The sequence below is a fragment of the Candidatus Methylomirabilota bacterium genome (genome assembly GCA_036005065.1).
Classification (GTDB): Bacteria; Methylomirabilota; Methylomirabilia; order Rokubacteriales; family DASRDR01; genus DASYQW01.
On sequence record DASYQW010000348.1, the window covers coordinates 56,656 to 104,035 of the forward strand.

Annotated in this window: 44 protein-coding genes and 1 tRNA gene (1 of these 45 cut by a window edge); all 45 read left to right on the forward strand. The window is 69.5% G+C overall.

Going from position 1 to position 47,380, the window contains the following annotated elements; translation table 11 throughout:
• Positions 1-221: the end of a thiamine phosphate synthase gene (gene thiE, locus VGW35_23330; protein HEV8310606.1), read on the forward strand. Its footprint begins 460 nt before the window's first position; only the last 221 of its 681 coding nucleotides appear in the window; its start codon lies off the left edge, out of view; the stop codon is at positions 219-221.
• Between the two features lie 116 nt (positions 222-337).
• Positions 338-1,522, forward strand: coding sequence for a branched-chain amino acid ABC transporter substrate-binding protein (locus VGW35_23335; protein ID HEV8310607.1), 1,185 nt, complete (start codon positions 338-340; stop codon positions 1,520-1,522).
• A gap of 84 nt (positions 1,523-1,606) precedes the next feature.
• A complete protein-coding gene (locus tag VGW35_23340; GenBank protein HEV8310608.1) occupies positions 1,607-2,578 on the forward strand; it encodes a branched-chain amino acid ABC transporter permease in 972 nt (323 codons plus the stop codon).
• 18 nt (positions 2,579-2,596) lie between these two features.
• The gene (locus VGW35_23345) at positions 2,597-3,889 is read left to right on the forward strand and encodes a branched-chain amino acid ABC transporter permease (protein ID HEV8310609.1); all 1,293 of its coding nucleotides are present in this window, start codon (positions 2,597-2,599) and stop codon (positions 3,887-3,889) included.
• A 229-nt stretch (positions 3,890-4,118) separates the two neighbouring features.
• Positions 4,119-4,910 (forward strand): ABC transporter ATP-binding protein, encoded by a 792-nt coding sequence (locus VGW35_23350; protein ID HEV8310610.1) that lies wholly within the window; start codon positions 4,119-4,121, stop codon positions 4,908-4,910.
• A 7-nt stretch (positions 4,911-4,917) separates the two neighbouring features.
• A complete protein-coding gene (locus tag VGW35_23355; protein HEV8310611.1) occupies positions 4,918-5,625 on the forward strand; it encodes an ABC transporter ATP-binding protein in 708 nt (235 codons plus the stop codon).
• A gap of 199 nt (positions 5,626-5,824) precedes the next feature.
• Positions 5,825-6,895 (forward strand): amino acid dehydrogenase, encoded by a 1,071-nt coding sequence (locus VGW35_23360; GenBank protein ID HEV8310612.1) that lies wholly within the window; start codon positions 5,825-5,827, stop codon positions 6,893-6,895.
• A 261-nt stretch (positions 6,896-7,156) separates the two neighbouring features.
• Positions 7,157-8,422 (forward strand): branched-chain amino acid ABC transporter substrate-binding protein, encoded by a 1,266-nt coding sequence (locus VGW35_23365; protein HEV8310613.1) that lies wholly within the window; start codon positions 7,157-7,159, stop codon positions 8,420-8,422.
• Positions 8,423-8,600: 178 nt separating this feature from the next.
• Entirely contained in the window at positions 8,601-9,539 is a 939-nt protein-coding gene (locus VGW35_23370; protein ID HEV8310614.1) for a branched-chain amino acid ABC transporter permease, read from the forward strand.
• A gap of 22 nt (positions 9,540-9,561) precedes the next feature.
• Positions 9,562-11,550 (forward strand): branched-chain amino acid ABC transporter ATP-binding protein/permease, encoded by a 1,989-nt coding sequence (locus VGW35_23375; protein ID HEV8310615.1) that lies wholly within the window; start codon positions 9,562-9,564, stop codon positions 11,548-11,550.
• Positions 11,551-11,564: 14 nt separating this feature from the next.
• Entirely contained in the window at positions 11,565-12,272 is a 708-nt protein-coding gene (locus tag VGW35_23380; protein ID HEV8310616.1) for an ABC transporter ATP-binding protein, read from the forward strand.
• 8 nt (positions 12,273-12,280) lie between these two features.
• Positions 12,281-12,736: a MaoC/PaaZ C-terminal domain-containing protein gene (locus VGW35_23385; protein ID HEV8310617.1), complete on the forward strand. Its 456-nt coding sequence runs from the start codon at positions 12,281-12,283 to the stop codon at positions 12,734-12,736.
• A 30-nt stretch (positions 12,737-12,766) separates the two neighbouring features.
• Positions 12,767-13,747 carry an ornithine cyclodeaminase family protein gene (locus VGW35_23390; protein ID HEV8310618.1) on the forward strand — a complete coding sequence of 327 codons (981 nt, stop codon included), beginning with the start codon at positions 12,767-12,769 and terminating at the stop codon, positions 13,745-13,747.
• A 13-nt stretch (positions 13,748-13,760) separates the two neighbouring features.
• Entirely contained in the window at positions 13,761-14,942 is a 1,182-nt protein-coding gene (locus VGW35_23395; protein HEV8310619.1) for an FAD-dependent oxidoreductase, read from the forward strand.
• A 170-nt stretch (positions 14,943-15,112) separates the two neighbouring features.
• Complete coding sequence (locus VGW35_23400) at positions 15,113-16,597, forward strand: aldehyde dehydrogenase family protein (protein ID HEV8310620.1); 1,485 nt, start codon at positions 15,113-15,115, stop codon at positions 16,595-16,597.
• Positions 16,590-17,009, forward strand: a complete 420-nt coding sequence (locus VGW35_23405; GenBank protein HEV8310621.1) for a hypothetical protein — start codon at positions 16,590-16,592, stop codon at positions 17,007-17,009. The genes VGW35_23400 and VGW35_23405 overlap by 8 nt, the downstream gene beginning before the upstream one ends.
• A gap of 139 nt (positions 17,010-17,148) precedes the next feature.
• A complete protein-coding gene (gene gcvH, locus VGW35_23410) occupies positions 17,149-17,550 on the forward strand; it encodes a glycine cleavage system protein GcvH (protein HEV8310622.1) in 402 nt (133 codons plus the stop codon).
• 165 nt (positions 17,551-17,715) lie between these two features.
• Positions 17,716-18,561 carry a lipoate--protein ligase family protein gene (locus VGW35_23415; protein ID HEV8310623.1) on the forward strand — a complete coding sequence of 282 codons (846 nt, stop codon included), beginning with the start codon at positions 17,716-17,718 and terminating at the stop codon, positions 18,559-18,561.
• Positions 18,562-18,616: 55 nt separating this feature from the next.
• Positions 18,617-20,179, forward strand: coding sequence for a leucyl aminopeptidase (locus VGW35_23420; GenBank protein ID HEV8310624.1), 1,563 nt, complete (start codon positions 18,617-18,619; stop codon positions 20,177-20,179).
• Positions 20,176-21,003: a PHP domain-containing protein gene (locus VGW35_23425; GenBank protein ID HEV8310625.1), complete on the forward strand. Its 828-nt coding sequence runs from the start codon at positions 20,176-20,178 to the stop codon at positions 21,001-21,003. Before VGW35_23420 ends, VGW35_23425 begins: the two co-directional genes overlap by 4 nt.
• 337 nt (positions 21,004-21,340) lie before the next feature.
• Positions 21,341-22,357, forward strand: coding sequence for a 3-deoxy-7-phosphoheptulonate synthase (gene aroF, locus VGW35_23430; protein ID HEV8310626.1), 1,017 nt, complete (start codon positions 21,341-21,343; stop codon positions 22,355-22,357).
• A 608-nt stretch (positions 22,358-22,965) separates the two neighbouring features.
• The gene (locus VGW35_23435) at positions 22,966-23,625 is read left to right on the forward strand and encodes an energy transducer TonB (protein HEV8310627.1); all 660 of its coding nucleotides are present in this window, start codon (positions 22,966-22,968) and stop codon (positions 23,623-23,625) included.
• Positions 23,622-25,154, forward strand: a complete 1,533-nt coding sequence (locus VGW35_23440) for a 5'-nucleotidase C-terminal domain-containing protein (GenBank protein HEV8310628.1) — start codon at positions 23,622-23,624, stop codon at positions 25,152-25,154. Before VGW35_23435 ends, VGW35_23440 begins: the two co-directional genes overlap by 4 nt.
• Before the next feature lie 56 nt (positions 25,155-25,210).
• Positions 25,211-25,285 (forward strand) — tRNA-Val (locus VGW35_23445).
• Positions 25,286-25,415: 130 nt separating this feature from the next.
• Positions 25,416-27,218, forward strand: a complete 1,803-nt coding sequence (gene thrS, locus VGW35_23450) for a threonine--tRNA ligase (GenBank protein ID HEV8310629.1) — start codon at positions 25,416-25,418, stop codon at positions 27,216-27,218.
• A 12-nt stretch (positions 27,219-27,230) separates the two neighbouring features.
• Positions 27,231-27,743 carry a translation initiation factor IF-3 gene (gene infC, locus VGW35_23455; GenBank protein HEV8310630.1) on the forward strand — a complete coding sequence of 171 codons (513 nt, stop codon included), beginning with the start codon at positions 27,231-27,233 and terminating at the stop codon, positions 27,741-27,743.
• Between the two features lie 57 nt (positions 27,744-27,800).
• On the forward strand, positions 27,801-27,998 hold the full coding sequence (gene rpmI, locus VGW35_23460; protein ID HEV8310631.1) for a 50S ribosomal protein L35: 198 nt from the start codon (positions 27,801-27,803) through the stop codon (positions 27,996-27,998).
• A 16-nt stretch (positions 27,999-28,014) separates the two neighbouring features.
• Positions 28,015-28,374: a 50S ribosomal protein L20 gene (gene rplT, locus VGW35_23465; GenBank protein ID HEV8310632.1), complete on the forward strand. Its 360-nt coding sequence runs from the start codon at positions 28,015-28,017 to the stop codon at positions 28,372-28,374.
• A gap of 250 nt (positions 28,375-28,624) precedes the next feature.
• Positions 28,625-31,516: a DUF748 domain-containing protein gene (locus tag VGW35_23470; protein HEV8310633.1), complete on the forward strand. Its 2,892-nt coding sequence runs from the start codon at positions 28,625-28,627 to the stop codon at positions 31,514-31,516.
• A gap of 474 nt (positions 31,517-31,990) precedes the next feature.
• The gene (locus VGW35_23475) at positions 31,991-32,770 is read left to right on the forward strand and encodes a FadR/GntR family transcriptional regulator (protein ID HEV8310634.1); all 780 of its coding nucleotides are present in this window, start codon (positions 31,991-31,993) and stop codon (positions 32,768-32,770) included.
• Positions 32,771-32,851: 81 nt separating this feature from the next.
• Entirely contained in the window at positions 32,852-34,444 is a 1,593-nt protein-coding gene (locus tag VGW35_23480) for an acyl-CoA synthetase (protein ID HEV8310635.1), read from the forward strand.
• Between the two features lie 96 nt (positions 34,445-34,540).
• Entirely contained in the window at positions 34,541-36,832 is a 2,292-nt protein-coding gene (locus VGW35_23485) for a molybdopterin cofactor-binding domain-containing protein (protein ID HEV8310636.1), read from the forward strand.
• A 5-nt stretch (positions 36,833-36,837) separates the two neighbouring features.
• Positions 36,838-37,713, forward strand: coding sequence for an FAD binding domain-containing protein (locus VGW35_23490; protein HEV8310637.1), 876 nt, complete (start codon positions 36,838-36,840; stop codon positions 37,711-37,713).
• Positions 37,710-38,213, forward strand: coding sequence for a (2Fe-2S)-binding protein (locus VGW35_23495; GenBank protein ID HEV8310638.1), 504 nt, complete (start codon positions 37,710-37,712; stop codon positions 38,211-38,213). Before VGW35_23490 ends, VGW35_23495 begins: the two co-directional genes overlap by 4 nt.
• A 37-nt stretch (positions 38,214-38,250) precedes the next feature.
• Positions 38,251-39,480 (forward strand): ABC transporter substrate-binding protein, encoded by a 1,230-nt coding sequence (locus tag VGW35_23500; GenBank protein HEV8310639.1) that lies wholly within the window; start codon positions 38,251-38,253, stop codon positions 39,478-39,480.
• A gap of 183 nt (positions 39,481-39,663) precedes the next feature.
• A complete protein-coding gene (locus VGW35_23505; protein ID HEV8310640.1) occupies positions 39,664-40,530 on the forward strand; it encodes a branched-chain amino acid ABC transporter permease in 867 nt (288 codons plus the stop codon).
• Positions 40,527-41,540, forward strand: a complete 1,014-nt coding sequence (locus tag VGW35_23510; protein ID HEV8310641.1) for a branched-chain amino acid ABC transporter permease — start codon at positions 40,527-40,529, stop codon at positions 41,538-41,540. Before VGW35_23505 ends, VGW35_23510 begins: the two co-directional genes overlap by 4 nt.
• A complete protein-coding gene (locus VGW35_23515; protein HEV8310642.1) occupies positions 41,537-42,289 on the forward strand; it encodes an ATP-binding cassette domain-containing protein in 753 nt (250 codons plus the stop codon). The genes VGW35_23510 and VGW35_23515 overlap by 4 nt, the downstream gene beginning before the upstream one ends.
• Positions 42,286-43,158: an ABC transporter ATP-binding protein gene (locus VGW35_23520; protein ID HEV8310643.1), complete on the forward strand. Its 873-nt coding sequence runs from the start codon at positions 42,286-42,288 to the stop codon at positions 43,156-43,158. Before VGW35_23515 ends, VGW35_23520 begins: the two co-directional genes overlap by 4 nt.
• Positions 43,142-44,125, forward strand: a complete 984-nt coding sequence (locus VGW35_23525) for an amidohydrolase family protein (protein ID HEV8310644.1) — start codon at positions 43,142-43,144, stop codon at positions 44,123-44,125. Before VGW35_23520 ends, VGW35_23525 begins: the two co-directional genes overlap by 17 nt.
• A 10-nt stretch (positions 44,126-44,135) precedes the next feature.
• On the forward strand, positions 44,136-44,549 hold the full coding sequence (locus VGW35_23530; protein HEV8310645.1) for a VOC family protein: 414 nt from the start codon (positions 44,136-44,138) through the stop codon (positions 44,547-44,549).
• Between the two features lie 157 nt (positions 44,550-44,706).
• Entirely contained in the window at positions 44,707-45,480 is a 774-nt protein-coding gene (locus tag VGW35_23535) for an enoyl-CoA hydratase-related protein (GenBank protein ID HEV8310646.1), read from the forward strand.
• Positions 45,477-46,010: a PaaI family thioesterase gene (locus tag VGW35_23540; GenBank protein ID HEV8310647.1), complete on the forward strand. Its 534-nt coding sequence runs from the start codon at positions 45,477-45,479 to the stop codon at positions 46,008-46,010. The genes VGW35_23535 and VGW35_23540 overlap by 4 nt, the downstream gene beginning before the upstream one ends.
• Before the next feature lie 164 nt (positions 46,011-46,174).
• Positions 46,175-47,194 (forward strand): phenylalanine--tRNA ligase subunit alpha, encoded by a 1,020-nt coding sequence (gene pheS / locus VGW35_23545; GenBank protein ID HEV8310648.1) that lies wholly within the window; start codon positions 46,175-46,177, stop codon positions 47,192-47,194.
• Between the two features lie 6 nt (positions 47,195-47,200).
• Positions 47,201-47,380 (forward strand): phenylalanine--tRNA ligase subunit beta (locus tag VGW35_23550; protein HEV8310649.1); only part of this gene is annotated, 180 nt, incomplete at its 3' end.

Genomic DNA, 47,380 nt, shown 5'->3' on the forward strand with positions numbered 1-47,380 from the left:
GGCTCTGCCGTCCCCACGTCACGGTGCCGCTGGTCGCCATCGGGGGCATCACCCCGGAGCGCGTGCCGGCGGTGCTCGCCGCCGGCGCCGACGGGGTGGCGGTCATCTCCGCGATCGGCATGGCGCCCGACCCGGGCGGGGCCACCCGGGCGTTTCTGGCGGCCTTCCGCCAGGCCCGACCGGCTCGTCACCTTGACAGCTCTTGGCGCGGCGCCCCATAATACTCACCACTCGCGTCCATGCCGCCATGCTCTCGCCCTGGGAGGTGAGGGTGTCGCCGGCCCGAAAGGGTCGACTTGGTTCCCGGGTTCACTCACGCCAGAAAAGGAGGATGCCTATGCGCTTCCGCCTGACCCGCCTCGTGATTCTCCTCGCGGTGCTCGCGCTCGCGGTTCCGCTGACCGCGGAGGCTCAGGGCAAGGGGACGATCAAGATCGCCACCCAGAGCCCGCTGTCCGGCGAGCTGGCGGCGCTGGGTGAGGGCATCAAGCTCGGCACCCAGCTGGCCGTCGAGAAGTTCAAGGCCGCCGTCGAGAAGGCCGGCTTCAAGGTCGAGCTGGTGCCCTTCGACGATCAGGCCAAGCCCGACGTGGGTGTCGCCAACGCGAAGAACATCATCAACGACAAGGACATCCTGGCGGTCATCGGCCACCTCAACTCGGGAGTCGCCATCCCGTCGTCGGAGGTCTACAAGGAAGTCAACCTCGTGATGATCTCGCCCGCCAACACGAACCCGCTCATCACCGACCGCGGCCTGCCCAACGTGAACCGGGTCTGCGGCCGCGACGACGTGCAGGGAGAGGTGGGGGCGCGGTTCGCCAAGGACGAGCTGAAGGTCAAGAGCGTGTACATCGTCCACAACAAGAACCAGTACGGGCAGGGGATCGCCGAGTATTTCCAGGACACCTCGAAGAAGCTCGGTGTCCAGGTCCTCGGCTTCGAGGGCACGGAAGAGCGCGCCAACTTCGACCCGATCCTGACCCCGATCAAGGCCAAGAACCCGGACGTGATCTATTTCGGAGGGGAGTACCCGCAGGCCGCGCCGATGTTCCGCCAGGCCCGGGAAAAGGGCATCAAGGCCAAGTTCATGGGGCCGGACGGGCTGGACTCGTCGGAGCTTGTGAAGCTCGGCGGTGACGCGGTGGCGGGGATGCACTTCACCACGGTCGCGGGAGGCGTGAAGGAATACCCCAAGGCCAAGGAGTTCGCCGACGAGTACAAGAAGAAGTTCGGGAAGGACCCGGAGCCGTTCGCGGCCCAGGCCTATGACGCCACCGCCGTCGCCCTGAAGGGCCTGGAGGCCGCCATCAAGGAGGCCGGAGGGAAGGTGCCGACCCGCGAGGCCGTGTCGAAGGCCACGCGGAAGGTCAAGTACAGCGGCATCACCGGCAGCATCGAGTTCGACGACAAGGGAGATCCGAAGAAGGCCACCTACCTGATCTACCAGGTCGGCAAGGACTGGAAGGACAACAAGCTGGTCAAGCGCCTGGAGATCGCCGCCCCCGCGGCCAAGAAGCAGTAGCCGGACGCGCCTGGAACGCCGCCGGGGAGGGGCCGGCTCGGCCTCTCCCCGGTTTCGGGGGGGACGTAGTCCCCTGCGAGGCGTATGGACTGGCCGCTCGTCCTCGGCATCCTGCCCCAGGTCGTCATGGACGGCCTGGTCCTCGGCTTCATGTACGCCCTGATCGCCCTCGGCTACACCATGGTCTACGGGGTCCTCGAGCTGATCAACTTCGCCCACAGCGAGATCTTCATGGTGGGCGCCTTCGTCGGCGTGGAGATCCTGCTCGTGCTCCGGGCCGGCGGCTTGCTCGATCCCCTCAACCCCTTCCTGGTCCTGCTTCTGATCGTGCTGACGGGAATGCTGGTCTCCGGGCTCCTGGCGGTGGCGATCGAGCGCGTGGCCTACCGCCCGCTTCGGAGCGCGCCGCGCCTCATCCCGCTCATCTCCGCGATCGGGGTGTCGTTCTTTCTCCAGGACGCGGTGCGGCTGGTCGAGAGCCTGTGGCGGAACGCCTTTTACCTCACCTATCCGTCCTTCCCGGTCTTCAACAAGCGCATCGAGCTCGGCGAGACCGTGGACTTCTCGGTCAAGTCGCTCCTCGTCATCGCCGCGTCGCTGATGGTGCTGGTCGCGCTCCAGTTCCTGGTCAACCGCACCAGGCTCGGCAAGGCGATCCGGGCCGTCGCCGAGGATCAGCCGACCGCGAGCCTCATGGGCATCAACGTGAACCGGATCATCTCGGTGACCTTCCTGATCGGGGGGGCCATGGGTGGGGCGGCCGGGGTGCTCTTCGGGGTCCAATACAACACCGTCAACCCGTTCACCGGCTTCATCCCCGGCATCAAGGCCTTCACCGCCGCGGTCCTGGGCGGCATCGGCAACATTCCGGGAGCGATGGTGGGGGGCCTCGTGCTGGGGCTGCTCGAGGCCTTCGCCGCGTCCTACCTTTCGTTGTTCACCGGCGGCGCGTTCGGCGCGGAGTACAAGGACATCTTCGCGTTCTCGATCCTGATTCTGATCCTGATCTTCCGGCCCCGAGGATTGCTGGGCGAGGTGGTCCGTGAGCGGGCGTAGGCCGGCCAGGACGGGGGGATGAGCTTCACGTTTCGGCTGCGGCGCAGCGCCCTGGCCGTCAACGTGCTGGTGCTCGCCCTCATCGCCGGGTCGGCGTTCCTGGTCTACGCCGTCCCCCGCTCGATCCTGGCCTTCATGGCCTTCCAGGCCTCGCTCCTCGTCGTCTACTACGCGCCGCTCGCCCACCGGGTCAAGATGGGCTACGCCGTGCTCGCGCTCGGCGTGCTCATGCCCGTGCTCGGCACCATCAACGGCTACTACATGGAGATCGCCATCCAGGTCGGCATCTTCGTGGCGCTGGCCCTCGGGCTCAACATCGTGGTGGGCCTGGCCGGACTGCTCGATCTCGGCTACGTGGCCTTCTATGCCGTCGGGGCGTACCTGTGGGCCATCTTCGGCTCGCCCCAGGCCGGGAAGTTCATCAGCGCCGCCCTGGTGAGCTTCCCGCTCGCCCCCGGCTGGTTCTTCGTGTTCCTGATCCTGGGGGTGGCGGTGGCCGGGGTGACCGGCGTGCTCCTGGGCCTCCCGGTGCTCCGGCTGCGCGGCGACTATCTGGCCATCGTGACCCTGGGGTTCGGCGAGGTCATCCGGGTCCTGGCCAACAACCTCGACAAGCCCTGGAACATCACCAACGGGCCGAAGGGCATCACGCCGATCCAGCGGCCCCCCCTCTTCTTCGACCCTCTGCTGCGGGTGGCCGGGATCGAGGTGTCTCCCTTCACGCTCTACCCGCTGTATTTCTACTTCCTCGTCCTGGCGGTGGTCGTGGTCGTCATCCTGGTGAACCAGCGGCTCGAGCACTCCCACGTCGGACGGGCGTGGGAGGCGATCCGGGAGGACGAGGTGGCGGCCCAGGCGATGGGAGTGCCGCTCGTCCGCATGAAGCTCCTCGCCTTCGCGGCGGGGGCCTCGTTCGCGGGGATCATGGGCGTCATCTTCAGCGCCAAGCAGCTCTTCATCAACCCCGAGTCCTTCACCTTTCTCGAGTCGATCGGGGTGCTGGCCATGGTCATCCTGGGCGGGATGGGCTCGATCCCGGGGGCGATCATCGGAGCCAGCGTGGTCACCATCCTGAACCTCCAGGTCCTCAAGGGCATCTCGCTCTGGCTGAACGAGCTGCGGAACTCCGGGCTGGAGTTCCTGGGCTTCAACCTGGCCAACCTGCCGTCGCAGTTCGAGCCGGCCAAGTACGAGCGCATGGTCTTCGGGATCATCCTCGTGCTCATGATGATCTATCGCCCGGAAGGGATCATTCCCGCCCGGCGGCGGCGGCTGGAGACGTATCACCGGGGCGAGGAGCCCCCGCCGTGAGGCGGCCCGGGCCGGGGCCCGTCGCATCTCTGCGTCCTCGGCGCTCGGCGCGCCTCAACGTATGCGGCATACGTCTCGGCGCGCCTCGCGCCTGCGTCCTTGATCTGCTCGGGCCGCGGCCCGGTTCCATCGCCCGGAGCCGACCACGCCGCTGCTCCGAAGGTAACGCCGTGAGGCGGCCCGGTTCCATCGCCGGACCCGATCACGCCGCTATACCGAAGGGACCGCCGTGAGCGCGGTCCTGCTGGAGGCCCGGCAAGTCACGAAACGCTTCGGCGGCCTGGTGGCCGTCAACACGGTGGACTTCACCCTCGAAGAGGGCGTCATCGCCAGCATCATCGGCCCGAACGGGGCGGGGAAGACCACGCTCTTCAACGTGTTCACCGGGATCTACGCCCCCGAGGACGGAGACGTCGCGATCCGCGGCCAGTCCATCGTCGGCCTCCGCCCGGACCAGATCACGGCCCTCGGCGTCTGCCGGACCTTCCAGAACATCCGGCTCTTCAAGAACATGACCGTCCTGGAAAATACGCTGGTCGGAATGCACGCCCGACTGCCGCTCCGGTTCTGGGACGTCCTGGCGCGCACCCCGGCGTTCGGCCGGGAAGAAGGCCAGGCCGTGCGGCGCGCCCTGGAACTGCTGGGCGTGGTGGGCCTCCGGGGCCAGGAGGACGCGCTGGCGCGGAACCTGCCGTACGGGGATCAGCGCCGGCTGGAGATCGCCCGCGCGCTGGCCGCCTCACCCGCGATCCTGTTGCTGGACGAGCCGACGGCCGGCATGACCCAGGGCGAGGCGCAGAGCCTCATGGCCTTCCTGCGCCGGCTCATCCGCGAGTTCGGTCTGACGATCCTCCTGATCGAGCACAACATGCGGGTCGTGATGGGCGTCTCCGACCGCGTGACCGTGCTCGACTACGGCGAGAAGATCGCCGAGGGGCAGCCGGCCGAGGTCCAGCGGAATCCCCGGGTGATCGAGGCGTATCTCGGGCGGGGCCGCGCGGCCGGCCACGTCGCTCCTTGAGGGTCACGTGCTCCAGGTCAGCGACCTCCACGTATACTACGGCGAGATCCACGCCCTGAAGGGCGTGTCGCTGGGGGTCGCCACGGGCGAGATCGTCGCCCTCCTCGGGCCCAACGGGGCCGGCAAGACGACCACGCTCAAGACGGTCTCCGGCCTCCTGGCGCCTCGGACCGGCGCCGTCCTGCTGGAGGGGGGGAGCCTGGTCGGCGTCCCCCCGCACTCGATCGTCCGGCGGGGGATCGCCCACGTGCCCGAAGGCCGCAAGATCTTCAACCGGCTCACCGTGGCGGACAACCTGGAGATGGGCGCCTACATCCGGTCGGACGGGGCGATCCGCGAGGACATGGAGCGGGTGTTCGTGCTCTTTCCGCGCCTCCGGGAGCGCCGCACGCAGGTCGCGGGCACGCTGTCGGGCGGAGAACAGCAGATGCTGGCCATCGGGCGGGCGCTGATGGGGCGCCCCCGGCTCCTGCTCCTCGATGAGCCGTCCATGGGTCTCGCCCCGGTGCTCGTGGAGCAGATCTTCGAGACCATCCAGGACATCAACCGGCAGGGGACGACGATCCTCCTGGTCGAGCAGAACGCCGCCATGGCCCTCACCATCGCCCGGCGCGGGTACGTGCTGGAGACCGGGGCCATCGTCCTCGAAGGGGCCGCCCGCGACCTGAGCGAGAACGTCGAGATCCGGCGGGCGTACCTGGGCGAAGGCGCCTGAGTTGGATCGGAGGGGGTGTCGGAACACCCCCTCCGAGACCTCCCCCGAGAATCGGTGCGGCGGCAAAGCCGCCGCTCGGAACATCCGGCGCCGGGGTGACATCCCGAGCCAACCTGGTCGGGTCACGGGCCGCTGTGCTAGACTGCCGTCGGACCACGGGCCGGCACGCCGAGCCTCTCGCGCTCCCCGAGGGAGGACCATGAAGAGTCCCGTCTTCGACTACCTCGTGCGCTACGGCTACAAGAAGGTGGTCCTCTGCCAGAACAACGACGTGGGGCTCCGCGCGGTGATCGCCATCCACTCCACCGACCTCGGTCCCGCGACCGGCGGCCTTCGCATGTGGACGTACGACTCCGAGGAAGACGCCATCATGGACGCCCTTCGGCTCGCCCGCGGCATGACCTACAAGTACGCCGCGGCCGACCTGAACCTGGGCGGCGGGAAGGCCGTCATCATCGGGGATCCCCGGACGCAGAAGACCGAGGGGCTCTTGCGGGCCGTGGGGCGCTTCATCCAGAGCCTCCATGGCGAGTACCAGACGGGCGAGGACGTCGGCATCACGCTGGACGACCTCGAGGTGATCCACGGCGAGTGCGATTACGTGGTCACCCTCCCGGAGCACGCCGGGGGCGCCGGCCCCATCGGTCCGGCCACCGCCGTCGGCGTCCTCCAGGCGATGCAGGCGTGCTGCGAGGAGGCCTTCGGCCGCGCCTCCCTCAAAGGCCGGCGGGTGGCGCTCCAGGGCCTCGGCGCGGTCGGCTGGCCGGCCCTCGAGCTCCTGGTCAAGGAAGACGCCAAGGTGGTGGTGGCCGACATCGACCGCGCGAAGGTCGACCGGGCCCGGCGGCAGCTCGGCGTCAAGGCGGTGGCGGCCGAGGCGATCACCGCTCAGCCGTGCGACGTCTTCGCCCCGTTCGCGCTGGGCGCCGTCCTCAACGACCGGACGGTGCCGCACCTCCGCTGCAAGATCGTCTGCGGCAGCGCCAACAACCAGTTGGCCGAAGAGCGACACGGGGACATCCTGGACAAGCGGGGGATCCTGTACGCTCCCGACTACATCGCCAATGCGGGGGGAACAATCTTCGATACCGACCGGTTACTCAAGGGAGGCTTCAATCGGGAGCGAGCGATGCGGAACGTCCTCCGCATCGGCGACCGGATGCGGGAGGTGATCGCCCTCGCCAAGCGGGAGCGCATCCCGACGTACCGGGCGGCAGACCGCCTGGCCGAGCAGCGGCTGCAGATGGCGCGCTCCCTCCGGCTGATCTGATTTCGCGGCCACCGGTCGGGCTCACGCGGGTGGGCGCGGGGCCATCCGGCCGGCGCGAGCGGCCGGGCGGGGGTCACCTTGACACTGCGAGGAGGGGCATAGTACGGTACCAGGCACTCTGTTTCTAGGCCGTTTCCGCGCGCTTCGAGGTCGTGCGCGCGCTTCGCTCGAGAGGGGGGTGATTCTACCCCGAAGGAACCCCCCGGTCTGCTCGACCGGGGGTTCGAACCCATCCTGAATTCGCCGAGGAGGAGAGGAACCATGCGAGGCTGGAAGTGGCTCGGAATCGCCTGTCTGGCCCTGGTGGTGCTGGCGCTGGCCGGTCCGTCGGATGCGCAGCAGTGCCCGAAGGGCAAGCTCCGCATCTACACGTCCTGGCCGATGCAGGGCGCGATGATCCCCGAGGGCACGGGGATGAAGAACGGCGTGGACATGGCCGTCGCCGAGGCCGGCGGTGTCGTGGCCGGCTACTGCCTCGAGGTAGTGAACCTGGACGACGCCTCCCCGCTGACCGGCAAGTGGGACGGCGCGGTCGAGGCCGAGAACGCGAACAAGGCCGTCGCCGATCCGCTGGCGATCGTGTACATCGGGACCTACAACTCGGGGGCGGCCAAGGTCTCCATCCCCATCAACAACCGGGCGCACATGGCCCAGATCACGCCCGCAAACACCTACCCCGGTCTCACGAAGAAGCGTGGGGCGGCCCCGGGGGAGCCCGAGATCTACCGCCCGATGGGGTTCGTCAACTACTTCCGGGTGCCGCCGGCCGACGACATCCAGGGCGCCGTCGGCGCCAAGTGGGCGAAGAAGCTCGGCCACAAGAAAGTGTTCATCCTCCACGACCAGGAGCTCTACGGCAAGGGGATCGCCGACGTCTTCGACGCGACGGCGAAGCGGATCGGGCTGCAGGTGATGGGGAACGAAGGCATCGACTACAAGCAGCCCGACCAGAAGCCGGTCCTCACCAAAGTCCGCGCCACCGGAGCCGACTTGGTCTACATGGGCGGTGTCGTGGACACGGGTGGGCCCATCGTCCTGCGCCAGATGAAGGACGTCGGCCTCGTCGCGCCCCGCACGAAGTTCATCGGCCCCGACGGCTTCTACGAGGACGAGGTGCTGAAGGGCGCCACCTGCGATGCCGTCATGGCCGTCGAGATGCGGATGACCTTCGCCAGCCTGCCCTTCGAGAACATGAAGGGGCTCGGGGCCACGACCTACCAGACCTACAAGCAGAAGTACGGCAAGGAGCCGACGAGCTACGCGCTCTACTCGGTCGAGGCCGCGCGGATCGCCATCGACGGGATCAAGCGGGCGGCCCCCGACATCGAGAAGGCCCGGGAGCTGAAGGACAAGCGCGAGGCGGTTCGCAAAGCCATCGCCGCCACCAAGAACTTCGACGGCCTCAACGGCAAGTGGGGCTTCGACGAGAACGGCGACACGACCCTGGAGACGATGTCCGGCTTCAAGGTGGTGAAGGACAACAACCCCATCGGCTGCAAGTTCCAGTTCGAGTCCGTCCTCGACTGACCCAGACCCGGGAGGGCCGGCTCCGACCGGCCCTCCCGGCTGCTGTTTCGGCACGGGCACAGACGCCCTCACGCGCACGGTGGAACGCGCGCCCCTTTCCGAAGCGCTCCGAGCGCCGGCGTTGCCGGCGCCACGCGGGGGAGGGTCTCGGAGGGGGGCAAAGCCCCCCTCCGACTGAATGGACTGGTACGAGGTCCTCGTCCAGCAGACGATCAACGGCCTGACCCGGGGCTCCGTCTTCGCCCTGGTCGCCCTCGGCTACACGATGGTCTACGGGATCATCGAGCTGATCAACTTCGCCCACGGCGACGTCTTCATGCTCGGCCTCTTCGTCTCGCTCACCTATTTCACCCTGCTCGGCATGGCCAAGACGCTGCACGGCTGGGAGCTCCTGACCGTGCTGCCCCTCGTCTTCCTGGCCACCATGCTCACGACCGGCCTCGTCAACGTGACCGTCGACCGGCTCGCCTACCGCCCGCTCCGACACGCGTTCCGGCTGGCCCCGCTCATCACGGCGATCGGCGTGTCGTTCATGATCGAGAACCTGGCGCTCATCTGGCAGGGCCCGGCCCCCGTCCCCTACCCGGACATCTTCCCCTCGATCGACATCCTCCGGGAGTGGTTCGGCGTCGAGTCGCTCATCTTCCTCACCACCAAGGACCTCCTGGTGGTTGGCGCCACCATCCCCCTCATGATCGGCCTGCAGTACTTCATCACCCGGACCACGTGGGGAAAGGCCATGCGGGCGACCGCCCAGGACCGGGAGACCGCCCTCGCGATGGGGATCGACGTCGAGAAGACGATCCTGCTGACTTTCTTCGTCGGCGGCGCGCTGGCGGGGGCCGCGGGGTTGATCCAGGGCCTCTACTACAACATCGGGCAGTGGTACATCGGCTACCAGGCCGGGCTCCGGGCCTTCACCGCGGCGGTCCTGGGCGGGATCGGCAACATGCCCGGGGCGGCGCTGGGGGGCCTCCTGATCGGCTTCCTGTCGGCGTGGAGCGACCAGTACATCTCCGCCCGCTGGACGAACGCGATCGTCTTTTCGATCCTGATCCTGGTGCTGGTCTTCCGTCCGCACGGGCTGCTGGGCGAGCGCACGCCGGAAAAGCTGTGAGCCTTCTCGCGTCGGCGGCTCCATGAGCCTGACCGTCCGGCGGCGACGGCACCTGTCGGGGGGCCTCCTGATCGGCGCCCTGCTCGCCTATCCCTTCCTGGACCACGCGATACAGGCCCAGACGGTCTACGCCGTGACCGACGCGATGCTCTATGTCCTCCTCGCCCTCGGCCTCAACATCGTCGTCGGCTACGCGGGACTCCTCGACCTCGGCTACGCCGCCTTCTTTGCCATCGGCGCCTACACGATGGGGCTCCTGAACTCGCCGCTGCTCGGCTCGCCGCTCCACGGGCACGCCTGGAGCTTCTGGGTCGTCATCTGGATCTCGGCGGTCGTGTCCGCCGTCCTGGGCCTCATGATCGGCGCGCCGACCCTCCGGGTGCGGGGGGACTACCTGGCCATCATCACGCTCGCGTTCGGCGAGATCATCCCGGTCGCGATCCGAAACCTGGGCGACATCACGATCGAGTTCGGTGGCTGGCGAGCGGTCGAGCGTCTCAATCTGACGGGCGGGGAGAACGGCGTGAACCCCGTCGGCCGGCCCTACCTCCCGGGGGTGCCCTTCGACACCAGCGCGATCCCCTGGTACTTCCTGATCGTGGTCATCGGGGCGGGTTCCCTCTGGGCGATGAACCGGATGCGGGACTCGCGGCTCGGGCGGGCCTGGATGGCGATCCGCGAGGACGAGACCGCGGCCGACTGCACAGGCGTGAACCCGGTGAAGACGAAGCTCCTGGCCTTCAGTCTCGGGGCCTGGTTTTCGGGGTTCGCCGGATCGTTCTACGCCGCCAAGCTTCAGGCGATCACCCCGGGCGCCTTCGAGTTCCAGGTGTCGATCATCCTCCTCTGCATGGTCGTGCTCGGCGGCATGGGTAGCCTCAAGGGCGTGATCTTCGGGGGCATGGTGATCACGCTGTTCGACCGGCTTCTCCTCGCCCAGATGACCTTCGGGGTCCGGGCGGTCGGCCGGGCGATCGGGAGCGCGACCCTCGCCTCCGTCGACCTCACGCTCTGGCGCTGGTTCTTCTTCGGGCTCGGCCTGACGCTCGTCATGCTCTTCAAGCCGGAAGGGCTCGCCGGCCGGCGCCCGCGCCCGCCGGCCGTGGATGTGGACGAGCGGGAGGAGGCCCTGGCCCTCACCGCCGCGGCGCCCCCGCCGCGGGCCGAGAACATCCCGCCCTGGCTCCGCGAGCGCGCCGTTCCCGACGGCGGGCATGCCGGTCGGTCCCCGATCCTGGAAGCCCGGGGCGTCATCCGGAGCTTCGGGGGGCTGACCGCCGTGAACCAGGTGGAGCTGGTCATCCCCGAAGGCGCCATCATCGGCCTGATCGGGCCCAACGGGGCCGGCAAGACCACCTTCTTCAACGTATGCACCGGCCTCCTGACGCCGGACAGCGGTGACATTCTCCTGGCCGGCCGGAGCATCGTGGGGCTCCGGCCCAACGCCATCGTGGCCCGCGGGATCGCGCGGACGTTCCAGTCGATCCGGCTCTTCCAGAACATGACGGTGCTCGACAACATCCTGGTCGGCGAGCACTGCCGGCTGAGCGCCTCGGTGGCCGGCGCGGTGTTCCGGCCGCCGGCGGTCGTGGCCGAGGAGGCCCGAGCCCGGACGCGGGCCCGCGAGCTCCTGACGTTCGTCGGGCTGAGCGGGAAAGACGACGAGCTGGCCAAGAATCTCGCCTACGGCGACCAGCGGCGGCTGGAGATCGCCCGGGCGCTCGCCACCGAGCCCCGCCTGCTCCTCCTGGATGAGCCCACCGCCGGGATGAACCCGCGCGAGACCGAGACGCTGACGGAGTTCATCGGCCTCCTGCGCCGCGAGCTGGGGCTGTCGGTCCTGCTGATCGAGCACCACATGGAAGTGGTCATGGGCATCTCCGACCGGATCACCGTGCTGGACTACGGGACGCGGATCGCGGAGGGGACGCCGGCCGAGGTCCAGCGGGACCCCAAGGTCATCGAGGCCTACCTGGGGAAGGGGTATGAGCAGGAGCTGGTCTCGGCCTGACGGGATGCCCGGTGATGCTTGAGGTCCAGGACGTCCACACGTATTACGGGAACATTCGGGCCCTCAAGGGGGTCTCGCTGACGGTCAACCGCGGGGAGATCGTCAGCCTGATCGGCTCGAACGGAGCCGGGAAGACCACCACCCTGAAGACCATCATCGGGACCGTCCACCCACTCAAGGGCGCGATCAGCTTCAACGGCCAGCGGATCGATCGCCTCCCCACCGACCGCATCGTGCGGCTCGGCATCGCCCAGGCCCCCGAGGGGCGCCGGATCTTCCCGCGCATGACGGTCATGGAGAACCTCGAGCTCGGGGCCTTCGCCCGGACGGATCGCGAAAACGTCCCCCAGGATCTCGAGCGCGTCTTCACGCTGTTCCCGCGGCTCCATGAGCGCCTCTCGCAGAAGGGCGGCACCCTGTCGGGCGGCGAGCAGCAGATGCTGGCGATCGGGCGCGCGCTGATGGCGCGGCCCACGGTGCTCCTGCTCGACGAGCCGTCGATGGGGCTCTCGCCCATCCTGGTGGAGACCATCTTCCGGATCATCCAGGACATCAACCAGCAGGGGACGACGATCCTGCTCGTCGAGCAGAACGCGCGGATGGCGCTCCGGGTCGCCCACCGGGGCTATGTGATCCAGACCGGGCGCATCGTCCTCAACGATACGGGGGCGAACCTCCTCAAGTCCGACATCGTCCGGAAGACCTACCTCGGCGAGAAGTAGGCGCGGCGGTGGCGAGCCAGGCTGTCCACTACGAGGGCTTTCGGGTCGGTGACCGCCACCGGACACTGGGGCGGACGGTGGGGGAGTACGAGATCCTGAGCTTCGTGACCCTCGCCGGCTTCACCGAGCCCCTGTTCATGGACCTCGAGTACATCCAGCGCGAGAGCGTCTTCAAGACCCGGGTGGCGCCCGGCGTGCTGACGTTCGCGCTGGCCGAGGGGCTCGCCCTCCAGACCGGCATGTTCCACGGCACCGGGCTGGCCCTGATGAGCTACGACGTGCGGGTGGTGGGCCCGGTCCTGGCCGGCGACACCATCCACCTCGAGATCGAGGTGGTGGACAAGCGCGAGACCAAGAAGCCGGATCGCGGGATCGTCACCTTCCGCCATCAGGTGGTGAACCAGCGCGGGGAGACCGTCATGGACGCCACGGTCACCCGCATGATCAAGCGCGCGCCCGCCTGACGCGTGGGGGAGCACTCCCATCCGGTCCCCGTGCTTGTCCTGACGCGTGCCGACCTCGAGGCCCTGCTCGAGGTCGAGGGAGTCATCGCGGCGGTCGAGGAGGCCTTCCGCCAGCACGCCCGGAAGGCGATCCGCCTGCTGCCGCGGCAGGGGCTCGGGCTCGAGGGGCGCGACGTGCTGCTCCTGATGCCCTGCGCGCTCCCCGCCCTGGCCGCCCTGGGGACGAAGACGGTGACGGTGTGCTTCGAGAACCCCCGCCGCGGGCTCCCGACGGTCCTGGCCTCGTACCTCCTCCACGACCCCGCGACCGGCGAGCCGCTGGCGTTCATGGAGGCCGGTTACCTCACCGGAATGCGGACGGGGGCCGCCTCGGCTGCGGCGGCCAAGCGCCTGGCCCGCCCCGACAGCCGGGTGGTGGCCTGCTTCGGGGCCGGCACGCAGGCGGCCTTCCAGCTCCGCTGTCTCAAGGCGGTGCTGCCCATCGAGCGGGTCGAGGTGGTCAGCCGGAGCGATGCCACGGTCCGCGCGTTCGCGGAGCGCATGGGCCCGGCGCTGGGGGTGCCCGTGGGCCCGGCGGCCACGCGGGCGGCGGCGCTCGCGGTGGCGGACGTGGTGGTCACGGCGACCACCTCCCCGATGCCGGTCTTCGACGGCCGCGACCTCCGGCCCGGCACCCACGTGGATGCCGTCGGCGCGTTCCAGCCGACGACGCGCGAGCTCGACACCGAAGCCATCCGGCGCGCCCGCGTGTTCGTCGACACCTACGAGGGGGCCTGGCTGGAGGCGGGCGACGTCCTGCTGCCCATCCAGGAGGGCGCCATCACGCGGGCCCATGTCCTCGGCGAGCTGGCCGATCTCGTCACGGGCAGCCGCCCCGGACGGCTCGGACCCTCCGACATCACGTGCTTCAAGTCCGTCGGCTTCGCCGCCGAGGATGCCGCCACGGCCCGGCTGGCCTACGACCGGGCGCGGGCGGCCGGCCGGGGGCTGGCCGTGGAGCTCTACCGGTGAGGAAAACGAGCCGATGATTCGCACGGCCGACGTCGTGATCGTCGGGGGCGGCGTGACGGGGTGCTCGATTGCCTTCCACCTCGCTGAGCAGGGTGTGGGGAGCATCGTCATCCTCGAGCGCCGCTTCCTGGCCTCGGGCGGGACCGGGCGGTCGGTGGGCATCATGCGGCAGCTCTACCCGACGCCCGAGACCTCGCGCATGGTCCTCCACTCCCTGCGGGTCTTCCAGAACTTCCGGGAGGTGACCGGCGGCGAGGCCGGCTACGTCCAGTGCGGCGCGATCATCGCCGTCGCCCCCGCTCAGCGCGACGCCCTGGCCAAGACCCTGATCGCCCAGCGCGAGCTCGGCATCCAGGCGCGCCTCCTCTCGCCCGACGACATCCGGGAGCTCGACCCCCGGATCGACCCGTTCGCCGTGGGCGCCGCGGTCTACGAGCCCGAGTCCGGCTACGGAGACCCGACCGGGGTCACGGCCGGGTTCGCCCAGGGCGCGCGCCGGCGGGGCGTGGTCATCGACCAGATGGCCGAGGTGACGGCCATCCGCACCGCGGGCGACCGGGTGTCCGGGGTGAGGACGGCGGCCGGCGACACGATCGAGGCGCCGGTGGTGGTCAATGCGGCCGGCCTGTGGTGCCAGCATGTGGCCGAGATGGCGGGCGTCACCCTTCCCATCGTCATCGGGCGACACCCGGTCTTCATCATCGAGCGCACCGCCGCCTTCGGGCGGCCTCACCCGGTCTACCTGGACCTGGCCAGCGGGACCTTCCTGCGCCCGGAGACCGGGGGACTCACGCTCACGGGGTTCCTCGACGCCGACGAACCGAACCACCCGATGGACCCCGAGGCGCTGGGCGCGGACGTGCCCTTCGACGAGGTGGCGGCGATCATGGAGCGGGCGAGCCGCTGCGTTCCCGCGCTCGGCGACGCCCGATACCAGCGCGGCTACGCGGGCGCCTTCGACATCTCGCCGGACTGGATGCCGATCCTCGACGAGACCCCGGTGCGCGGGTTCTACGTCGCGGTCGGGATGTCGGGTCACGGCTTCAAGCTCTCGCCCGCCATCGGGCGCCTGATGGCTGATTTGATCACGACGGGCCGATCGAGCCTGACCGACCTCGGCGCCTTCCGGCTCGACCGGTTCGCGGCGCGGCCTCACGAGGACGTGGGGGCATTCTCCCACTCGTACCTGCGCTGAGCTGAGTTTCGGAGGGGGTGTCGGAACACCCCCTCCGAGGCCTCCCCCAAGAATCGTGGCGGCGGCGAAGCCGCCGCTCGAAGTGGAACATCGGTTGGCGGGGTGGCCGGGTGTGAGCGCCGGAGCCGTAGCCCGTGCGTCACAGACTCTGAGGTGAAGGAGGATGGGAGATGGTCACGGCGTATCGGAACTACATCGGCGGCGAATGGGTCCCGGCCGCGTCGGGGCGGACCTTCGAGGATCTGAATCCGGCCAACCGGGAGGACGTCCTCGGCAGCTTCCCGCGCTCGGAGGCCACTGACGTCGACCGGGCGGCGGCGGCGGCCCGCGAGGCCTTCCGCACGTGGCGGCTCACCCCGGCCCCCCGCCGGGCGGAGATCGTCTTCCGAGCCGGCGAGATCCTGGTGCGCCGCAAGGAGGAGCTGGCCCGGCTGATGACCCGCGAGATGGGCAAGGTGCTCACCGAGGCGCGGGGCGACGTCCAGGAGGGCATCGATACCGCGTACTACATGGCCGGCGAGGGGCGGCGGCTGTTCGGGCACCACGCCCCCTGCGAGCTGCCCGCGAAGTTCGGCGTGGCGATGCGGGTGCCGGTGGGCGTGGTGGCGGCCGTCACCCCCTGGAACTTCCCGCTGGCGATCCCCACCTGGAAGCTTCTGCCGGCGCTGGTGTGCGGCAACACCGTCGTCTTCAAGCCGGCCGAGGACACCCCCCTGGTGGCCCATACGCTGCTCGAGATCCTGCTGGAGGCCGGGCTCCCCCGGGGGGTCGTGAACCTGGTTCACGGCCTGGGCGAGGAGGCCGGCGCGGCGCTCGTCCGCCATCCGGGCGTGAACCTCGTCTCGTTCACCGGCTCCACCGAGGTCGGTCGCGAGGTGGCCAAGGTCGCCGCCGAGACCTACAAGAAAGTCTCGCTCGAGATGGGCGGCAAGAACGCGATCCTCGTGATGGACGACGCCCCGCTCGACCTCGCCATCGACGGTGCCGTCTGGGGAGGCTTCGGCACCTCGGGCCAGCGCTGCACGGCCGCCAGCCGCGTGATCGTCCACGACGCGGTGCACCGCGCCTTCACCCGCGAGTTCGTCGAGCGCGCCCGAGCTCTCCGGCTCGGCTCCGGGCTCGACCCCCAGACGGACGTGGGTCCGGTCATCAACGAGGCTCAGCTGCGCCGCATCCACGAGTACACGGAGATCGGCCGCGGTGAGGGCGCCAAGGTGCTGGTGGGCGGCGAGATCGCGACCGAGGGGGAGCTCCGGAGAGGCTTTTTCTACCGGCCCACAATCTTCGACGACGTCGAGCCCAAGATGCGCGTCGCTCGCGAGGAGATCTTCGGGCCGAGTGTGGCGGTGATCCGGACCCGCAGCCTGGAAGAGGCCATCGAGATCTGCAACAACACGAACTACGGGCTGTCGTCGGCCATCTACACCCGCGACATCAACCGTGCCTTCCAGGCCATCCAGGACATCGCGGCCGGGGTGACCTACGTCAACGCCTCGACCATCGGGGCCGAGATCCAGTTCCCCTTCGGCGGCGTCCGGCAGACGGGAAACGGCCACCGGGAGGGGGGCTGGACCGTGCTCGACATCATGACGGAGTGGAAGACCGTCTACGTGGACTACTCGGGGAAGCTCCAGCGGGCTCAGATCGATGTCTGACGCGGCCGGAGCCCGGAGGTGGCTGGCGGGCCTCGGGCTGGTCCTGGCGGCCGGGGCGGGCGCCGCCGCCGATCAAGGCCTCGGCGATCTCCCCGAAATCCTCGACGTGCGCGCGCCGCGGCAGCTCCCGGTGGGCGTCCAGGGCGAGATCCGGCTGGTGTACCGGGCCCGCCAGGCCAACGTGGTGGCGGTGGTGCAGGCCACCGAGGACCTGGACGGCCCGGCTGCTCCCCGGTCCACCCGGCAGCGCGAGTTCGGCGTCGTCGCGCGGGCCTTCGGACGCGAGGAGGGCGAGCTGGTCGTGCCGGTCGCGTTCGCGACCCCCGGCTGGAAGCGGGTGGTGCTCACGCTCGTCACCGACGAGCGCGACGAGAGTGAGCCGGCGATCGTCGAAGTCGAGGCCACACCCTGAAGACCGCCCGCTGCGGTTGAAAAACCGCGGGCCCAGGGCGATAATAGCGCTCGTTGCGCGCGCCCGCCTCCCGATGCCGGCGTGCCATGGAGAAGTCGCGGGCACTCGCCCGGCAAGCGTGGTCGCAGAGGAGAATGGCATGGCGACGTATCCGGCGGATCTCCGCTACACGCGGGAGCACGAGTGGGCCAGGGCCGAGGGCACCCGGGCGCGGGTTGGGATCACTCACTATGCCCAGGATCAGCTCGGCGACGTGGTCTTCGTCGAGCTTCCCAAAGTCGGCGCCCGGGTGCGGCAGATGCAGAGCTTCGGGGTCGTGGAGTCGGTGAAGGCCGTCTCCGACCTCTTCGCACCGCTCTCTGGCGAGGTCGTCGAAGTCAATCAGGCGCTGGTCGAGCATCCCGAGCAGGTCAACCAGGATCCCTACGGCGCGGGCTGGATGCTCGTGATCACCATGTCCGATGCCAAGGAGCTGGATGCCCTCATGAGCGCGGGAGACTACGAGGCTTACCTCGAGACGGCCGGCGCCGGAGGGCACTGAGGTGCGGCACGGCGTCACCACGCCCGTGAAGCGTCTCGACCGGACCCGGGCCGCCCGCCAGCCCGACCTCCGCTGGTCGCCCGCCTCGCGGTCTCCGGGACCGGCCCCGGGCGCCGTGGCGCCGCCCGAGGCTCAGCGGCCGTAGCCCGCCGCGTGCATGCGGGCGTGACCTGGCGGCTGCTCGTCACGCCGCCGCTCGACGGCGCCGCCAACATGGCCACCGACGAGGCCGTGCTCCGGGCGCGGATCGCCGGCGAGGGGCCGCCGACCATCCGCTTCTTCGGCTGGACTCCGCCCACCGTGTCGCTGGGATACGGCCAGGTCCTGGACGGCCGGGTGGACACGGCGGCCTGCGCGCGCCTGGGCATCGGGCTGGTGCGGCGTCCGACGGGAGGCAGCGCGCTCCTGCACGAATCGCCCACCGGCGAAGTGACCTACAGCGTGGTGGCCCGGGCCGGAGACTTTGCGGGCGCCGACGATGTCCTTGAGACCTACCGCGTCATCGGGGTCGCGCTGGTGGCCGGGCTAGCCCGGCTCGGTGTCGCGGCCGAGCTCGTCCCGGTGACCCGGGCGGCGCGCGGCGCCGCCGCGCCCACGTTCTGCTTCGCCCGGAGCGGCTCGTTCGAGGTCGCGGTCGATGGCCAGAAGCTCGTGGGGAGTGCCCAGCGCCGCCAGGCCGGCGCCTTTCTCCAGCACGGCGCCATCCTCCTCGACGCCGACCCCGAGCGACTGCGAGCCGTCTTCCCCATGCTCCGGGAGCCGCTCGAGGGCGTCACCACGCTCGCCGCGGTCCTCGGTCGGCGCGTGACCTTCGACGCGGTGGTGCCGGCGCTGGCCGCCGGACTCGCCGAGGCGCTCGGCCGATCCCTCGCGCCGGCCGGTCTCTCACCGGCCGAGGCCGAGGTCGCCCGGTGGCTGGCCGCCGAGAAATACGGGAGCGACGCGTGGACGTTCCACGGGCAGGCTCCGGCGTCTCGGGCCGCGCCCGCGCCGGAGGGTTCGAGGTCGTGATTCGACACGCGATGGCGGGCGATGCCGCGCGGGTCCGAGAGGAGGAGTCGACCAGATGAAGCCCGAAGACGCGCGCGGCGCGCCGGAGGCCCCCGGCCGGGTGCGCCGCGATCCGATGACGATCACGGTCAGCACTCGCCCGGTCACCGAGGTGGACGGCGACGTGCTCGTGGTGGAGCGGTACGCGAAGGAGCCCCGGCTGACGCCGGACGCCCTCCGGGTGGACCGGGCGCTCGAGGGCCTCCTCAGCCGGGTCCTCGACGAGGAGCGGTTCGAGGGACGTCTGGGGGAGTCGACCGCCCTTCACGCCCACGGCCGGCTCCGGGTCAAGCGGGTCCTGGTGGTCGGGATCGGCCCGCGGGCGGAGTTGAAAGCCGAGACCCTGCGGCGGGCCGCCTCGGCCGCGGTCCGACGCGCCCGGGAGCTCGGCGCCCGCACCGTCGTCACGAGCCTGATGGGCGGGCGCCTCCCGGCCCGCGCCCGGGCCCAGGCCCTGGGCGAGGGGGCGCTGCTCGGGCTGTACTCCTTCGATCGCTACAAGGCGCGCAGGGGAGACGACCGCGCCATCGGGGCGCTCATCGTGGCGGTCGACGCGCGGGAGCGGGCCGCCGCCCAGGCGGGACTGCGGGTCGCCGGCCTCACCGCCGAGGCCACCAGCTTCGCGCGCGACCTGATCAACGAGCCCGCCAACAGCGTCACCGCCACCGCCCTCGCCGAGGCGGCCGAGGCGATCGCCAAGGCGGGCCGGCTGCGGGTCCGCGTGTACGACCGGGCGGCCTGCGAGCGACTCGGCATGGGGGCGTTCCTGGCCGTGAACAAGGGAAGCCAGGAGCCACCGCGGTTCATTCACCTCACCTACGCGCCGAAGGGGCGGGCCCGGCGGCGCATCGTCCTCATCGGGAAAGGCATCACCTTCGACTCGGGAGGGCTCGACCTCAAGACGGCCGAGGGGATGGCCTGGATGAAGGGCGACATGTCCGGCGCCGCGGCCGTGCTCGGAGTCATGAAGGTGCTCCCGCGGCTCGCCCCGCCCGTCGAGGTCCACGGGCTGATCGCCGCCACCGACAACATGCCGTCCGGCTCGGCCACCAAGCCCGGAGACATTCTCCGGGCCCTGGGCGGGAAGACCATCGAGGTCAACAACACCGACGCCGAGGGGCGACTCACGCTGGCCGACGCGCTCGGCTTCGCGATTCGCGAGATCAAGCCGGATGAGATCGTGGACATCGCGACGCTGACGGGAGCCTGCTCGATCGCGCTCGGCAGTCTCTGCGCCGGCGTCATGTCGAACACCCCGGGCCTGCAGGCCCGCATCCTCCAGGCCGCCGAGAAGGCCGGGGAGCGGGCGTGGCCGCTCCCGCTCATCGAGGAGTATCGGGAAGGGCTCAAGAGCGACGTGGCCGACCTCCGGAACACGGGTCCGCGCCCCGGCGGCGCCATCACGGCTGGCCTGTTCCTGAAAGAGTTCGTGGGTGACACGGCCTGGGTCCACCTCGACATCGCGGGGGCGGCCTTCACCGACAAGGACCTCCCGTATGCTCCGAAGGGCGGGGTCGGCTTCGGCGCCCGGTTGCTTCTCGCCTATCTCATGGCGGCCGGAGATGTGGGGAAGAAGTGAGCGGAGTGGACCTCCACGCCCACACGACCGCCTCCGACGGCACGTTCTCGCCTGCCGAGCTCGTGCGGGAGGCCGCGGGCCGGGGCCTGCGCATCCTGGCGGTGACCGACCACGACTCCACGGAGGGGATCGCGCCCGCCCTGGCCTGCGCCCGGGAGCACCCGCCGCTCGAGATCGTCCCCGGCATCGAGATCAATACCGACTCCCCCGCGGGCGAGGTGCACATCCTCGGCTACTTCATCGACTACGAGGCCGAGTGGCTGCGCGCCCTCCTCCGGGAGTTCCGCGAGGAGCGCGCCCAGCGCGTCCACCGTATCACCACCCGGCTCGGCGAGCTCGGCCTGCCCATCGACCCCGAGGAGGTGTTCGCCCTCGTCCGCGAAGGGTCGGCCGGCCGGCCCCACGTGGCCCAGGTCATGGTCCAGCGCGGCTACGTGGCGACCGTCAAGGAGGCCTTCGATCGTTATCTGCGCGCGGGCGGCCCCGCTTACGTCTCGCACCGGAAGGTCGACCCCCGCGAGGCCTGCACGCTGATCCACCGGGCCGGAGGAGTCGCGGTCCTGGCGCACCCGGGGTTCCTCGACCGCGCCGAGGGGCTGGCCCGCGAGTTGGCCGGGGAGCGGCTGCTCGACGGTGTGGAGTGCTACTACGACGAGCACACGCCGGCCCAGACCGCGCAGTTCGTGGGCCTCTGTCGCGAGCTCGACCTGGTGGCGACCGGCGGCTCGGATTTCCACGGCCCGGCCGTGCGGGCGGCGACGCTGGGGCAGCCCCCGGTCCCCTGGGCGGCCTACGAGAGCCTCCGCCGCCGCGCGAATCGCTGAGCGCGCCGACCGCTTTCCTCGGCCTCGAGCGCCCGGCCGGGCCTATCTTTCTGCTTGACAGGCGCCGGAGGGGACTCCTATTCTAGCCGGCACCATGGCGCCACGGGTGGCGGCTCAGACGGGATTTTTCGGGTATTACTTTACCCGCCGTCTGCCCGCCGGCCCTGTGCCGTAGCGAACGCGGGAACAACAGGGGCCACGGGCAGACGGGATGGTCGCCCGTGGCCCCTTTCGTTTTTTCAGCCTCGGGCGCGTCCCGTCGCCAGTCCGGCCCCGGAGACACCACATGGCCGACGACGTCGTCGACGTCGTCGAGCTCGGCAAGGAGGGCAGTCAGATGATCATCGTGCTGAAGCCGGGGACGCAGGACGCGGACATCGAGGACATCTGTCGCCGGATCGAGGGACTGGGGCTCCGTGCGCACGTGAGCCGGGGAGAACAGCGCACCGTGATCGGCGCCATCGGTGACGACCGGTTCAAGACGCGGCTCTCGGCGCTCGAAGCGCTCGAGTGTGTCGAGAGCATGGTGCCGATCCTCCAGCCGTTCAAGCTGGCGAGCCGCGAGGTCCACGCGACGAACAGCGTCGTCGAGGTGGACGGGGTCAAGATCGGGGGGCCCCGTCTGGCCATCATGGCCGGGCCCTGCTCCGTCGAGTCGGAGGCCCAGCTGCGGGCGGTGGCCGAGGGCGTGAAGGCCGGCGGCGCCCACATCCTGCGCGGCGGGGCCTTCAAGCCGCGCACGTCGCCCTACGCCTTCCAGGGCCTGGAGGAAGAGGGACTCAAGCTCCTCGCCGAGGCCCGGAAGCAGACCGGCCTGCCGGTGGTGACCGAGGTGCTGGAGCCCGACAAGGTCGGGCTGGTGGCCGAGTACGCGGACATCCTCCAGATCGGCGCCCGGAACACCCAGAACTTCTCCCTCCTCAAGGAGGTCGGCCAGTGCGGCAAGCCGGTCCTCCTCAAGCGCGGCATGGCCATCACCATCAAGGAATTCCTGCTCTCGGCCGAGTACATCCTGGCCGGCGGGAACCCCAACGTCATCCTGTGCGAGCGCGGGATCCGCACGTTCGAGACCTCCACCCGGTTCACGCTGGACCTCAACGCGGTGCCCGTCATCAAGAAGCTCTCGCACCTGCCGATCGTGGTGGACCCGAGCCACGGCACCGGGCACTGGGAGTTCGTCGCCCCCATGGCCAAGGCCGGAATCGCCTGCGGGGCCGACGGCCTGATCATCGAGGTGCACGGAAACCCGGCGGAGGCGCTCTCGGACGGGCCCCAGTCGCTGAAGCCCGACAAGTTCGCGCGGCTGGTGGGCGAGTTACGGGCGCTGGCGCTGGCGATCGGCCGAACCCTCTGACCGGGCCGAGAGCGTCGCGCCTCGGAGGGGGGCGGCGAGGGGCCCCTCCCACGATTCAGGCCGGCGGCCGGGGTATCCGTGCCAGGCGGCGAAGAGGGTGGACCCCCCTGGCGACCCGGGGAGGCCGGTCGGGGGTCTCCGTGGCATAATGGTCGCCGGCTATGACGCGGCGGCGTTGGCTGGTCCGGGTCCGGCGGGGGCTTCGGCGGCCGAGCTTCACTCGGCTGGCCGTCGCCTCGCTGGCCCTCCATCTGGCGGGTATCACGCTCGCCGTCTGGCTCACCCAGTCGTCCCGGACCCCGTTGCCCAAGCCGCCGGAGCCGCTGATCGTCGAGCTGCCGCCGGCGGCCCCGGGCCCCCCGCTGGTCCGCCCGGAAGTCCCATCGCCGCCGGCCCCGGCCCCATCCGCGCCCTCCGTGGCGCCATCGCCTCCACGGGTTGCCCGCCCGCCGACCCCGGAGGCGCCGAAGGCACCGCCTCCGCCTCCGCCGCCGGTGCCGCGCCCGCCCGAGCCGGTCCCGGCACCCGTGGCGCCCGCGCCTCCGCCGCCGCCGGCCCCCCCGCCGGCGATCGCGGCTCCCGAGCCTCTTCCGGCGCCGCCGGCGCCGGTGGCCCGTGCGACCCCGGAGGCGTCGCGGGCGGCCCCGGAGCCTCTGCATCCGACCCCCGCGCCGCCGCCCTCCGCGGCCCGGGCGCCGGAGCCGGCCGAGAGCAGCGCCGGCGCCCGGCCGCCGGCGCTCCCCCCGTCGGCCCCGTCCGGGCCCGCGCGCGAGCCCGCGGAGTCGCCCTTCGCGGGGCGCGCCTTCTCGCTTCTCCCGCCGAAGCTCGACGTCCCGCCGCTCCCGGGGCCCTCGCTCCCGCACGGCGGCGGCACGCGACCGGAAGGGGAGGGAGCGGGCGAGGCCGGGCGCGAGCAGGACGGCCAGGCGGCGATCCCGCTCAACACGCCTGACCCTCGCTACGCGGATTACTTCCCCGAGATCAAGAAGCGGATCGAGTCGAACTGGGTCTACCCCCAGGAAGCGGCACGCAAGGGCCAGTCCGGTCAGCTCGTGCTCGAGTTCGTCGTCCGCAAGGACGGCCATGTCCTCGTCGAGCTCGTGCGCTCGTCCGGCATCGACATCCTCGATCGCTACGCGATCAACGCGGTGAAGCTGTCGGCGCCCTTCCCGCCGATCCCCGCCCGGATGGGCCTCGACAGCGTCCGGATCACCGCGAGCTTCACCTACCTCCTCGATCACGGCTTCCGTCTCTTCGGCATTCGATGAGGCGTCCGCCGGCCGTAAGGGCGCGGCGCGGCCGCCTCGTCCTGGCCCTGGCGCTGTCGGTCCTCCTGGCGGCGTGCGGGCGGATCCTCCCGTCCGATCGGCCGCCGACCCGGCTCACGTTCCTCCAGTTCAACGACCACTACATCCTCGAGCCGGTCGACGCCCGGCGCGGCGGCCTGGCCCGCGTCGCGACGCTGGTCAGCCGGGTGCGGGCCGAGTCGCCCCACACCCTCCTGGCCCTGGCCGGTGACACGATCTCGCCCTCGGTGGCCTCCGCGTTCCTCCAGGGAGAGCAGATGATCGGCGCCTGGAACCTGCTCGGGCTCGACGTGGCGACGTTCGGCAACCACGAGTTCGACTTCGGGCCCGCGGTGATGGCGACCCGCATGCGGGAGTCGCGCTTCGCCTGGCTCTCCGCCAACGTCCTCGAGCGGGCGACGGGGCGCCCGTTCGGGGGCGCCCTGGCCGACCACCTGATCGAACGCGGGCGCGTGACGGTCGGCCTCTTCGGACTGACCATGCCCGAGACCGCCGAGACCTCGGTCCCGGGACCCGGCATCGAGTTCCGGCAGCCGCTGGCGGCCGCCCGGGAGGCGGTCGGGCGTCTGCGCGCGCGCGGGCGGCCGGTCCTGGTGGCGGTGACGCACCAGTCGATGGAGGCCGACGAGGCCGTGGCCCGGGCGCTCCCCGAGCTCGCCCTGGTGATCGGCGGCCACGAGCACGAGCCGCTCGAGCGGGTGGTCGGCGGAACGCTGATCACCAAGGCCGGATCGGACGGCGTCTTCGTCGTCCGGATCGACCTCCAGGCGACGCCCGACGGGCGCGTCCTGGCCCGCCACCATCGCTTCGTCCCGGTGACGGCCGAGCTGCCCGAGGATCCGGCGATGGCCGCGCTGGTGGCGCGCTATGCCGAGCGGCTGTCGGCGGCCCTGGACGTCCCGGTCGGGGAGACGCGCGTGCCGCTCGACGCGCGCCAGAGCGCGGTCCGCACCGTCGAGACGAACCTCGGCAACCTGGTGGCCGACATCGTCCGGGAGAATCTCCACGCCGAGGTCGGCCTCATGAACGGCGGTGGGATCCGCGCGAACCGGATCGTGCCGGCCGGACGGATCACCCGGCGCGACGTCAACGCGCTGTTCCCGTTCCTCAACGTCATGGTGAAGCTCGAGGTGACGGGGACCACGCTGCTCTCGGCGCTGGAGCACGCCGTGCGCGCGTATCCTCAGGAAAACGGCGGGTTTCTCCAGGTCTCGGGCCTCACCTTCGCCTTCGACCCCGGGCGTCCGCCCGGCGAGCGTGTCGTGCGCGTCCTGGTCGGGGGGACGCCGCTCGACCCCACGCGTCTGTACACCATCGCCACCAACAATTTCCTGGCCCGGGGCGGGGACGGCTACGCGATGCTCACGATCGGACGAGTCCTGGTCCGCCCCGAGGACGGCCCGAGCTTCACGAAGGCGCTGGTGGAGGCCATCGAGCAGGCGCGAGTGGTCGAGCCGCGGGTCGAAGGGCGCATCGAGGCGGTCCGGTAATTCTCCTTGACAGTGCGAAGGGGCGGTTGCTACGCTATTTTGCGCTTTTAGCGCACAGGGACGTAGCTCAGTGGGAGAGCGCCTGTCTGACGCACAGGAGGTCGGCGGTTCGAAACCGCCCGTCCCTACCAGTACGGCCCCAGGATAGGGGTGCCCTCAGGGACCACGTGAGCGGCCCCGAGTAGCCGATCGCCGAGCATCACGGAGGGCAGGGCGTCCTTCCGTGATGCTTTTTTTACCCTACAGCGACCCGAGGAGACGATGTCGGACGACGCGCAGGCGCACCTGACCGGGGCCGGCGAATTCGATTGCCTGCCGGAGCCCCTCCCCACTCTGCGCCATAGCGCCGCCCACCTCATGGCCCAGGCTGTGACGCAGCTCTTTCCCGGCACCAAGCTCGCCATCGGCCCCCCGATCGAGAGCGGCTTCTACTACGACCTCTCTCGCCCGGAGCCGTTCACCCCCGAAGACCTCATCCGCATCGAAGCCCGGATGCACGACCTGAGCCGCGCCGACTACCCCATCGTGCGGGAGGAGATGTCGCGGGACGAGGCCATCCGCTACTACGAGGCGCGCGACGAGCCGTTCAAGGTGGAGATCCTCGGGAGTCTCCCGCCCGAAACGACGCGCGTCTCCTTTTACCGCCAGGGGGACTTCGTCGATCTCTGCCGGGGGCCCCACGTCCCGTCCACGGGCCACATCAAGCACTTCAAGCTCTTGACGACCTCGGGGGCCTACTGGCGCGGGGACGAGCGCCGGCCGATGCTCCAGCGGATCTACGGGACCGCCTGGTTCACCCAGGAGGAGCTCGATCGCCACTTGTGGCGGCTCGAGGAGGCCAAGCGCCGGGATCACCGGAAGCTCGGGCGCGAGCTCGATCTGTTCGTCTTCCACGACGTCTCGCCCGGGGCGCCGTTCTGGCTCCCGAAGGGCATGATCGTGGTCCGCGAGCTCGAACGGTACTCGCGCGAGATGCAGGACGCCCGGGGATATGCCGAGATCTCGACGCCGATCCTGGTGAACAAGCGCCTGTGGGAGCAATCGGGGCACTGGGAGCACTACCACGAGAACATGTTCAAGCTCGAGGTCGAGGAGCAGCTCTTCAGCCTCAAGCCGATGAACTGTCCCGAGTCCAGCCTCGTCTATCGCCACGCCCTGCGCTCGTACCGGGACCTCCCGCTGCGCCTCGCCGAGATGGGTCGCCTCCACCGCAACGAGCGGTCGGGGACGCTCACCGGGCTCTTCCGCGTCCGGCAGTTCACCCAGGACGACGCTCACATCTACTGCCGGCCGGACCAGCTCCAGGACGAGATCGCCGGCGTCCTCGAGCTGGTGAAAGAGTTCTACGGCACGTTCGGCCTCGAGCCGATGTTCCGCCTGGCGACCCGGCCCGAGAAGTACCTGGGCACCGTCGAGCAGTGGGACCATGCCGAGCGCGCCCTGGAAGAGGCGCTGAAGGGGAACGGCCTTTCCTACGTCGTCAAGCCTGGAGACGGCGCCTTCTACGCGCCCAAGATCGACATCCACATCGAGGACGTGCTCGGGCGCGACTGGCAGATGGCGACGGTCCAGGCCGACCTCACCATGCTGCCCGAGCGCCTGGACCTCGAGTACATCGACGCCGACGGCCAGCCGAAGCGGCCCATCGCGATCCACCGGGCGATCTTCGGCTCGTTCGAGCGGTTCATCGGCATCCTGACCGAGCACTTCGCCGGAGCCTTCCCGGCCTGGCTGGCGCCGGTCCAGGTCCGGGTGCTGCCGGTGTCGGCCAAGCACCTCGACTATGCCCGGGCGGTCTTCGAGCGGCTGCGGGCCGCCGGGCTCCGCGCCGAGCTCGACGACCGGTCGGAGAAGCTCGGCTACAAGATCCGCGAGGCGCAGCTCGGGAAGATCCCGTATATGCTGGTCGTGGGCGAGCGGGAGGCGAGGGAGGGGGCGGTGAGCCTCCGGAAGCGCAGTGGCGAGGATCTGGGGGCGATGCCCCTGGAGCGGTTCCTCGCCGAGGTCACGGTCGAGATCCGGACCCGGGCCGTGACATCTCGGATCGGGTCGGACGGAGGGTAAGGCATCACCACACTGCACAAGGATCTCCGCGTCAACGAAGGCATCCGAGTCCGGGAAGTGCGGGTCATCACGGCCGACGGGGAACAGCTCGGCATCCTGCCCATCGGCGAAGCGCTCCGGATCGCGGCCGAACGGGAGCTCGACCTGGTCGAGGTCGCGCCCGAAGCGGCCCCTCCGGTCTGCCGGATCATGGACTTCGGGAAGTTCAAGTACCAGCAGAGCCGGCGCGCCAAGGATGCCCGCAAGAAGCAGACGATCATCCAGGTCAAAGAAGTGAAGATGGGCCCGAAGACGGACGAGCACGACTTCCAGTTCAAGGCGCGGCACGTCCGGCGGTTCCTCGAGGAAGGGAACAAGGCGAAGGTCACGATCCGCTTCCGGGGCCGCGAGATGGCGCACACCGAGCTGGGGCGCAAGCTCCTGGACCGGATGTCGCAGGACCTGCAGGACATCGCGACGATCGAGAGCCACGCCAAGCTCGAGGGGCGGAACCTGGTGATGATCCTCACGCCCAAGGCGCACTAGGGCTGCTCGGGCCTCGGCCCGGCGCGCCCGAACGAGCCACAACGAGAAGGTGAGGACATGCCGAAACTGAAGACGAAGCGGAGTGCGAGCAAGCGTCTCAAGGCGACGGCAACGGGCAAGCTCAGCCGAGCCAAGGGGTGGAAGCAACACCTGAACGAGTGGAAGTCGCCGAAGCGGATGCGCCGGCTCCGGCGCGACACGCTGATCTCGGCGGCCGACCGGAAACGCATCCGCCGGCTCGTCCCCTACCTCTAGGAAAGAGAGAAGCCTCATGCCACGGGTCAAGGGTGGACCAAAGACGCGCCAGCGTCGCAAGAAGGTGCTCAAGCAGGCCAAGGGCTACTGGGGTGGGCGGCGCCGGCTCTACCGGACCGCGGCCGAGACGGTCACCCGGGCGCTCGCCTTCGCCTATCGGGATCGCCGAGCCAAGAAGCGGGAGTTCCGGGCGCTCTGGATCCTGCGGATCGGCGCCGCCTGCCGCGCGCTGGACCTCTCCTACTCGGCGTTCATGAACGGGCTCAAGAAGGCCGGGATCACCCTCGATCGGAAGATCCTCGCCGAGCTGGCGGTCACCGATCCCGCCGCGTTCGCCCGCCTCGTCGAGACCGCCCGAGCCCACGCCGCGCGCTGACGCCGCGCGGGCCGCCCCGACAGCTTCCTCGCCGGTGCGGGGAGGATTGCGCCGGATGCCCCGCCGGTCGTGCTGTCGGGTTTCCGGCGGGGGTGTTCGTTCCGTGACCCTCCCCGCCCGGCCCCCGGGGCCGCCGTTGAACCCTAAGGGCAAGCCCAGGGATTCGCGGCCCGTTCGCCTGCGGGCGCCGCGGGCTCCGATCGCCTCACTCGGGTGGTCTCCGGTTTGCTTCCGATGAGATCAGCCGGCCATGACCCTCGTGGGCTCGCGATTCCGATACCGCCCCTCCGCCCGGGTCCTCCGCATCGGGGGCCTGCTCGCCCTCGCCGCGTTCGTGGTGGCCCTGGTCGGGACCGTGGCCCTGACGGCCTTCGTCCGCCGAGCGGCGCTCGAGCGCCTCCAGGCTCAGGTCACCGTCCCGGTGCGGATCGACAAGCTCAATCTGAACCTCTTCAGGGGCCGCGCCCGCGTCACGAACCTGGTGATCGGTGGCGACGACCCGAGCCGTCCCATCCTGACGATTCCCGCCCTCGACCTCGGGATCTCCTATCGGGACCTCCTCCGGGGCGCCGCTCGCGTCAAGTACGTCACCGTCCACGCGCCGCGGCTGTTCGTCGAGCGCACGGGGCCCGAGAGCGTCAACATCACCCAGATGCTGCGTCCCCGGGAGGGGGGCGAGCCCGCCGCGGTCACGGTCGACCAGGTCGAGATCCGCGGCGGCGAGATCACCTTCGTCGACCGGACCCAGCGGCCCCCGTTCGAGCGCACCTTCACGGGCGTTCACCTGACGGCGGGACGGGTCTCCACGGTCCCGCAGCTTCGGCTCACCCCGACCTCCTTCGAGGTCCGGATCGGCATCGGCCAGGGCTCGCTCACCGTGACGGGGGCGACGGCCCCGTTCGGCCGCCCCGGCGGGGTGGAGCTGGTGGCCCGCATGGAGCGGCTCGACCCGGGCGTCTTCCGGGCCTACCTGCCGCTCCGCGCGTGGGTCGATCTGAAGGGAAGCTTCGTGACCGGGGAGGTCCACTACGTGCTGGTCTATCAGGGAGACCGCGCGACGGAAAATGGGCTGACGGCCCGGGTCGACACGGGTGCCGTCGCCTTTCGACCCCCCGAAAGCCCCGCCCCGCTCGTCCGCTTCGCGGGGCTCACGGGGCGTGAGATCCGGGCCGACTTCCTGACCAACCGCGTGCACCTCGGGGAGATCCTGATCCGAGAGCCCCACGTCCAGCTCGAGCGGAAGGCGGATGGCACCTTCACGATCATGCGCCTGATCGAGCCCGACAAGCTCCCCGTGCCGGCGTCCGGGCCGTCGTCGGACGCCCGGCGTCCGAGCACCCGCCAGGACATCCCGGCTAGCGAGCCCCCGCGAGAGGTCGCGGTGACCATCGGCCGAGGCCGGATCGAGGCCGGGACGGTCGAGTTCATCGATCACACCACGACCCCCGCGGTTGCCAGCACGCTGCACGATGTGGTCCTGACGCTGCGAGACGTCGGCCTGGGGCCCGGGGTGCCCCCCGGCCGCGTCGAGGGTGAGGCCCGGGTCGAGCAGGGACGGATCGCCCTGGCCGGCACGGTCGAGCCGCGCGGCCCGGCCGCCCGGATGCGGCTCACGGCCCGTGGCCTGCGCCTCGACACGTTCCGGGGGTATCTCGACGCCGCGCTGCCGAACGCGAGTCTGCGGGGCGGGACGGGAGACGCGCGGTTCGACGTGGTGCTGGCCCCCCGGGCGGGCGGGACGTTCGCGCTGGAGCTCGGAGGCACGGTGGAGGGGCGGAACCTCGCCCTCGTCCTGGCCGGCACCGGGGAGCCGGTCTTCCGGGCCCAGCGGCTCACGGTCGACCTGGCCCGGCTCACCCCGATGGCGCCCTTTCAGGCCGACGTGGCGCGGGTCGACCTGGTGGGCGGGAGCCTGCGGGTCGCCCGGGATGCCGGAGGCAACCTCGACGTGGCGCGGCTCTGGACCTCGCGGGCTCAGCCGAATGGCGAGCCGGCGGCCTCCCCGAACGGGCGCGCGGAGGAGGCGCCGGCCGTCACCGTCCGGCGCGTGGTCGTGGCCCGGAGCCGGGTCGAGTTCACGGACCGGACCGTCACCCCCGCCTTCACGACGGCCCTGGCGAACCTGCAGGCCGAGGTGCGCCAGAGCCCCGACGACCCCAAGCGCATGCGTCTCGAGCTCCGGGCCATCCTGGGGGAGGATGCGCCGCTCGAGCTGGGCGGCTGGGTCACGCCGTTCGACGCGCCGATGCGCGCGGCGCTGAAGGCGTCGGTGAGCGATTACGAGCTGCCTCGGCTCAATCCGTATGCGGTCCGCTATGCCAGCCACCAGATCGACCGCGGGCGCGTCACGGCGAAGGTGTCCTACACCCAGACCGGAAGCGCCTTCACCGCCCAGAACCTGATCACGATCAAGCGCATCCAGGTTGGCGAGGAGGTCGACAGCGAGTTTCGGCAGGGCGTCGGCGTGCCGCTCAAGCTTGCGGTGTCGCTCCTGGAGGGGCCCGACGGCGAGATCCGGCTGGACGTACCGGTGACCGGCGACGAGCAGGGGCTCCACTACCAGCTCGGGAACGTCATCCGGCAAGCGGTGCGGAACACGCTCGTCAAGGTCGTCGCGAGCCCCTTCCGGATGTTCGGCTCCATGCTGACCGTGGGTGGCCGGATCGGCGCGGTCCGGATCGAGCCGATCGAGTTCCGGCCCGGCTCGCTCGAGCCCGACGACGAGGCGTCGGGGCGCTTCGCCGAGCTGATCCGGTTCCTGAAGGACAAGCCGAGGATCTCGCTCGAGATCCGCGGCCGGGCGACGCGCAACGAAGTCGAGCCGCTCAAGCGCGAGCTCCTGCGCGAGCAGCTCAAGTCGCCGCCGCCCGGCGAAGACTCGCCTCTGATCGCCGTCTACCGGGCGGCGGGCGGTCCCGCCACCCAGACTCCGCCCCCGAACGACGACATGGAGCGGTACGTCCTCGACCGCATGAAGATCACCGACGAGGACCTGCGCAAGCTGGCCGACCGGCGGGCCCATGTGATAGAGGAGACGCTCGTGCGCCGCGGCGTCGAGCGGGGCCGGCTGTTCTCCGCCGCCGCCGAACGCGCCCTCGTCGACGGCGGTCTCGGCCGCGCCGAGTTCGAGATCCTCTACTGATCCGACATGCCTCCAGCCGGGCGGATGGACCCCCCGGCCCGCCTGGCCTCCAGCCGCCTCCAACTGCCTTGACCCGGGCGCCTCCCGACGGGAGCCTGACGCCAGTCGCCGGAGGCCGGCATGCAGTGTCCGCAGTGCCAGCAGGACAACCCTCCCGATTCCAACTTCTCCCTCGGCTGTGGCAGCCGCCTCGGCCTCGCGTGCGCCTCGTGCGGAGCGAAGCTCCCTTCGGGCTCCCGATTCTGTAACAAGTGCGGGAGCCCGGCCGGTCCCGGGGCCTCGTCACGGTTCGGGTCTCCCGGCTCGTACACGCCGAAGCACCTCGCCGAGCGGATCCTCACGTCGCGCGGCGGCGCTGACGCAAGCGACCTGGGGATTGAGGATAGGAGGCCTGTTGACAGGGTAGGCCCTAATGATTAGTTTCTTAGCTATCAATATATGGAATCAGACTCGCCCAGGGGTCAGTCGGCCCGGATGCGAACGGCAGATAAGAGCAGGCACCGGCGATTCAAGAGCTCGTTCCTGGTCGCCGATCGGATGAAGGAATCGATCATCTCGTCGGGCCTCGCGGAAGGCGACCGTCTGCCGTCGGAGAAGGAGCTCGCCGAAACACACGGGTACGCTCGCGGGACGGTCAGGGAAGCGCTCCGGATCCTCGAGCACGAGGACGTCATCACGGTCAAGTCGGGCCCGAATGGCGGGATATTCGTCCGGCGCATCGGTTCCGAGGCGGTGGCACGCTCGCTGGCCTTTCTCTTCCATCTTCGTGACGTCACCGTGTCCGAGCTCATCACCGCGCGCAGCGAGCTGGAGGCTGCGTGCGGCTACCTGGCCGCTCTGAACGCCTCGGAGGACAACCTGAAGAAGCTCGAGGGGTCGGTGCAGCGCATGGAGGAGGCCATAGGGGACTCCGAGCGCCAGGCGGCGGAGAACCTCGTGTTTCATCTCGAGGTCGTCAAGGCGTCGAAGAACACGGTCCTTCAGATCATCTTGGAGTCCTTGCAAGAGGTCATGTACGACCCGACCGCGCACGTCTTCTATTCGGTCGACACGCAAAAAGAAGCGGTTCAGGCGCACAAAAAGATCCTCGAAGCCATCGCGAATCGGGATTCCATGGTGGCCGCGAGGCGGATTCGGAAACACCTGAGCGTCTTCCTGCGATATGTTCTCGAGACGAAACAGGGCGAGCTGCTACTGAAGCCGTTGGCGCGCTTCACGCCGACCCTGTCGCCGTTCTCCCGGAAGCGACCGTGAGGATGGTCCCGTCCTGGTCTCGGTCGCTTCGCCGGTGGGACAGGCGGCTCGGGTCGTAACGGCCCCGGGAGAAGATGACCGATGACGCAGGAGAGCGCCGGCTTGCCAGCGGACTACCTCTCGGTTCCCGACCGCCTCAACGTCGCGGCGGCCACCGTCGACCGCCAGGTCGCGAGAGGGGCCGGTGATCGGGTGGCCTTCTATTGCGGTGACCAGCGTATCACCTACCGGGAGCTTCAACGGCGGGTCAACCAGTGCGGGAACGCACTCAGCCGGATCGGCATCGGCCAGGGTGATCGCTTCTTCATCCGTTCCCAGAACCGTCCGGAATACGTCATCACGGCGCTGGCGGGGTTCAAGATCGGCGCCGTACCGATCCCCACGAACTCGCTGTTCCGGGCGTGGGAAATCGAGAACCTCGTGAACAACAGCGAAGCGAAGGCGGCCTTCACTACCCCCGACCTCATGGGCCCGATCGAGGAAGTCTGGTCGCACTGCCCGAGCCTCAAGCACCTCGTGATGTTCGGAAGCGAGGGGGCAGGCCATGTCACGTTCGACGACCTCGTCGCCGGCGCCTCCGACCAGCTCACGGCGGCAGACACGGCAGGGGACGACCTCGCGTTCATCATCTACACGTCGGGGACGACCGGGAGACCGAAGGGAGTGGAGCACGCCCATCGGTGGCTCGTCGGAACCGGCGATCCCATCGTCCGCTTCCTCCTGGAGCTCACTCCCGAGGACATCGTCCTCAGTCCGCTCGAGATCTCGTTCATGTACGCGTGGGGTTGCGCGTTTCTCTATCCGCTCTACGCCGGCTGCGCCAGCGTTCTCTATCCCGCCCGATTCGACGTCGAAAAAGCGCTGCAGGCCGTCCAGAGGTATCGCCCGACGAAGTTCCTGGCGGTGCCCACCATCTACCGGATGATCCTGAGTCGAGAAGGCATCGAGCGCGACTACGACCTGTCATCCATCCGGATCGCCATCAGTGGTGGTGAACCTCTCCCCGCCGACACTTACCACGCGATGAAGGCCCGATTCGGCATCGAAGTCTGGGACAGCATCGGGCAGACCGAGATCCACAACTACATCGGCCACCGTACCGGCCTCCCGGTCAAGACGGGGTCGATGGGGCAGGCGTTCCCCGGGCACGTCGTCACGATCCTGGACGACGAGGGCCGGGAGGTCCCGGTGGGGACCGTAGGACACCTGGTGATCAGGAACGACGATCCCGGCCTGGCCCGGCGCTACCGCAAGATGGAGGAGCTCTGGCAGCAGCTCAACCGCGGCGGCTGGTTCTACACGGGGGATCTCGCCTACAAGGACGCTGACGGATACTACTGGTACGTCTCCCGCTCCGACGACCTGATCAAGAGCCGCGCGTACCTCATCTCGCCGAAGGAAGTGGAGAGCGCCTGCATGCTCACCCCCGCGGTCCTGGAAGCGGCGGTCGTTGGCGTTCCGGATCCCGAGATCGGACAGCGCGTGAAGGCTTACATCACGCTGAAGCCGGGGCACGCGGCGTCCCCGGCCCTGGCCGCCGAGATCATCGAGAAGGTCAAGACCGTCATTGCTCCATACAAGGCCCCCAAAGACGTCGAGTTCGTCGCCGAGCTGCCGAAGACGGCCACCGGAAAGATCCTCCGGCGGGAGCTCCGCGCGAAAGCCGCCTCCTGAGGTGAGGGGCTCGCGTCGTTCGGCGGGACGGCGACCCGACCGCCGGACCTCGCCGCCACACCCGAGGCCCGAGCCGGCCTGAACGGAGAAAGCCAAATGGAGTTCGTCGGGAGGCGGCTTCCGAAGGTCGACACCGTGGAAAAGATCACGATGGGAGGACGATTCGTCTTCAACCTCGTGGTTCCCGACATGCTCTACGGGAAGATCCTGCGGAGCCCGATTCCGCACGCCCGGATCACGCGGATCGATACCTCGAAGCTCGACGGTCGTCCGGGCGTCAAGGCGATCCTGACTCCCAAGGACGTGCCCCAGATCAAGTTCAATCCGCCGACCTTCCATCACTCGCTGGCGCGCGGGATGCCGAGGGACATGCTGATCCTCGAGGAGACCGTGCGATTCGTCGGGGACGAGGTGGTCGCCGTGGCCGCCACGTCGCGGCGTGAAGCCGAGGAAGCGCTCGAACTCATCGACGTGGAGTACGAGGAGCTCCCGTTCGTGCTCGATCCGGTCGCCGCGCTCGATGACGAGGCGCCCAAGATCCATGGGGCGTCGAATCTCGCTCAGAACGTGGACCTCGGGTGGGGAAGCGTGGAGGAGGGCTTCGCGCAGGCCGACGTCGTCGTGGAGGATACCTACCGCACGACGCGGGTCTCCGCGTGTCCGATGGAGCCGCATGTCTCCGTCTGCATTCCCGAGCCCGACGGCGGGTTGACCGTGCACGCGTCGACCCAGCACGTGCACGGCCTTCAGGAACGACTGGCCTTCGCGTTGGGACTGCCGATGAATCGCATACGGGTGGTGAAGCCGCCCTACGTGGGAGGCGGTTTCGGCGCGAAGCTCGAGATGAGCCTGGCCGAGGCGATCTGTGCCTTGCTGGCCTTGAAGTCGCGAAGGCCGGTCAAGATCGAGCTGACGAGGGAAGAGGAATTCGTCGCTACCTTTCGGAACCCGATCGTCATCAAGCTCCGATCCGGCGTGAAGAGAGACGGGACGCTCACGGCGCGGCACGCGGAAGCCATCATGGACAGCGGTGCTCACGTCTCGCACGCCGGCCCCGTGCTCTGGGTCTGTGGCACCGCGTTCGTCAGCCAGTACCGATCGCCGCACACCCGGTTCCAGGGGAAGGTGGTGTACACGAACAATCCCGTGGGAGGCGGGTTCCGCGGATATGGAGGACCTCAGGGCGCCTTCGCCGTCGAGCAGCACATGGACGCGATCGCCCGAGAGGTGGGGATGGACCCTTTCGAGCTGCGGCTGAAGAACTCGCTTCGAGTCGGGGATCCGAATCCCATGTTGGCCAAGGCGACCAAGATCGCCGACCGGGATATCAAGACCTATGCGTTCCGGGAGTGCATCGACCTCGCGAAGAGCCTGGCTCGATGGGAAGAGCGCGAGGCGTGGAAGCGGCAGGCCAGGCCCGGGATCGAGCGTGGCGTGGGCGTCGCCTGTCTGCCGGCGTGGAACAGCGGCTGCCTCGGAATGCCCAGCGTCATGGAGATTGGCGGAGCGCTCCTGACCGTGAATCCGGACGGATCGGCCAGTCTCGTGGTGGCGACCGTCGACGTCGGCGGCGGCCAGAGCACGGTGTTCGTGCAGATGGCGGCGGAGGTCCTGACCATTCCCCCCCACCAGATCAAGATCGCCGAGGCAGACTCCAACAACAGCCCGGTCGATGCACCGATCCACGCCTCGAGAGGAACCTATTCCGCAGGTTACGCGGTCATGCGAGCAGCGGAAGACGCGCGGGAGCAGATCCTGCAGGCGGCCGCCGACTTGCTCGAGGCGCACCCCCGCGACCTGGAGTTGAGGCACGGATCGGCCGTGGTGAAGGGGACGGACCGGAAAGTCCCCATCGCCGAGGTGGCCCGGCGTGCCCAGTATCAGTGGCCGGGCAAGGCCATCGTCGGCAAGGCCAGCGTGTCACCGCCGGGCAATCCGCCCTCCTCCGCCGTCCAGATCGCGCTCGTCGAGGTCGACACGGCCTCGGGGCGCGTCCACGTCCGGAAGCTCGTCTCGGTGCACGACGTCGGTACGGCAATCAACCCGGCCGGTATCGAGGGGCAGGTGCACGGCGGAGTCCGGCAGGGGCTCGGCTATGCCCTGACCGAGGACCTGGCGGTCGACCCCGAGACCGGCGTGGTCCAGGCGAAGGATCTCCTCGAATACAAGATGTTCACGTCGGCGGACATGCCCGAGGTCGTGGTGGGTATCGTCGAGTCCCATGAGCCGACCGGACCCTTCGGAGCCAAGGGTGTAGGAGAGCCGCCCATCATCCCGGTGGCGGCGGCGGTGGCCAACGCGGTCCACGACGCCGTGGGGTTCAGGGTGAAAGAGCTGCCCATCACGGAGGAAAAAGTGCTGCGCCTCCTGGGAAAGCTCACGGAGTGAGCGCGATGGTCTTCAGGCCGAACGAGTACCTGCGGCCCACCTCGATCGAAGAGGCGGTGGCTTTGATGGACCGATACGGCGAGGCGGCCGTCTTGATAGCCGGAAGCATCACCGTGAACGAACTGGCGAAGCGAGGACTGCTTTCCGATGTCGAGAAGGTCGTGGACATCGAGCGGGTCGGTCTCGACGGGATCAGATTGGATCAATCGGACATCTGGATCGGCGCCGCCACGACCTATACGGCGATCCTCCGGCACGAGGCGTTCAGGTCGCCGGAATTGATGAGCATTCACGAGGCCGTCAGGAACATTCACCCGGACCAGGTGAGGAACATCGGGACCATCGGCGGTGCGATCTGTAGCGGTTTTCCGTTTCTCGATCTCGTCACCGGCCTGCTCCCCCACGACGCGGAGCTGACCGTCGTAGGTCCCGGGGGGGAACGGCGCATCGCGTTGAACGTATTCGCGTTGGCGGGGTTGGACGAGAGGCTCGGGCGCGGGGAGATCTTGACGGAGATCAGGGTCCCGCGAGCCGGCCCCGGGAAGGGCTCGGCCTTCGTGAAGTACGGGCAGACGGGCCTCGATCTGGCGGTCCTGAACTGTGGCGTCTCTCTACAGATGGACGCGAGAGACCTCGTCACCAGAGCCCAGGTATTCGCCGGAGGAAAGGGCGTCGACCTCACCTCGGCGCCGCGGTGGACGAGCGAGATCGCCGGCCGCCCGTGGAGCGAGACGGTCATCGAAACGGCGTGCGCGGAAATGGGGACGGCCTTGCCCGCGGTCTCGGATACCCGCGGTTCGGCCGCGTTCAAGCGCTACACGATCAAGAGACTCGTCCGGAAGGCGCTGGAGACCGCCTACGGGAGGGCGGCCGCGCCATGAGCCAGTCGATCTCGATCGAGCTGAACGGCGACAAGGTCGCGACGGAGGCCGAGGTCGGAGAGTCGCTGCTCTTCCTGCTCAGGGACGAGTTGAAACTGTACGGGGCGAAGCGGGGCTGCGATTTCGGGGGATGTGGGGCCTGCACCGTGCTGGTGAACGACAGCGCCGTGTACGCCTGCATGTACCCGGCCATCCGAGCCGATGGCAAGAGGGTGCTGACCATCGAAGGCTTGAGCCGGGACGGCGAGCTCCATCCGCTTCAGACGGCCTTTCACGAGAGCTGGGCGGTTCAATGCGGCTTCTGCTCGGCGGGGATGATCATGGCCGCGAAAGCCCTGCTCGACCGGAACCCGGAGGCTGACGAGAGCGAGATCCGAGAGACGCTGGTCGGCAACCTGTGCGTCTGCACGGGGTACGTCAAGATCATCGAGGCCATCCGAGGGGCAGGCAAGCTCATCGCGGCCGCCCGCGTCGGTCAGCGGGACAAGACACCGGCCTGACGGCGAATACGTGCTCTCAAACGAGCGGAGGTGAGGCATGCGAAACAGGCGACTAGCGACCGTATTCCGAGCTGGCGTGGTCGGGGTGGCGTTCGGTCTTCTCCTCCTGGCGGGCGTCGAGCCTGCTCGAGCGGCGGAGCCATATCAGATCGGCTACGTCACCGACCTGTCCGGGCCCTTCCGAGACATGTACGCGCCGGGGCTCGAGGGCTTCACGCTCTACGTGAAGGCCTTGAACGATGCCGGCGGAATCGGGGGGCACCCGGTACAGCTCAACGCGCGGGACGACGAATTCAGCGCCGACCGGGCGGCGGTGCGGGCGCAGGAGCTGATCCAGCGGGTCGGTGTCAACAGCATCTGGGGCCTGAGCGTGTCCGGGACCCACGCGGCGGTGCATGCGGTCGCCAGCAAGGCCAAAGTGCCCGTGATCGCCAAGCTCAGCGGGATCGACGCGATGGCCCCGCCGGCCAAGGACTTCTACTACGGCGCCGGGACGCTGTTCACGGTCCTCGGCGCGGTGTCCGGCAAGCTGGCCGCCCAGACCGTCCCGAACCCACGCGGGCAGTTGGCCGTCTGCGCCGTCATCGAGACCCCCGGTGGCATCGCGCTCTGCGACCGCTTCAACAACCCGGCGTTCCGGGCTCAGGGATTCACGGTCGTCGACACCGTCTTCTTCCCGCCGCCGCCGACCGAGTTCGGAGCCATTGCCGAGAAGATCGCCCGGTTGAATCCGGCCGTGGTCGCGGTGCACCCGGCCGCCTTCCAATCGGTGGCGCTGCTGCGCGAGCTCCGCGCGGGCGGGTACAAGGAGGCCTACATCATCACGAACCTCGGGTTGGACGAGACCTCGGTGGTCGAGGCCATGAAAGCCGGTGGCTTCATGGAGAAGACGTACGTCATCTCGCGGTTCCAGATGCTGGATGACCAGGGGCCGGAACTCGAAAAGTTCCGGGCCGCGGCCAAGCGGTACGGGACGCGGATGCGGCTCTCCGCCGCCCACGTCATGGGGTGGGCGGCCGGCTACGTCATGGAGGAGGCGTTGAAGCGCTGTGGCTTCCCGTGCCCCGGGCCCAAGCTCAACGGCGTCCTCCAGGGGGGCCTGACGGTCAACATGGGCAGCCTCACCGGCGGTCCACTGCAGTACACGGCCGAGGACCACTACGGGCCATCCTGGTGGCGCCTCTACGTCTACGACCCGAACAAGCAGCGCTACTCGGCGGTCACCGACTGGGTCCGCTTCGAGTCGAAGCCGGACGTCAGTAAGTAAGCGCGCCACGCCCGCGGTTCGGCGGATCAGGCCGCGTCGGCCGCCGCGCACCGGCCTGATGAGCGGCCAGACCAGACCGCGGGGGCGGGCCGGCGCCCACTCGGGCGGGCGACCGGCAAGGGCCACGAGAGAGCCGCACATGAGGCCGGGGCTCAGCCCGGATGCGATTTCCGACGGGAGGGGGTGCTGAGCGTGCGTGCGCTCGTCGTCATCATGTGGAGTGCCGGCACCTATGCCCTGCTCGGTCTGGGGATCGTTCTCATCTATCGCACCAGCCGAGTCTTGAACTTCGCCCAGGGCGAGCTCGCGATCATGCTCGGGTACGTCTGCGCGACCCTGCTGGCGTTCGGTGTCCCGCCGTCCGCCGCCGTCCCCGGCATCCTTCTGTTGAGCGCCCTGTCGGGCCTGCTGATATACGCGCTGATCATTCGACACGTGATCGCCCGGCCGCCGGTCGTGGCGATCCTGATCACGGTCGGCCTGGCGATCGCCCTGCGAGCGCTCATGGTCGTGTTCTACGAGGGGCGAACCGCCCGGCTCAACTTCGGGGTCGTGGGCGGGATGACGATCGCCGGTGAGCGGGTGAGCCAGGTCGATCTCCTCTCCATCGTGGGCACCTGGGGTCTGGTGCTCCTCGTCTACACGCTGTACATGCGCAGCAAGATCGGGATGAACATGCGAGCGGTCGCCGAACACCCGACGCTGGCCGCGCAGCGTGGCGTGAACGTCGACTTCGTGGTCGGCTCGGCCTGGGTCGTCGCCTTGTCCGGCGCGGCCGCGTCGGGACTGTTTTACGGGGCCAGCTCCCTGCTCTCGACGTCGGCCCCCGTGATCGGCGTGAAGGCGACCATCGCGGCATTGATCGGCGGGCTCGACAGTCCCCGCGGTGTCGTGCTCGGAAGCCTGGTCGTCGCGGTGGCCGAATACCTGACCGTCCGCCTGCTGGCCGTCCAGTATCTGGACTTGATGCCGGTCGTGATTCTGCTGGTGATCCTGGTGTTCCGCCCCTGGGGCCTGTTCGGAACCGTGGAACAGGTGGAGCGCGTGTGAGCGCGGAGGTGGCGCCGGCGAGCCGACGGCGCGCCCTGTACGCGAGCCTGGTGCTCGGCGTGATGGCGGCGCCGCCCGTTCTCCTGAGCCCTCACTGGCTCACGGTGACGAATCTCGCGCTGATCGCCGCCGTGGGCGCCGTCGCCCTGAACCTGCTGGTCGGCGATTCCGGTCAGGTGTCGCTGGGGCAAGCGGCCTTCCTGGCGATCGGCGCCTTCACCGCCGTCGCCGTGACCCGGAGCCTGCCCACGCCGTTTCCGGTGGCCGTTGCCGTCGCCGGCATCGCCGGCGGGGTGGTCGGCCTTCTGGTCGGACTCCCATCCTTGCGGTTTCGGGCCCTGTACATCGCCGTGACGACGCTGGCCCTGCATTTTGCGGTCGCCCAGGCGGCGGCGATCTACCAGCGGGCGGCCGTCGGAGCGGACGCGGCACTGCTTCCCGCCGCCCAGCTGGGCCCCTGGGAGCTCGGCGACCCCACGTCCTGGTACGTCGTCCTGGTGGTCGTCCTCGCGCTGACGCTGGTGGGCGTGACGAACGTGAAGCGGTCGTTCATCGGACGGCGGTGGATCGCGGCGGCCGACAACCGCCTGGCGGCGGCGGCTCTGGGGGTGCCGGTCGCGCGGGTACGCCTCGAGGCCTTCGTCGTCAGCTCGGCTCTGGTCGCGATGGCCGGTGCCCTGAACGCGTACCACACGGGGGTCGTCACCGGGCTCACCTACCAGCTGGGACTCGCCATCAGCTATCTGGCCATGATCGTCGTCGGTGGACTGGGGAGCGTGTCCGGGGCGGTCCTGGGCGCCTTCGTCATCGTCTTCTCACGGTTCGTGATGGACGAGGTTCTGGAGGCCGCGGGTCTCGGCGGCGTGGCGGGCTACCTGAGCGGACTGCCGCCCTTGCTGCACGGCGTGATCATCATCGTCTTTCTCCTGGCGGCTCCCGGCGGCGCCGTCGTGGGCCTGCGGGAGGCCATCCGGCGGCTGAGCGCGCGGCCCGAGGCGACGGTGTCGTGACGGAACCCATCCTGGCCGTCGAGAACCTCGAGGTGGCCTATGGGGCGGGCAGCCGGGCGCTTCATGGCGTGTCGCTGTCGGTTCGCGCACGCAGCTATGTGGGGCTGGTGGGGCTCAACGGAGCCGGCAAGACGACGACGCTGCGGGCCATCTCCGGCTTCTCGCGCTTCGAGACGGCCACGGTGACGGGGGGTCGAATTCGGTTCGGGGGCATCGAGATCACGGGATGGCAGCCGCACCAGACGTGCGGAGTCGGGATCAGCCTCGTGGCCGAGAGAGACAAGGTGTTCCTCACCCTGACCGTGCAGGAGAACCTGGAAATCGCGGTCCAGGGACGCCGGGCGACGCGGGAGGGCCAGGTCATCCGGGAGGTATTGGACGTCTTTCCTGCGCTCGCGGGCCTCAGGAGGAGGCAGGCTGGTCTCCTCTCCGGCGGAGAGCGGCAATTGCTCGCCACCGCCGCGGCGCTCGTCTCCGATCCGAAGCTCCTCCTGGTCGACGAGGCGACGCTCGGCCTCTCCCCGGTGGCGGCGGACACCGTGCTGGAGAAGTTCAGGGAACTCAAGGAACAGCGGGAGCTGACGTTGCTGCTGGTCGACCAGAACGTCCAGGCCGTCCTGGACGTCTGCGATTACAGCTACGTCATCGCGAATGGCGTGATCGTGGCGCGAGGCACCTCCGAGGAACTCGAGCGGGAAGGAGCCATCGAAGAGCTCGGGTTCGGGCTGAGCAAGGAACCCACGACGTGACGCCCGAGCCAGCCAGGCCCGAGCCCGAGTTGCTCGTGAGCGCCCTTTCATTGAGGTTCGGGGGCCTTCACGTCCTGCGGGCCGTGAGCTTGAGCGCGGAGGCCGGTCAGGTGACCGCCCTCATCGGGCCGAATGGAGCCGGGAAAACCGCATTGCTGAACTGCATCAACGGCCTCTACGAGCCGGCCGGAGGAAGCATCCGGATCGGAGGGACAGAGGTCGTCGGCAAGTCCCCTCGGGAGATCGCGCACCTGGGTGTCGCCCGGACGTTTCAGCACGTGGAGCTGTTTCCGAGGCTGACCGTGGTGGAGAACATCCTGGTCGGCCGGGACCGGAAGTTCCGGGGCGGCGTGGTCCGGTGGGCCGCCAGGTTCCGGGGCGCTACGGCCGAGGAGACCAAGGAGCGCGAGGTGGCCTTGCAGCTGCTCGCGATGTTCGGGCTCACCCGCTACGCCGACAGCCCGCCCCAGGCGTTGCCCTACGAAGCGCAGAAGCTGGTCGGCCTCGCTCGCGCGGTGGCGCTCGAGCCTCGGATCATACTCCTCGACGAGCCGGGCAGTGGGCTCAGCCGGAAGGAGAAGGTGAGCCTCGCCCAGCGAATCATGGAACTCAGACGGATGGGTACGGCGGTGGTCTGGATCGAGCACGACGTGGAGCTGGTGTGGGAGTGCGCCGATCGCGTGCACGTCCTGGATGCGGGCGTGTGCATCGCGAGCGGGCCGCCCCCGCAGGTGAAGGCCGACGCGGCTGTGACGGCGGCCTACTTCGGGAGTCGCCGGCTCGGCCGCAGTGCCGGGGAGCCCGGCCGTCACGGCGACGGATCGGCCAGCCAGGCGAAGGAGGAGCGGCCGCGTGGGATCGATCATTGACGCACACATCCACCTGTTCGGAGAAGGGTATCTCTCCCGAGCCTGGTACCAGAAGGCCGCCGAACGCTGGGCCGCCGCCGCCTGGCCGCACCGTAACCCGGCGGCCATCGACATCGAGTCCGGGCTCGTCGATGTCGATGGAACCCTCCTGTTCGCCGAGCTCGAGAAGGCCGGCATCGCCGCCGGGGTGGCGATGGGACTCGACTGGGGCATCTCGCTGGGGGAGCCTCGGGTCTCGGTGCGGGCCGTTCACCAGCACTACAGCGAGATGCAGGCGCGGTTTGCCGGCCGGTTCTTCGGCGTCGCGGGGATCGACCCCCGTCGGCCGGACGCGGCGGCGCTGCTGGAAGAGGCGATCGTCGGTCTCGGCCTGAAGGCGTTGAAGATGTACCCGCCCTGTGGCTTCTTCCCCTTCGATCCGGTCTGCTTCCCGCTCTACGACAAGTGCCTGGAGCTCGGAGTGCCCGTCGTGTTTCACACGGCGCTGGTCGGGTTCCCGCACATCCCGAAGTTCGCGCATCCGCTCAACATCGGGGACGTGCAGGCGCGCTACCCCTCGCTCGCCATCGTCTTCGCCCACGCCGGCTATCCCGTGTGGACGGAGGAAGTCATGGAGCTGGTGGCTCACCACCCGAACTCGTACCTGGACATCTCGAACTGGAACGCCATGATGGACCGGGATCCCGACCGGCTGCTCCGGCTGCTGATCGAGATGCGGAACACGGTGGGCGCTCATCGAATGCTCTTCGCGAGCGACCATCTGGGCGGCAAGCGCTTCAGCGGGAGTCGGTCCAGGCTGGCCCAGTGGGTCGACTTCGTGCAGGAGCTGCCGGCCCGCGCGGCGCGGCTGGGACTCACCATCAGCAGCGAGGAGATGGAGCTCATCATGGGGGAAAACGCGCGGCGCGTCTACAAGCTGGGCGACGCCGCGGGGCAGACCAGGCAGCCGGCCTCGGCCCGAGGGTGAGGAGAGCGATATGACGCTGTTCAACGACCTGGCGTGCGTGTCGATCGCAGTGAGGAGCATCAGCGAGGCGCTGCCGGCGTACACGGAAGGGCTCGGGCTGACCGTGGGCAGCGAAATCCAGACGTCGCCGCGCGGGTTCGGGTTGCGATGGATCGAACTCGGGGACGGGCGCAAGAACTTCCTGGAGCTCCTCGAGCCGAGCGGCAGCGGAAGCCTCATCGAGAAGTTCCTCGCTCGACCGGGGCGGTCGAGCGTCTATCAGGTGAGGCTGTCCGTGAAGGATCTCGACCTGACCCTCTCGACGCTCCAGGCGAGAGGCGTGCGCGTGATTCGGGGACCGAAGGTGCCCGGCCACCCGAGACTCGGATGGATCCACCCGGCCTCGACCCACGGGGTGCTTTTCGAGCTGCTCGAAGCCGACTGAGAGACGTGGCCTCGATCCTGTACCGCCCTGACCACTGGGTCGTGTCGCCGCTGACCAGCGGCAGCCCCCGCTCCGGGGTGGGCGCTGCGACCGGTGCCCGAAGGTCTTCTACACACTCCTGGACTAGGGGGCGAGTTCCAATTCAGGGAGGCAGTCGATGAAGCTGGAGTTCATCCTGTACGAGAAGCGCGACCGTATCGCCACCGTCACGATCAACCGGCCCGAGGTGATGAACGCGGTGCATCCGCCGGCCAACCAGGAGTTGGATCGCGTGTGGGACGACGTCGCGGCCGATCCGGATACCTGGGTCGCCATATTGACGGGCGCCGGAGACAAGGCCTTCTCGACCGGCAACGACCTGAAGTGGACGGCGACGAGAGGGATGCCCCGGATGCCGGAGAAGGGATTCGGGGGGATCACGAACCGGCACGACCTGACCAAGCCCGTGATCGCCGCCGTGAATGGCTTCGCCCTCGGCGGAGGGTTCGAGATGGCGCTCGCCTGCGACGTCGTCGTTGCCGCCGAGCACGCGCGCTTCGGGTTCCCCGAGTCGCGGGTCGGGCTGATGGCGGCGGACGGTGGCGTCCACCGGCTGCCGCGACACGTTCCGCTGAAGATCGCGATGGGCATGTTGCTGACCGGCCGCCAGATGACCGCCTCGGAGGCTCATCGGTGGGGGCTGGTCAACGAGGTGATCCCCGGTCCGGAGCTCCCGCAGGCGGCCCGGCGATGGGCGGAGGAGGTCATGGAGTGCGCGCCGCTCTCGGTGCAGGCGACCAAGGAGGCCGCCCTCGGCGGACTGGGGCGTCCGTTGGCTGAGGCGATGGCCGGAACGTATCCAGGGGTCACTCGCGTGTTCGCCAGCGAGGACGCAAGGGAAGGACCCCGGGCCTTCGCCGCGAAGCGCAAGCCAGTGTGGAGGGGACGGTGACCGACCTCGCTCGCCGCCGTCCGGACGCCACGCCGCCCGGGCCGACAGCCATTCGCCACGACCCTCCGCTGGCCCAGCCGTTCGAGGCCCTGTTCGCGAACCTCGAAGAGCTCAAGTTCACCGACCCGGGCACGCTCTTCCACCGATGCTTCGGCTGCGGCCCGAACCACGAGATCGGGCTCCGCGTCCGCACCTTCAGGGCGGCCGACGGCGTGCTCTCGCCCATCATCGTGCCGAAGCGCTTCGAGGGGCCGCTCGATTGTGCCCACGGAGGGATCGTGGCCACCTATCTCGACGAGGTGCTGGCGGGAGCGGCCGTCTGCCACAGCGGGCGCGTCCACGTGACAGGGGAGCTCGCCGTCCGCTACCTCAAGCCGACGCCCATCGAGCGTGCGCTGCTCGGCCGTGCCCGCGCGATCAGGGAAACCCCGAAGTACCTCGAGCTCCAGGGGACGCTGGAAGATCTCGAGACAGGCGAGGTGGTCGCCACCGCGACCGGCCGCTTCTTCCCGGTGCCCGACGCCCCCTGACCCAGGCGCCGAGGCCGGTCCCGGTGGGCGCGACACTGGGCTCGACGTCCCCGCTCCACTCGACCTCGCGCGGCAGGCACATCCCGAGTCCGGCCGCCACCGAGTCCGGCCGCCACTTCTCAGCATTACAGCCTTCCGGTAGAATGAGCCGGCGAGCCGACGTCATGGCCGACAAACGCGTCCGCGCGATCGTGAAGGGCGCTCTCGAGGAGCTCGAGCGCGCCGGGAGCCGTCGGGACCTCGAGCAGGTCCGGGTGAAGTACCTCGGCAAGAAGGGGCTTCTCACCCAGCTCCTGCGGGCGATGCCCTCGCTGCCGCCGGCCGAGCGTCCGATCGTGGGCCGCGAGGCGAACGAGGCCAAGACCGAGATCGAGGCCGAGCTCGGGCGGCGCCTGGCTGCCGTCGAGAGCGCCGAGCGGCGGGCGCGGCTGGCCGCCGACCGGGTCGATCTCACCCTGCCGGGGCGCCGCATCGTCCCGGGCCGGATTCATCCCCTGGCGCGGGTCCTCGACGAGATCATCGACGTCTTCGTGGGCCTCGGGTTCGCGGTGGCCGAGGGGCCCGAGGTCGAGACCGACTACTACAACTTCGAGGCCCTCAACATCCCGAAGGACCACCCCGCGCGGGACATGCAGGACACCTTCTACGTCTCGGAGGAGATCCTGCTCCGCACCCACACCTCCCCGGTCCAGGTCCGGACGATGGAGCGCCAGAGGCCGCCGGTGCGGATCATCGTCCCGGGCAAGGTCTACCGCCGTGACGCCGACATCACGCACTCGCCGATGTTCCAGCAGGTGGAGGGGCTCGCGGTGGATCGCGGCATCACGATGGGCGACCTCAAGGGTACCCTCGAGCTCTTCGCCCGGGAGCTCTTCGGTGCGGAGAGCCGCATCCGTTTCCGGCCCTCCTTCTTCCCCTTCACCGAGCCGTCGGCCGAGGTCGACGTCCTGTGCTTCCTGTGCAAGGGCGCCGGGTGCCGCGTGTGCAAGGCGTCGGGATGGCTCGAGATCCTGGGCTCGGGCATGGTGCACCCCCAGGTCCTGCGCACCGTCGGCTACGACCCCGAGGAGGTCACGGGCTGGGCCTTCGGGATGGGCGTGGAGCGGGTCGCCATGCTCAAGTACGGGATCGACGACATCCGACTGTTCTTCGAGAACGACCTCCGGTTTCTGGCGCAGTTCTAGCCGGCGATGAAGATCCCGTACCGCTGGCTCCGCGAGTTCGTCGACACCGAGGCGACACCGGCCGAGGCCGCCGAGCGCCTCACCATGGCCGGCATCGAGGTGGCCTCCGTGACCCCCGTCGTCACGCGTCTCAGCGGCGTCGTCGTGGGCGAGGTGACCGACGTGGCCTCGCATCCGGCCGGGGGG

Excerpts from the sequence above, each read along its gene's own strand:
- VGW35_23335 (HEV8310607.1), top strand. The coding sequence starts at position 338 with ATGCGCTTCCGCCTGACCCGCCTCGTGATTCTCCTCGCGGTGCTCGCG.
- VGW35_23340 (HEV8310608.1), top strand. The coding sequence starts at position 1,607 with ATGGACTGGCCGCTCGTCCTCGGCATCCTGCCCCAGGTCGTCATGGAC.
- VGW35_23345 (HEV8310609.1), top strand. The coding sequence starts at position 2,597 with ATGAGCTTCACGTTTCGGCTGCGGCGCAGCGCCCTGGCCGTCAACGTG.
- VGW35_23360 (HEV8310612.1), top strand. The coding sequence starts at position 5,825 with ATGAAGAGTCCCGTCTTCGACTACCTCGTGCGCTACGGCTACAAGAAG.
- VGW35_23365 (HEV8310613.1), top strand. The coding sequence starts at position 7,157 with ATGCGAGGCTGGAAGTGGCTCGGAATCGCCTGTCTGGCCCTGGTGGTG.
- VGW35_23370 (HEV8310614.1), top strand. The coding sequence starts at position 8,601 with ATGGACTGGTACGAGGTCCTCGTCCAGCAGACGATCAACGGCCTGACC.
- VGW35_23375 (HEV8310615.1), top strand. The coding sequence starts at position 9,562 with ATGAGCCTGACCGTCCGGCGGCGACGGCACCTGTCGGGGGGCCTCCTG.
- VGW35_23380 (HEV8310616.1), top strand. The coding sequence starts at position 11,565 with ATGCTTGAGGTCCAGGACGTCCACACGTATTACGGGAACATTCGGGCC.
- VGW35_23395 (HEV8310619.1), top strand. The coding sequence starts at position 13,761 with ATGATTCGCACGGCCGACGTCGTGATCGTCGGGGGCGGCGTGACGGGG.
- VGW35_23400 (HEV8310620.1), top strand. The coding sequence starts at position 15,113 with ATGGTCACGGCGTATCGGAACTACATCGGCGGCGAATGGGTCCCGGCC.
- VGW35_23405 (HEV8310621.1), top strand. The coding sequence starts at position 16,590 with ATGTCTGACGCGGCCGGAGCCCGGAGGTGGCTGGCGGGCCTCGGGCTG.
- gcvH (HEV8310622.1), top strand. The coding sequence starts at position 17,149 with ATGGCGACGTATCCGGCGGATCTCCGCTACACGCGGGAGCACGAGTGG.
- VGW35_23420 (HEV8310624.1), top strand. The coding sequence starts at position 18,617 with ATGAAGCCCGAAGACGCGCGCGGCGCGCCGGAGGCCCCCGGCCGGGTG.
- aroF (HEV8310626.1), top strand. The coding sequence starts at position 21,341 with ATGATCATCGTGCTGAAGCCGGGGACGCAGGACGCGGACATCGAGGAC.
- VGW35_23440 (HEV8310628.1), top strand. The coding sequence starts at position 23,622 with ATGAGGCGTCCGCCGGCCGTAAGGGCGCGGCGCGGCCGCCTCGTCCTG.
- thrS (HEV8310629.1), top strand. The coding sequence starts at position 25,416 with ATGTCGGACGACGCGCAGGCGCACCTGACCGGGGCCGGCGAATTCGAT.
- rpmI (HEV8310631.1), top strand. The coding sequence starts at position 27,801 with ATGCCGAAACTGAAGACGAAGCGGAGTGCGAGCAAGCGTCTCAAGGCG.
- rplT (HEV8310632.1), top strand. The coding sequence starts at position 28,015 with ATGCCACGGGTCAAGGGTGGACCAAAGACGCGCCAGCGTCGCAAGAAG.
- VGW35_23470 (HEV8310633.1), top strand. The coding sequence starts at position 28,625 with ATGACCCTCGTGGGCTCGCGATTCCGATACCGCCCCTCCGCCCGGGTC.
- VGW35_23475 (HEV8310634.1), top strand. The coding sequence starts at position 31,991 with ATGCGAACGGCAGATAAGAGCAGGCACCGGCGATTCAAGAGCTCGTTC.
- VGW35_23480 (HEV8310635.1), top strand. The coding sequence starts at position 32,852 with ATGACGCAGGAGAGCGCCGGCTTGCCAGCGGACTACCTCTCGGTTCCC.
- VGW35_23485 (HEV8310636.1), top strand. The coding sequence starts at position 34,541 with ATGGAGTTCGTCGGGAGGCGGCTTCCGAAGGTCGACACCGTGGAAAAG.
- VGW35_23490 (HEV8310637.1), top strand. The coding sequence starts at position 36,838 with ATGGTCTTCAGGCCGAACGAGTACCTGCGGCCCACCTCGATCGAAGAG.
- VGW35_23495 (HEV8310638.1), top strand. The coding sequence starts at position 37,710 with ATGAGCCAGTCGATCTCGATCGAGCTGAACGGCGACAAGGTCGCGACG.
- VGW35_23500 (HEV8310639.1), top strand. The coding sequence starts at position 38,251 with ATGCGAAACAGGCGACTAGCGACCGTATTCCGAGCTGGCGTGGTCGGG.
- VGW35_23530 (HEV8310645.1), top strand. The coding sequence starts at position 44,136 with ATGACGCTGTTCAACGACCTGGCGTGCGTGTCGATCGCAGTGAGGAGC.
- VGW35_23535 (HEV8310646.1), top strand. The coding sequence starts at position 44,707 with ATGAAGCTGGAGTTCATCCTGTACGAGAAGCGCGACCGTATCGCCACC.
- pheS (HEV8310648.1), top strand. The coding sequence starts at position 46,175 with ATGGCCGACAAACGCGTCCGCGCGATCGTGAAGGGCGCTCTCGAGGAG.